Source organism: Fibrella aestuarina BUZ 2, assembly GCF_000331105.1.
Taxonomy (GTDB): domain Bacteria; phylum Bacteroidota; class Bacteroidia; order Cytophagales; family Spirosomataceae; genus Fibrella; species Fibrella aestuarina.
Genome location: NC_020054.1, coordinates 4,742,555 through 4,800,225 on the forward strand (window position 1 = coordinate 4,742,555; position 57,671 = coordinate 4,800,225).

A 57,671-nucleotide genomic window follows, 5' to 3' on the forward strand; every position below is an offset into this window, starting at 1 on the left:
CGGCAGGTTTTTTTATGCGCAATCACGAAGCGCAGACGAACACCTATGGGCTGATTAGCCTGAACCAGTAGGCCCGCTAAGTAACAAAGCCGCTCCATCAAATAACATAAGGATAATCTGTGGAGTTAATAGGATTTCAGGGGAAGATCTGTATTTTTACTAACCGTTAAGCTTTTCTTTTTCGGCGCCTTCCTCCTTTTACCATCTTGACTGGTGTAAGTCATGGCTCCTACTCAACTTCCGACCGAACGGTTCGCGCTGTATGAGCACGAACATCAGCAATGGCTCAACGCCCTTGCTTTTTACTCTGATCAGGAGACCTACTTTGAGTCGCTCCTGTCACGCGTCTGCGATACCACCGCCGACTACGAAGTGGTTAGCCGGTCGGGATCGTTCCGACAGTGGTTCGTCGGATTGCGCTCGCAGATGGCTCAATTGTGCGAACTGATTGAGCAGGAGAAGGTGTCATCGCGGCAGGGCATGCCCAACTGGCAACGCCGCCAGGAGATCGACGAGCGCCACCGCCGCATGCGTAGCGGCTACCAGATGCTCGAACAGCAGTTCATCACCGTCCGCCAGCAGTTCTACGCCTTCATCACGCCGTACGTGCAGTGATGGGTAGTCTGGATAGTCAGTTGTAAAAAACGACTTTCCAGACTCCGTACTTTTTTATAACTGACTATCCAGACTACCCATTAACAGCTCGCAGGCCAGCCGAATTTCGTCGTCGGTAATAGTGAGTGGGGGCGCTATGCGCATGGAATTGTCGCAGAATAGAAACCAGTCGGTAATTACGTGTGTCTGATCGGCCGATGGTCGGCCGGCTATAAGGCCCATCGCCCGATCGATGATGGGCTTCAGCACGGCAAACGACTCGAATTCGACGGCCATCATCAGCCCTTTACCACGTACCTGCCGGATGGTCGGGTGCACCAGCAACGACCGGATCAGGTCGCCTTTCCGCTGGGCGTCGGCGTAGAGGCGTTCGTTACGTATAGTCTGGAGCGTTGCCAGCGAAGCCGCGCATGAAACCGGGTGCCCACCAAACGTAGTGATGTGGCCCAGAATCGGATTATTCTTAAACACAGCCATTATTGGCTCCGGAGCCATAAACGCGCCGATGGGCATCCCACCGCCCATGCCTTTGGCGCTTAGCAGGATGTCGGGCACAATAGGCCCCGCCGGGTCGAGGCTATGGTGAAAGCCCTGAAACGCCCAGAACGTACCTGTACGACCAAACCCCGTCTGAATTTCGTCAAAAATCAACAGCGCCCCCACCTCGTGGCAACGTACCTGCACGGCTCGTAGGTAAGCCGGGTCCGGCACGCGTACGCCGGCCTCGCCCTGCACCACTTCCATAATCACCGCCGCCGTACGGGCTGTAATCTGCGCCAGTTCATCGTGGTTACCATGCCCTATGTGGCGCACGTCGGGTAGCAACGGGCGGTAGTTCCGCTTGAAGTTCTCATCGCCGCTGAGCGACAGGGCACCCTGCGTGGAGCCGTGGTAGGCGTTATGGCAGGCGATCAATTCGGTACGACCTGTGAACCGCTTAGCCACTTTCATCGCTCCTTCTACCGCCTCGGTGCCCGAATTGGTGAAGTACACGTTACTGATAGGGCCGTAGGGCGTGGTGGCACCCTCGAGGCTTTCGATGAGGGCATGGGCAAGCTGCGCCTGCGGCCCCTGCACATACTCGCCATAGACCATCAGGTGCATGTATTTGTCGAGTTGTGCCTGCACCGCCGCCAGCACCGCCGGGTGCCGGTGCCCCACGTTGCTGACGCCGATACCCGAGATCAGGTCGATGTAGCGTGCGCCCGCCGTGTCGTATAAAAAAACGCCTTCCGCCCGGTCGATTTCCAGCGCCAGCGGGAAGTCAGACGTTTGGGCGAGGTGTTGAAAAAACAGTTGTCGATGTGTCACTATTAATGCGCTATTGGTTGTCAACCGCCGTCATTCTTTGTTACTTGTCGGTGTCAAAACGAACAACCTTGACGACCTTTCTTCCTTAACCGCTCCGTTTATGAAATCAGTTCTATTCGTAGCCCTGCTTCTGCTGACGAGTTTGGCAGGTGCGCAGGCGCAGGTGACGCCCGTCGATACGGCGTCCGGCAAACCGTATTACATTCTGCTCAACGATGGCAGCCATATTTTCGGGCGTATCGTGCGGCGCGACAGCACCATGTACACCGTGAAGATGCGCAGCGGGCAACTTACCTACGTAGAGCGGGCGCTGTTCAAGGCCGTCAGCGGCATTGCGCCCGTCTCGGCCGACTCGACCGTTTACTACATCAACAACGCACAGCCAACCCGCCTAACGTCGTCGACCGTTTCACCAGGTCAGTACGTCATCACCCTGGCCGACGGCACTACGCTGCGCGGGCAGGTGCTGAGCCAGGACACCAGCCGGGTGGTTGTGCAGACGACCAATATTGGCACGGTCTACGTACCGGCCGCGCAAGTCGTTCGGATGGAGCGTGGAAACGTTCGGCAAGCCAGACCCGGCCTGCACCCGGCCGAAGGGTACCCGAACCTCTTCCCGCAATACATGATTTTTACGCCCACCGCCTACCAGGCCGAGCGCGGGCGGGTGTATTACCGCAACAGTCTCATTTACTTCAACCAGATCGACGCGGGCCTTACCGATAACTGGAGCGTGGGGGCGGGCTTTTTTACGCCCTTTGCCTTCATCTGGGCGGGCTGGCTGTCGACGAAAGTGTCGGTGCCGCTGGGCCCACGCGCCCGGATCGGCGTACAGGGACAGTACCTGTTCGGCGGCGTCACCCTGTTCCGTTCCGATGGCATCAGCACCAACTATGTGCAGGGCGTTCTGTCGCTGGGCAGCAGTCAGAACAACCTGACGTTTGGCTTTGGCCGAAGCTTTAGCCGTGAGTCCGACGGGTCCATCCTGACGCTGGGTGTTGTGCGCAAAGTGGGGCCGCTGGTGTCGTTCATCAGCGAAAACCAGCTTATCGTAGGCTCGCGGGGTATTAACAGCGGCAAAGCAGGGGCCGGTATACGACTCGACCGGCAGCGGCATTCGTTCGATATTTCGGCGAATCTGGTCATTGGGCTGTTCGACTCCAACTTCCGCACCAACGCTAACTTTCTCCCCTGGGCGACTTACCAGTTGCGAATCGGGCAGTAAGGCTACTGCTCGAACAGCGCCACGGTGCCGCCAACCCAGTCGAAATCTTTGTTGAAGCGCACACCAATCATCTCGCCCCGGCTCAGTCGCGCCAGGTTGATGATCAGTTGCGGTTCGGCGGCTTCTTTCGGCCAGATGAACAGCAGGCGGATTTCGCACTTCACCGGCCCGTCAGGCGACTGTACGATGGGTTCGTACTGCACCTTGCGCTGCAACAGGTAGTTGCCACGCTCGGCGGCCGGAATGGCGTCGATATCGGCGGCGGTTACGTGGATCTTTACACCGCTGCCCGCAAAAGAAAACAGCGGCTTCAGCACGTACTTGTCCAGCTCTTCGGCGGTCCCAGGTACGTCGCCATTAGGCAGGTCGTTCAGGTAATAGCTTTTGGGTACGTAGGGGCTGTCGAGCAGGGGCAGCGTGTATTTGCTGATTCGGAAAAACCAGTTGGGATGCCCCACCCATTCCACATCGACGTCGTCAGTGAGGTTGAACTCGGTCTTCAGGTCGGGGATGGCGGCCAGTTCGTCGAAAATCAGCCGGTTATAAATCCGCCGGATACGTACCTGACGACCGTCCCTTTCGTAATACAACGCCCGACCATCTTTTTTGATCTTGGTGAGGCAAACCGCGTCGATACCGACGTAGTGTTTTGTCAGGGCAAAATCGACGCGGGTTTTCTGCGTTTCGGGATAAATCTCGAGCAAAATGACCTCTTCGGGCTGGCAGTCGCCCAGCACCAGTTCGCGCAGTTGCTGCACGTACTCGGCGTTGGAATGCACCCCAAACAGGTGGCTGACGGTGTCGCTGATCGGGAAATGCGCCCGGAACGTCTCGGTTAGATACGGCTGGAAACCATACAACGATGGAAACCCTTGTAGCTCGATCAATTGCGGCTCCAGCTCACCCGTTTCTGGATTACGACAAACGGCAAAATCCACGGCCATGAATGTGGTGTGGGCGTCCTCGTTGGGTACCCGCTGACCAGCCGGAATAGCCGCTTCGGTTTGCTGTTTGAAATCAGGCGCCGTAATCGTCCGGATAATGTCGGCGCAGGCCTGCTGCATCTTCCGGGTCAGGTCGCGTCCCACAAACACGGGGGTTTCGGCGATCCGAAAGTCGAGCTGATTCGGCCAATCGGTCTGAATCTGATCGAGCATGGCCTGATACCGTTCGGTGGTAAAGGCCTGATTGTATTGATTACGGAGGGTTTCGATCATAACGGTTTGGGTAGTGAAAACCAATAAGGTCTAGGCGGCGCCGTTTTAAAACCTTGTAGGTCTGCTGGGGCCTGCAAACGATGTTACGCGGTTTCCAGCACGCTAGGCGTCTGGGCCACCAGCGCCGTCCGCAGGAATGTGGGCAGAATAACGGCTTCCGTCAACGCAATTTTGTCGGGGTCGCGCAGGTAAGCTACCATCTCGTCATACTTAGCCTGACTGTAGTTGTCGATGATCTGACGGCGTTTTTCGTCCTGCAAAAAATACCGGAGCATCCCCTCGTCGTCGGCTTCGGGGTGAAATTGCGTGCCAAAGACCTCATCGGAAAACCGGATCGCCATGATAGCCCGTTCGAGGTTGACGTGCGGCCGGATTTTTTCGAGGCAAAGCAGTTTTGCACCCATCGCCTCAAAGGCCTCGTCGTTGGGCTCGGTCAACTGGTAGTCGCGCGAGTCGACGGCGTAGAAGGGATTCGGTAATCCCTCGAATAGGGGTTCGGTGAGGTCGCCGCAGGTCGAGTGGACCGGAAAAATGCCAAACGACGTCGATTTGCGTTTGCTCAGCGTACCGAGGTTGAAGTGCCGCGACACCAGTTGAAACGAGTGGCAGATCAGAAACAGGTGTTTCTTCTGCTCCTGCGTTTGGTTGTGGGTAAACAGGGCGTCGATGAACGCAAAGTAGGGGGCCTCCCACGCCTCGTCGGACGGCAGCGGACTACCCGGCCCGCCCGTCGAGATGTAGGCATCGTACGACAGGTCAGGTACGTGGTTGTTGGCCCGCACGTTGAATACATCGGCAACAAATGTCAGGCCTTCGGTTTGTTCAACCAGCTGGATCGCCTGCCAAATACAACGCATACCTTCGTTGGCATGGTTGTCATACATATCAAGGATTGCAATTCTCATCTCTAGTTAATGTACAATGTATAATGTACGATGTACAATGCTTTTACGAAACGAAGTAAGTGGCTCATTAGCAGACCCATTATACATCGTACGTTATACATTGTACAGTATACTATCAACTACCTGATACCGTATGAAGTTTCCTTGACGATGTAATCGACCACCGCTTTCAGATCGTTGGTTTCGTTGAAAACGGCCAGTTGGCGGTCGGCGCCGGTGCCATTTTTAAGGATTTGCTGCACGTATTCGCACTCTTCGCGGCTACCCAGGTCATCGACCACGTCATCCACAAAATCGAGCAATTCGAGGATCAGGTTGGGCGTGGGAACCTCTTCCTGCTTCCCGAAGTCGATCAGTTTGCCTTCAATGCCGTAGCGGGCCGCCCGCCATTTATTTTCAGCGATGAGCACCCGGCGATAGGGCCGGAAATTGAGGTTCTGCTTTTGGAGCTTGTAGATCTTGGCCACCAACGCCTGCATGATCGCCGCCAGACAAACGGTCTCGTCGACGCGCATGGGTACGTCGCAGATGCGGAATTCGATGGTGTCGAAAAACGGGTGCAGGCGAATATCCCACCAGATTTTCTTGCCGTTGTCGATGCACCCCGTTTTCACCAGCAGGGCGATGTACTCGTCGTATTCAGCGGCGCTGCTGAAGAAGTCGGGGATGCCCGTGCGCGGAAATTTGTCGAACACCTTCGACCGGTACGATTTGAACCCGGTATTACGCCCGCACCAGAAAGGCGAGTTGGTCGAGAGCGCGTAGATGTGCGGCAGGAAATAACGCACCGCGTTCATGATCTGGATGCCTTCGTTGCGGCTGGCGATACCCACGTGCACGTGCATCCCGAAAATCAGGTTGGACCGGGCCACGTCGCGCATTTCTTCGATGAGCCGGTCGTAGCGTTCGTTGGGTGTGATCAGCTGCGCCTGCCAGTCGGAAAATGGGTGTGTGCCGGCCGAAGCAATGTGCAGATTCTGTCGGTCGGCCAGTTCCATAATCTCGCGCCGCAGAAACGTAACTTCCTGCCGGGCCTCCTGAATATTGTGGCAAATGTTAGTGCCGACTTCGACCACTGCCTGGTGCATTTCGGCCTTCACGCGCTCCTGAAGGATGATCTGCCCTCCATCGACTAATTTCGACATGTGGGAGCGCAGTTCACGAGTTACGGGGTCAATTGTCTGGAATTCTTCTTCAATACCGAGGGTGAATACAGGCATATGGGTGCGCGTTGAATACGAACAACTCGTTCGTTGTAAACGCTGAAACTAGGCGATTGGCACAAGAGTCGCAACGATCGTTACGGTTTTTTGCATAAAACTACTAAAGCGGTAGATTTCTAGTAACAGTCTGCGGGTCGACACAGTTACGGCTGTATTGGTTACCGAAAAAACGTTATGACAAACTATCCGAAAATGAATGGCTTCCGATTTTGCGTGCTGCTGGCGCTGGCGGCCACGGGAGCTGTGGCCAGTTGCCATAGTGACAATTCAAGCGTAACACCGACCCGATCGGCCGTACTCACGACTCCGAACCGCTAGCCGACGCGGAATTAAGCAAGTGCATTCATAGTTTAAGGTTTGGGTTGAAGGCTGGCCTGACGCACGATTGCCGACGCGTCAGGCCAGCCTTCAACCCAAACCTTAAACTGTGAATCCATTTTGCGCCTCCTCCTGCTTACGCCGCCGTTTACCCAACTCAATACCCCCTACCCGGCCACAGCCTATCTGAAAGGCTACCTGAACACGTTGGGCCGCCCCAGCGTGGCGACGGGCGATGGATCGGCGCTGCCCATCAGCACGGCGCAGGCGGATCTGGGTATCGAGACCATTCTGGCGCTCTTCTCCCCTACCGGCCTGGCGCAGGTGTTCGACGCCGTCGAGGCAGCGGTTGAGCAGGGCGTTTCGCTATCGGAAAACAGTGAGCGGATCGTGCGGCTGCGCGACGAGTATCTGGCCACCATCGGCCCCACGATCCGGTTTTTACAACACCGCAACCCCACGCTCGCCCACGCCATCGCCGGACGTAGCTACCTACCCGAAGCCGCCCGCTTTGCCGAAGTCGACGACCTCGAATGGGCTTTCGGCACGATGGGCTTGCAGGACAAAGCCCGCCACCTGGCTACGCTCTATCTGGAAGACCTCAGCGACCTGATCGTGGAAGCGCTCGACCCGCATTTTGGGTTTAGCCGCTATGCCGAACGGCTGGGTCGATCGGCGGCCCACTTCGATGAACTACACGAGGCCCTGCAAGCCCCAAAATCGCTGATTGGGCACCTGTTGCTGCAACAGCTCGACCGGCACATGGCCACTTTTGCGCCCGATCTGGTGTGTTTGTCGGTGCCGTTTCCGGGCAACCTGTTCGGGGCGCTGCTGTGCGGGCAACACATCCGGGCAACGTACCCAGCCGTGAAGGTGGTACTAGGAGGCGGCTACGCCAATACCGAACTCCGCACCCTGGCCGAACCCCGCCTGTTCGATTACGTGGATTTTGTCAGCCTCGACGATGGTGAAGCGCCGTTGCGGTCACTGATCGAGCACCTGCTGGGGCAACCCCGCCACGGCGGGGCAAGCTCCCCCCAAACCGATTTGAAGCGGACGTTCATCCGCAACGCCGAGGGGCGGGTGATCTTCTGCAATGGCGCCAGTGAAAAGGACGTACCGCAACGTGAAGTGGGCACGCCCGACTACACTGGCCTGCCGCTGACCGATTACCTTTCGGTGATCGAGGTCACCAACCCCATGCACCGCCTCTGGAGCGATGGCCGCTGGAACAAGCTCACGCTGGCGCACGGCTGCTACTGGGGCAAGTGCTCTTTCTGCGATATCTCGCTCGACTATATCGCCCGCTACGAACCCGTCACGGCGGCCCTTCTTTGCGACCGCATGGAGGAACTGATCGCCCAGACGGGCCAGAACGGCTTTCACTTTGTCGACGAAGCGGCCCCGCCTGCCCTGATGCGCGACGTGGCCCTCGAAATCCTGCGGCGCCGCCTCACCGTCGTCTGGTGGACCAACATCCGGTTTGAATCGGCGTTCACGGCCGACCTGTGCCAGCTCCTGAAACTGTCGGGCTGCATTGCCGTGTCGGGCGGGCTGGAAGTAGCCTCTGACCGGCTGCTGGCGAAGATGAAAAAAGGCGTCACCGTGGCGCAGGTAGCCCGCGTGACCGACCACTTCACGCAGGCGGGCATCATGGTCCATGCCTACCTGATGTATGGCTTCCCAACGCAAACCGCCCAGGAAACTGTCGATTCGCTCGAAATGGTGCGGCAGTTGTTTGCGGCGGGCGTGGTGCAGTCGGGCTTCTGGCACCGCTTTGCCATGACCGCCCACAGCCCCGTGGGCCTTCACCCCGCCCATTTCGACGTGACCCGCATTGATCCGCCGGGGGCGGTAGATGGGCTGGGGCCATTCGCCAACAATGACCTCGACCACCTCGACCCGCTGGGTGCCGACCACGATCGCTTTGCCGAGGGTCTGCGGAAGTCGCTGTTCAATTTCATGCATGGCGTAGGGCTCGATTTCCCGCTCAAAAGCTGGTTCGACTTCCCCATTCCAGGTACGTCGGTGCCGAAGCGGTTTATCGAAAACGCCATCGCCGAGCCGGATCAACCCGCCCGACCCCGCGCCAACGCGCTGGTTGTCTGGCCCGGCCGCAAACCCGATCTGGCGATCCTGACCCAGCGGCAGGGAAAACGGGTGGTCAGACAGGCCGAGTTACTGCTGGCCCGGCGGCAGGACGACGTGGTAGTGGATATGCCCGCCGAGTTAGGCGAGTGGCTGCTGGCGATGTGGCCCAAACTCAGCACCCAGGCCCCCGCACCGTTGACCTATGCCCACTTCAAGGCTGACTTTGACGCAGCCGGTCTGGGTACGTCCATACCGGGTACGTTCGATGCCTTTCTGCTGTCGGAAACCTGGGCTGATTGGCAGGAAGCAGGGTTGTTGATCGTCTAGGTAGCAAACGGTCCACCGGCGAATCAATTTACGCGGGGGCTTAACGCACAGATAACGTACCCGGCGCCGCTTGAATGGCCGTCAGACGTACCTTCGTAGCTTAGCAATCCGCTATAAAATCGACGCTCTGATGGCCAGTAAACAGACAATTAACCGCCGCGACTTTATCGAAAAATCGGCACTGGGTAGCCTCATTCTGTCTACCGTGCTGGTGGGTAGCTGTACCAAAGATCCAGACCCTGGCCCCACCGACCCCAACCAACAGGGTAGCTTTGCCCACGGTGTCGCCAGTTTCGACCCAACCGATAATCAGATCATCCTCTGGACGCGCGTTTCGCCCACAAACGCCTCGTCTACTAAAGTGTCCCTAACGTACCAGCTGGCTACCGACAGCGGCTTCCGGACGGTCGTTAAGACCGAAGCCGTCGACGCGCTGGCCGACGATGATTTCACCGTCAGCATCGACCTGAGCGGGCTGTCGTCCAACACGCCCTACTTCTACCGTTTTACTATTACCGGCACCGATACCACGTCGGTAGTAGGCGAAACCCGGACGCTGCCCAAAGGCGCTGAGCGCAACGAAGTAAAAATTGCCTTCTGCTCGTGCTCCAACTACCCGGCGGGCCTGTTCAACGTGTATGGGGCCATTGCCGCCTCCGACGCCGACGTAGTGCTGCACCTGGGCGATTACATCTATGAATACGGTGCCGGTCAGTACGGCTCCAACCCGACCACCATTGGCCTGAACCGGGCGCACCTGCCCGCCAACGAGATTCTGACGCTCGACGATTACCGGACGCGCTTCAAACAGTACCGCACCGACGCGCAGTTACAACTGGCGCATCAGAAAAAGCCGTTTATCTGCGTCTGGGACGACCATGAAGTGGCTAACGACGCCTGGAAAGATGGCGCCCAGAACCATCAGGCGAATGAAGGCGCGTTCAGCACCCGCAAGGCCAACGCGCTGAAAGCTTATCACGAGTACATCGGCATCCGCACGCTGGTCGACGCGCAAATCTACCGCAGCTTCACGTTTGGCAACATCCTGAACCTGCACATGCTCGATACGCGGTTGATTGGGCGGGATAAGCAACTCGATTACACCGCCTACGTGAACAGCGCGGGCCAGCTGGATACGGCCGCTTTCCAGCGCGACTGGCTCAATCCGCAGCGCACCATGCTCGGCAGTGCGCAGCTCAGCTGGCTGGGGCAGGCGCTGGGGTCAGGCACGGCAGCCTGGCAGGTGCTGGGGCAACAGGTATTGATGGCCAAGATGTATTTGCCCATCGAACTACTGCTAAGCATCACGCAGGCCGAAGCCGAAAGCACACAGGGCACCATCAGCCCGGCCACGATTCAGCGCGTGCAAAGTCAGGTGCTGGAACTGACCGGCCTCAAGAGCCGAGCGCTGGCGAAAGACCCCACGCTGACCCCGCAGGAGCTAGCCCGGGTGAACACCGTGCTACCCTACAACCTGGACGCCTGGGACGGCTACCCGGCCGAACGCGAAGCGGTCTATGCGCTGGCCAAAGGCAAAAAACTGATTGCGCTGGCCGGCGACACGCACAACGCCTGGTATTCCGATCTGCTGGCCAACGGCGGGGCACTCGTCGGGCGGGAAGTGGCTACGCCCTCAGTTACCTCGCCGGGATTTGAAGGCATTGTCGGTAACAATCCAACCATTCTGAGCATCTTTGAGCAGGCGCTGATGCTGCTGATCGACGATTTGCAATACGCCAATATTTCGAAGAAAGGCTATTCGATGATCACCTTCAGCCCGGGCCGGGCCGTATCGGAATGGCGGTACGTCGAGAACATCACGGCGCCAAACACCGCCACGACTGTGGGCCGTACCGAAACCATTACGGGGTAGACGGTAATCGAAAAGTTAGTACTTTTCAAAACCTATAAGGTCTCGGAGGCCTTATAGGTTTAACAATACCTCATCAACATGAACTACTACAACTCCATCATCGACACCATTGGCGATACGCCGCTGGTAAAGCTAAATAAGGTCACGAAGGGCATCCGGGGCACGGTGCTGGCGAAGGTCGAATACTTCAACCCCGGTAATTCGGTGAAAGACCGCATTGCCATCAAGATGATCGAAGACGCTGAAGCAGCGGGACTCATCCGGCCGGGCGGCACCATCATCGAAGGCACCAGCGGCAACACGGGCATGGGCCTGGCACTGGCGGCGATCGGCAAAGGCTACAAATGCATCTTCACGATGGCCGACAAGCAGTCGCAGGAGAAAATCGATATTCTGCGGGCGGTGGGCGCCGAGGTGGTCGTTTGCCCTACCAACGTCACACCCGACGACCCGCGCTCCTATTATTCAGTGGCGAAACGGCTGAATCAGGAGATACCCAATTCGCTGTATCCTAATCAGTACGACAACCTGTCGAACACGGCGGCGCACTATGAAACGACCGGACCCGAAATCTGGCGCGACACCGAGGGGCGCATCACCCACTTTGCGGCGGGCGTAGGCACGGGCGGTACCATCTGCGGCACCAGCAAATTCCTGAAGGAGCAGAACCCCGGCATCGTGTCGGTGGGTATCGACACCTACGGCTCGGTGTTCAAGAAATACAAAGAAACCGGCGTGTTTGACGAGGGCGAGATTTACCCCTACCTCACTGAAGGCATCGGCGAAGACATTCTGCCGCAAAACGTCGATTTCAGCGTGATCGATCACTTTGTGAAAGTCACCGACAAAGACGCGGCGATTATGGCCCGGCGGCTGGCGCGTGAAGAAGGCCTGTTTGTGGGCTGGTCGTGTGGATCGGCGGCGCACGGGGCGCTCGAATGGGCCCGCGAGCACCTGCAAGATGACGACGTGCTGGTGATTATCCTGCCCGACCACGGCACGCGCTACCTCGGCAAAATCTACAACGACACCTGGATGAAAGACCACGGCTTCCTGGAGTCGCGGCAGTTTGCGACGGCCCGCGACATCGTGCGGTCGAAAAACGGGCGTAGCAGCCTGACGACCGTGGAGCAGCAGATGCCGGTCAGCAAGGCCATTCAGTTGCTCAATCAGCAGGGTATTTCGCAGATGCCCGTCACCGATGGCAGCGGCCACATAGTGGGTAGCCTCACCGATTCATCGATCCTGACGCGCCTCATCGACGACCCAACGGTTAAAGATCAGCCGGTGGAAACGGTGATGGACAAGCCCTTCAAATTTGTGGGTTTAGACAACACGCTCGACGTGCTCTCGTCGCTCATCGACCGCGACAACAAAGCCCTGCTCGTCCGCGACGAACAGGACCACATCCACGTCATCACCCAGGCCGACCTGCTGGCCGCCGTGAGCCGGTAAGGGAATGAATAATGTATAATGGGCTCGCGCATCAGTAGTCTTGCGCCAGCCCATTATACATTATTCATTGTCCATTATTCATTCCTCAACGAGGCCTCGCTTTGGTCAGGCGTTGCTCGAAGAGGAGTTCAAGGGGATTGGCGCCGGTGGGGTACGTGATGTTCAGGTACATTGCCTCGCGCGCTTTGGGCAGGTAGACGTACCCACGCACCGACTGACCGGGCTCCACCCGCGACCGTTTCATGGCGAGTTCGCGCCAACGGTATTCTTCAAACTGAAAGCGCTGCATCTTGTCAGCGAAGGTGCCGTGGTCGATTACCCGCTTGGCCTGAAGCGCCGTGTAGGCGACAGCCAGGTTATTCTGCGTGTTGATGTACTGGCTGAACTCGCGGCCATTACGCTTCGGGGCCGTGGTTGAGGCCACGTCGGCCGCCACGATTGCCACCATCAGCACCGTATTCAGAATCTTGTTGCGCTTGAGGCGGGCTTGTTCCTGCCTGATCTTCTGGGGTACCCGCTCGATCTCGTAATCCGGGTCGGCGGCCTGCCGGAAGTCGACGGTGCCGGGTTGCGCGAGCGGTTGCCGGTTAGCATCGAGCAACGTCATCCGAAACGCCGACGGGTCAATGTCAAGCGTGCGGTTGGTGCGGTTTTTTACCTCCACGTCGAGCGCAATGTATTCCATGTCTTCGCGCTCAAACGAAGCCACCACCTCCACGCTGTCGGCGGTGGTTTTGGTCACGCTTCGCCCGTCGATCTGCGCGACATCGCCCGATACGGGCTGTAGTTGGTAATACTGCGTGGCACAACTGCTGAGCAGCCACACCATAGCAAGCCAACTACCAACGATACGTAAAGCTCTTGTCTTCATAATCCATCCGATTGGTTTCCCCTTTGAGTCACGAAGCGGCCACTGGTTTAATAACCAGATGACGACAAAAATGCAGCGTAGGTTGCAATGAATGGATTAAATGTGGTGAACGGCGTAAAGCACTGAGCGCTAAAGGATAAGTGGTTATATTACTCACCACTTATCCTTTAGCGCTCCTGACGCTTCACTAGTTTTTCTTCACCTCCTTCGCCCAGGCGTCTTTGAGCGTGACGATGCGGTTGAAGACGAGTTGCTCGTCGGTCGAATCGGCATCGACGCAGAAGTAGCCTTTGCGCATAAACTGCACCCGGTCGCCTACGGCGCGATGCGCCAGATTGGGCTCTACCAGCGCCCGTACCGTCACGAGCGAATTGGGGTTCAGCAGCGACAAAAACGCGTCGGTTTCGTCGGAATCCAGCTCTTTTTCGTCGGCAGCAGGGTTTTCCGAGGCAAACAGGCGGTCGTAGAGACGTACCTGAGCCGGCACCGCGTGGGCCACCGATACCCAATGGATGGTGCCTTTGACGTTGATGCCCGACGTATCCTGCCCACTTTTGCTTTCAGGAATGTAGGTACAATGCAGTTCAGTTACCTCGCCCGCGTCGTTCTTCACCACCTCGTCGCAACGCACGATGTAGGCGCCTTTGAGGCGGACCATCTGCCCCGGTGCCAGCCGAAAATATTTCTTCGGCGGGTTCTCCATGAAGTCGTCGCGCTCGATGTACACCTCCCGGCTGAAGGGCACCTCGCGGGTACCGCCGTCGGCATCTTCGGGGTTGTTCTCGATGTGCAGCGTCTCTTCCTGGCCTTCGGGGTAGTTGGTCAGCACCAGCTTGATGGGATTTTCGTCCACCACGGCCATTACCCGGTCGGTGGTGCGGTTCAGCTCCTCGCGGATGCAGAATTCCAGCAGGCCCACGTCGATGAGGTTATCGCGCTTGGCCACGCCGATGCGGTCGCAAAATTCGCGCAGGCTGTCGGGCGTGTAGCCGCGTCGGCGAATCCCCGCCAGCGTTGGCATCCGGGGGTCGTCCCAGCCGCTCACATGGCCGCCTTCCACCAGTTTCTTCAGCTTCCGCTTGCTCATGACCGTGTAGGTCAGGTTCAGGCGGGCAAATTCGTACTGTTTCGACGGGAAAATGTCGAGTTGCTCGATAAACCAGTCGTAAAGCGGGCGGTGCGGGATGAATTCCAGCGTGCAGATCGAGTGTGTGATTTTCTCGATCGAATCGGACTGCCCGTGCGCGAAATCATACATCGGGTAGATACACCAGGTATCGCCCGTACGGTGGTGATGCGCGTGTTTGATGCGGTAGATGATGGGGTCGCGGAAGTGCATGTTGGGCGAGGCCATGTCAATTTTGGCCCGCAACACTTTGGCGCCATCCGGGTACGTTCCCGCCCGCATCTGCCGGAACAGCTCGAGGTTTTCGGCCACCGACCGGTCGCGGTACGGGCTGTTCTGCCCTGGCACCGTGGGTGAACCCTTCAACGCGGCAATCTCGGCCGAGGTCGAATCGTCTACGTAGGCTAAGCCCTTTTGAATCAACGCTTCGGCAAACTGATACAGCTGCTCGAAATAGTCCGACGCGTAGAGTTCCTGCGCCCAGTCGAAGCCCAGCCACCGCACATCGGCTTTGATCGAATCCACATATTCGGTGTCTTCCGTGACGGGGTTCGTATCGTCGAAACGCAGGTTGGTCTGGCCACCGTACTTCTGCGCCAGCCCGAAGTTGAGGCAGATCGACTTGGCGTGCCCGAGGTGCAGGTAGCCGTTGGGTTCGGGCGGAAAACGGGTCAGCACGCGCCCCTCGTGGAGGCCGGCCGAGATATCTTCCTCGACGATTTGTTCGATAAAATTCAGACCGCCCGCGTGATTACTCTCGGCGGGCGATTCGTTGGCTGCTGGTGTCATGTGACGGTCAGGTTGTCGCGTCCGTAAACCTCAAAAATACGGCACCCGGCCGGGTTTGGCAAGAAAGAGTCGTGCTGAGGGCCCTCCCTTAGTAATCCCGTGCTGTCAGCGTATAGGTTTCACCGTACCGTTTCAGCCAGCGCTGTTGAGCCTGTTTGGCTTCGTCGGCGGTTTCATACGAGTTAAAGTCGCTGGTACACATCTCGTTGGCCGGATCGCAGTTGCTTTTCACGTGGGCAAAGTAACGCTGTGCCTGTTTGGAAAGCTCAGCCTCATCCAACGGGATCGTTTTGATCGAGGTGTAGAAAGCCGACGGTTTACGGGTGTCGCCGGGCTTTCGTACTTCGCGGGAAAAGCCCCAGTAATAGTACTGCGTCGCTTTTGACTTAAACTGAGCCAGTAGATTAGGCAACGCCTGCCCGGTGGTCAGGTACGTTTGTTCGAGCGCGTCTACGTCTTTTGCCGCGACCCCACTTTCCAGCAACGTGTTCCGGAAGAAAGCGTAGTCGGTCAGCGCGTTTTGGCTGTTCAGTATCGTTCGTAGCCATTTCCAGAGCTGGTCGCGGCCCAGCTGGCGCTCCATCGCCGTCAGCAGCAGCGGCACATACTGGTAGCGGTATGTTTCCGTAACCTCGTCGGGTCGGCGCACGTCTTTCAGCGCCACAAACGGGCTGAGCCCTTTGCTGGCTCCCACGTATTGCTTGAGTTGGCGTTCGTAGGCGGCTGTTCCGACCAGTTCGCGGATGGCCTGTAACGACAGGTATTCGGTCATACCCTCCAGAAACGCCCAGCGCAGGGTTGCGTTGGGCGCCAGCACAGAGCCAAAGTAATAGTGGCCCAATTCGTGGGCAATAAACGACAGGTTAGCCGAGTCGGTCAGCGCCCGTTTCTGTTCGTCGACCATCGTATTGAGAAAACCCGTTGGGCTAACCGACGCAATGGTTGGATACGTGACAAAAAGCCAGTCGTTGCGCCGCGACGTGGGCGTTGAAGCCAGCAGCGTAATATCAGTTCCGTAAGGCTTTTGCAACTGCTGGGCGTAGTAGGTCTTGATGCGCGTCAGCCAGCTGTCCAGCACGGCGGCCTGGGTGTTGCTCAGGCTGGTGTTAACCAGGTACGTGCTCTGCTCTTTTTTAAAGTCGAAATCACCCGCGAAGAGCAGCAAGGGTAAGGGAATATCGGACCGAAAGCGCGCCGTCTGTCCGTATTGAGGCGGGCAACCGTTCACGTAAATCGCTTTGGCTTCGGGGCAGTGAATCGTCAGATCGAAGGTTACATTCTGATAAAGCCGATCCTGTAGCGTATCGTACAGCACCGGGTACCAGGTGGCCTGTTCGGCGGCCCGCACGGTTTTGCCGTTGAAGGCGATGTTACCCTTCCAGTCGCCCCGCAGGTTACGCTTCAGCGAATCGCGGTGCACCGGAAACGCCCCTACGTAGCGCACCCGGAGCTGACGGGGCAGAAAGCGGCTTTTGCGATCCTGGGACGGAAACCAGTACTGAAAACTCTCGTAGGCGTTGTCACCATCGTACGTCTTCTCGGCGGTGTAGGCGGTCACGTCGGCACTATCGCGGAAGGCCTGCACGTTGAAGCCGCTGTTGAGGCGCAGGGTGTAGTGGGTAGTTGCGGGCAACCTCGACACCATGACATCGGCCCGGATCAGGCCATCTTTCAGGGAAATGTAGACGTCGCCGGTCAGGTGAGGCGTTTGGGCGTAGGCCAACAAGCCGGATAAACAGCCAAGCAAGAGCAGATGTAGACGAAGGCGCATAGCAGATCAGGTTCGGTTTCGATCAGTATCTGCTCAATATACCCGAATCTGTAGACTTACCCAACGCGCTTCATTCCCAACCTTTTCAGTTAGTCGAACGCGCCAGTCAGTAAGCCCGGTTCATGAGTCAACAGCGCCGTCTCCCGTCGGGCGGCCTCCCAACCGAGGATAGCTTGCTTGCGGCCACTGCCCCACCGATACCCGCCAAAGAGGCCCGTTTTTTTGATCACCCGATGGCAGGGAATCAGATAGCCAACCGGATTGGCCCCGATGGCTGTGCCCACCGCCCGCGTGGCCGTTGGCTGGCCAATGGTGGCTGCGATCTGGTCGTAGCTCGCCAGATGCCCTTCGGGAATGCTCAGCAGCGCTTCCCACACTTTCAGTTGAAACGCCGTCCCTCGCATCAATACGGCAAGTCGGCGGGGTCGGTCAGATGTACCGCCGGCCCCAACGGATGGGAAAATTTGCTCAGCTAGCGGGCGCACGAGCGTTGGCGCCCAAACGAGCGTTGCCTTGGGCCACGCCTGGGTTAGCAGTGCCTCAGGTACGTTATCGTCGGTCAGGAAATGTAGCAGCGCCACCTTGCCCCCAATGCTCCCCAGCACGAACGGGCCAAACGGACTGTCAAATACACCGTAGTGCAACAGCAGCCCCCGTCCACCCTGCTTGAATTGCCCCGGCGTGACGCCTTCGATACGAACAAACGGATCGTGCAGCCGCCCCGCCCCCGACAGGCCCGCCTCGTCGGCCACGGCGCTCAGCACGGCCCCGTTGCGGAGTTGCTGTTTGGCGTAGTCGAGCGTGAGGTACTGCCCAAACTTCTTGGGACTGACGCCGGCCCATTCGGTGAAGAGCCGCTGAAAATGAAACGGGCTCAGGTTGGCCCGCTCAGCCAGTTCGGCCAGGGTTGGCTGTGCCTGTTGCTGCGTGACCAGATGCTCGATGGCGGCGGCAATTTGCGGGTATGGATAAGGTGGCGTGTTCATGCCTGTTTGTTGATTGACCTGCCCAAAGGTCGCCAATCCACCCGCCGCCGTCAACCCGATTCTTGCGGAGTTATGGGCAGGAAGCCTACCAGACGATGGGCCATAAAAAAGCCCCCGGTTGTGGCCGGGGGCAGGGATGGGATCGGGTTGCAAACGTACTACTTGCAGAAAATCGACGTATTGACAGGTACTTCCAGTACGTCTTTACTCACTAAGGTGTTGTTCTGCGACAACGGCAGGAAGAAGACATTCATACGCACATCGTAGGCCTTGCCTTTCACCACGCGGTAGGTACTCGCTACCAGCAGGTTCTTCTTCACATCTTCACGCTTCAGCGTCAGCAACGGCAACCACTGGCTCGTGCCGACGGGCCGAAATTCGACGGCTACTGTCGCGGGTACTTTCTTTTGCTCCACCTCGGCGCAGGGGAATTTGACCTGGAACGTCACGGGCGTGGGCGTCGTCGATAGCTTGAACGACCGCAGATCGAATTCGGCCCCACCCTGTCCGCAGGAGGCGAACGTACCTGAGGAGACGAACTTCGTTTTATCCTGTTCGTTTTCGTAAAGCCGCAGCCGCACCGGCTTGTCGTAGGCCAATTTGCTGAAGGTGAGTTGATCGCCGTTGATCAGGTCCTGATACGCCGATCCGGCCACGGCCGAATCGTTGCCGTTGCGCCCTACATACATGGCCTCGAACAGATACAGTCGATCCATATCCTTCACGCTGCTCTTGATCTTCACCGTTAGCGGCGTTGAACAGGTGGTTGGTTTGGCCGCAACCCGGGCCGATTCAATCGGCGTTGCTGGTAAGGGGTCATCGGCGGCCCGCTGACAGGCCGCAAGGAGCCCAGCGCCCATGCATATGCCAAGTACAAGATGTCTCATAAAAAGAAAGTTGGATAAAGCAGTTTTAGGCTTACTAATGCACGCCGTATGCCAATCCAACCGAGGCGCTTGTCTAGTTAAAGTACAATTTTTTTGGTTGCTGATAAAACTTTGTCGCTCAATCAATTACTGACCTGTAACTGGGCGGCTCAATCAATTTTCGGTCTATTTCCGGTTAGATCGGCATGACTTATGCTACTATTACCATATATGTATAATGAGTTTGCTATTCCTTAACTTTTTACAATACAATTAACTGTAAATCAGTATCTTACCTATACAATCTAACGAACCAATCGGGCACTGAGGTTGTTCTAGTTGTAGACCACTCAACACCCATGCATGCCCGATTTCAAGCCCTCTGTGGTGCTCTATACAGCCGACGCCATGAACGAGCAGGGCGAGGCCATTTTAGCCCAATACCCCGACGCTGAAGCGTTGCAGATCACGCAGCATAACCGCCTGCCCGAGTTGGGCATGAACCACTATAAAGTGAAGTCGGATGTGCTGGTGCTGGGGAAACTGAAAACGCAGGACTGCAAATGGAGCGGGCGTAGCTCCGACTACATCGCGCCCAGTCTGGCCAATGGTTGTTTTGCGGGCTGCGCTTACTGCTACGTCGACCGGCACAAGGCGGTCAATCCCATTACGCTTTTCACCAACACCGACGAGATTACGGCGACGGTCGACCGGCACGTGCATACGCTCGACTGGCCCAAATCCGCCAACCAAACCGACCCCGTTTACTGGACGTATGATATCGGCTGCAACTCCGACATTGCCGTTGATTACAGCCTGAACGCGGGGCTGCGGGACGTGTTCGCCTTTTACCGCGACCATCCGCGCGCCAAGGCGACGTTTGCCACCAAATTTGTCAATCCCGATCTGCTTGATTTCGACCCGAAGCGTAAGATCCGGATTCGGTTCAGCCTGATGCCCGCGCACGTGAGCAAGTTGGTGGATGTGCGCACCGACAGCATCGAGAAGCGGCTGGCGGCCATCAATGCCTTTTATGATGCGGGGTACGAAGTGCACGTGAATTTCTCGCCCGTGATTGTGTATGGGGGCAAGCAGTGGCGCGACGATTACCGCGCCCTGTTTCGGCAGCTCGATGAGGCGTTGCGGCCCCAGGTAAAAGCGCAGCTACACTGCGAGGTGATCTTCCTGACGCATAATCAGTTTCAGCATCAGGCCAATTTGCAGATCAACCCGAAGGCCGAAGAACTGTTGTGGGTGCCCGAGTTGCAGGAAAATAAGCGCAGCCAGTTTGGCGGCTGGAACATCCGCTACGACCATCAGCTCAAAAGCAAGATGATCGCGATTTTCGAGCAGCTGGTGCGCGACGAAATCCCCTGGTGCGGTATTCGGTATATTTTTTAAAGGTCATTGGTAGTCATTAATTGTCATTAGGCTTCGCCGTCATTGGTTGTTTTTCTACGATGAATGACTACCAATGACGGCGAAGCCTAATGACGCACAGTTAGTTACTATGCCCGCCTTTGGTGCCGCCGGTTGCCTTGCCGGCGCTGCTGCCGCTCTTCGAGTGACGCGCGCTCTTGTGCGAGTTACTGTTGCGGCCGCCGCCACTGCTGCCGTGGCCAACGCCGTTGTCGGCTTTGCCACCGGCTTTCTGTTCATCGTATTCGTGCTCGACCTGATCGAGGGCTTTGTCGTTCTTCGTTGCCATAACGTTGATTGGTTTAACTACCCACTAAACCCATTAACTCAGTAGGGTGTTTTCACCAATTCGGCTGTTTTTAGGGACGGAACTGTAGATCGACCCGTACGGCCTGATGATCAGAGCCGCGTTGCGTGAGTACGGTGAATTGGCGGGTGGTGAGCCGATCGTTGATAAACGCATGATCGATAGGCAGATAGGCTACGGGCAGAAAGCGGGGCCAGGTCGGTTGCAGCCCAAATCCGTAGCGGCAGGCGTGCACACCCGGTTGCTGAAACCAGTGCCGGTATAAAGGCGCAAACGGGCTGATATTAAAATCGCCGATGAGCAATGCCGACTGCCGGGTACGTTGGAAGCGCGCCGACACAAAGGCAAGTTGCCGGTTACGATCGGCAAACCAGCTGGGAAAAATGGGCGGGCGGGGATGCACCGTCATCAGTTCGACGGTACGCCCCCGGATGCGCGTGGTCAGGTGAATGACCTGATGGCTTTCCTTGGCCGCCGCGTCGACCCGGAAGGGTGTCCGGCTCAGCACCATAATGTGACTCGGTCCCTTTGCCCGGACGGTATCGGTATAGGGGTACGTTGCCCGGAAGAAGGCGAGCGCGCGCGGAATCTGCTGGACCGTCATTTCCTGCAAGACAATCAGATCGGCCTGCTGCTGGGCGACCAGATCAAAGGTGTTCTGGATGTCTTGCCGCGTGAACAGCACATTGGCGTGCATCACCCGAAAACCGGGCTGACCGGCCGTCAGCGGGGGTGGTGAAGTCACTAGCCACGGGAGCACCAGCGCCGCCTGCCACCCGACGCTGAGGCCGTTGACCAGCACCCAGCGCCACTGCCGCCCCAGCGCGCTCCAGCCCAGTAGCAACGTACCCACCCCTACATACTGCACCGCAAACTGACTCGCCAGATCGAACAGAAAGAAATACGATCCGGCCCATTGCCCAAGCCCGATGGCAGCCAGCAACCCGAGCGAAGCCAGCGGCAGCAGCCAGGAAATAAACGCGTTAAATCGATGACGGATTGAGGGCATTACGTTGAGAATGAGGCGGCCGGGACCGCTTCTGAATTAATGGGCTGACAAGTACCTGTAAGCCGCTGATTAAAAATTGATTCGCTCATTCGTGGCATGGCAACGACAGGAGTAATCCTGGGGGATCCTGACTTGTGGGTTAGGGACAGTCAAGATTTCTCCTGTCGTCGGAATGACAAAAAATGGCGGTTGTCCGGGTGCCTTGCCACAGCTGCCGTCGAGTTCGTTACCTCGCCTTACAGTCCCGCCCGTAGGGTGAGCAGGAAATTCCGGCCGGGAGCGCTAAAGCCGCTGGCGAAGGTGCGGTAATTGAGGTCGAACAGGTTTTCGCAGGCGGCCTGAACGGTCAGGAAACGGCTCACGCGCACGCTGCCGCGCAGGTTGGCCGTCATCCAGGCGGGCATCCCGGCGGGCGTAGCATACTGGGCATTATCTTCCCCTTCGGGGTTGTAGTCGGCGATGCGTTTCCAGCCATTGAACAGGCTGTAGGCTTCGGCCGTAAAACGCGGCGACTGATACAGCAGCGACAACCGACCGAAGGTAGGCGGTACGTGGTCGAGGGGAAGTTCTTTGGTATCGAAGCCCCCCACCGCCAGAATTCGTCCGGCCACGTCGTTGATGGTTCCGCTGAACGACAGCCGGTTGGTCAGGCGCAGCAACGCCCCGAGGCTATAGCCCCGCAGCATCGCCCGGCGTTTGTTCTGCGCTGCCGTCACCTGACTCAACTGCCCGCCGTAATTGACCGTCGACTGCCCGTTGAGCGTAAACGCATCGACCACGATGGCGTTGGTAAACCAGGTATTGAAGACGGTCGCGTCGAGCCGGAGCCGGTTGCCTACCCACTGGTTCACCGACAGTTCGAGGTTGTAGGTCTGCTCGGGGCGGATGTTGGGGTTGGGCACAATCAGCGACCCGGCCCTCGATTCAAATACCTTGGTGAGGTCGTCGATGTTGGGGGCGCGGAAGCCCGTCGAGCCGAGCAGGCTGATTTTGCTGCGCTCGGTGGGTGTCAGCACCAGCCCCAGGTTACCCGACAGTCCCGAGGGCGACTGCTTGATTTCGTCGAACGGAAAGGGGAAGAACGTTTTGTCGCGGAAGATGGCGTTCAGGTTGGTCAGCGTGTAGCGCAGTCCGCCGTTGATGGTTACGAGTGGCGACAGGGTTAGCTGATCGGTCAGGTAAAAGGCCGTGGTGCTGAGCGTATTGCCGCCGTCGGGATAGCGGGTGTCGGCGGGCGTAACGGCGCTCGTCCGTACGTCCAGGAAGGTAGCCGTGCTCGTCACGTCGTTATGGGTCAGCTCGAGGCCGTATTGCAGCGTGTGGTCGCCCAGCCGTTTTTGCAAGTCCGCGTTGAGCGACCACACCCCTACCCGCTCCACCTGCCGTTTGAGGCTGGCGGCATCGAGGCGGCGGCTGTTGCGGCTTTCTTCGATGTTCTGGTAAGCCGCCGTCAGGTTTAGCCGGTCAAACAGGGCCGTGGCGCGGGTCATTTCCAGCCGGTACGACGTCAGCAGGCGACGTTCGGGGCCGTAATACCATTCGGCAAAGCGCGGCTTACCACTGGCGACTTCGCTCAGCCGGTCGTAGCGGGGTACGTTGCTGCTGGTCGAATACTGCACGTTGAGGATGTGCCGCACGCCTTCCGACGGCTGAAACAGCACTTTCTGCAACAGATCGAGTTGCTGATAGGCCGAGCCAACCTGCTTGTTGGGGTCGGGGTTGGTTACCACCTGCCCGATAGGGTTCGACGGCGACACCTCGACGTATTGCGTCAGTTTACCAAAGTCGGGGTAGTCGGCGCGGCGGTTGTTGCCCTGCACCACGTCGCCGAAACTAGCCCCGGTAATGCTGGTGAGAAAACCGAGCCGGCGCGTGCCGATGCTCACGTCGGCGTGGGCGGTGCGTTCGCCGGTTGCCGAGCCGATCCGCACGTAGGCCGACGGGCGCACGCTCACTTTGGCCGAGTTGGACAGATCGGGGTTGCGGCTCTGAAAGTACATAACCCCGCCGAGGGCGTCGGAGCCGTAGAGTGTAGAACCCGGACCGAATAGCACTTCGGCGCGGTCGAGTATGGCCGGGTCAATGCGCAGTACGTTCTGAAGGTGGCCTGCCCGGTAAATGGCGTTGTTCATCCGCACCCCGTCGACTACGATCAGCACCCGGCTGGCTTCGAAACCGCGCAGCACGGGGCTACCGCCGCCCCCCTGACTTTTCTGCACGAATACGTTGCCGGTCTGTTGCAGGAGGTCGGCGGTGTTCTGGTTGTTTCGGAAAGCGATCTGCTCGCGGGTAATGGGCTGAATCTGAAACGGCGAGCGGCGGGCAGGCTGCTCGAATCGGGTGGCGGCCACCGTCAGTTGATTGAGCTGGATGGTGTCGGACTGGGCGTTGGCGCCGAAGGGCAGCAACAGTAACAGGGAGAGGTATTTCATCAGGCAGATCGATCTTCCCGGAAAATGGGCCTTATTTTGGCAATCAGGAAGAAACCGGCCCGAAAATAGGCGACAAATGACCCCGAATTTAGTTGAAGGTATCGATTTCTCGAGCCAGCCCCTGCCCAACGACGAATACGAGCTGTGCACGTTTACCCGCTGCACCTTCACGGGCGCCGATCTCTCGAAGCGGGCGTTCTACGACTGTACGTTTACCGACTGCACCTTCGCGGGCGCCAAACTGAACCGAACGGCCCTGCGCGAGGTGACCTTTGTGGGCTGCGACCTCACCGGCCTGCGCTTCGACCACTGCGATCCGTTTCTGCTGGCCGTTCGGTTTAAACGTTGCACCCTGACGAAGGCCAGCTTTGAAAAACTAAGCCTCAAAGAGACCTATTTCGGCCAGTCGGTAATGCAGCGCGTCGATTTTACCCAAACCGACCTGACCGAAGCCGTTTTCGATGAATGCGACCTCGACGGAGCCCGGTTTGAGTATACCGTGCTGGAACGTGCCGACTTCCGCACGGCCCGCCATTACGCCCTCGACCCCGAACGAAACCGCCTGAAAAAAGCCCGGTTTGCTTGGCCGGGCTTGGTGGGGCTGCTGGTCAAATACAGCATCGAGGTCGGGTGAGTGCAGCCGCTCAGGTACGTTGTCAGTTTTGCGCCTGCAAACGGGGCCGTGACGCCTTGTAGGTTGTTGGTCGAGCGGCCATATCTACCGCTAACGTTGCCTTGCCTGCTGCGCCGATGTATTTTTCAGTCTACGTAGCTACCCGCGCCCTACCAATGTGCAGCCGACCATGAGCAACTTCAGCCAATTCAAAGCCTGGTTAAAAAACGTTTCGTTTCTGACCGAATCGGACTGTACGTTATTCGAGCCTTTCTTACAGACGAAATTAATCGTCAATAAGGCTATTCTCTTGCAGGAAGGCCAAGTTTGCACCGAATTAGGCTTCATTAATAAAGGGGCTTTCCGGATGTATTACCTGACCGACGGAAAGGAAATAAACACGCAGTTTAGTTTTGAAAATGAGTTTGTCGTCAATTACGACAGTTTTCTGCAACAGACGCCGAGCCGGTATTTTATTCAGGCGCTGGAAACGTCAGAAATTGTAACATTTACGTTACCAACGTTGCAGCAGGCCTACAACCGTTCGCAAAACTGGGAGCGATTTGGCCGGCTTATGGCAGAGCACGCCTATACGCTTACCACCAAACGGGTAGAGGGTTTTATGTTTATGGACGCCGAACACCGGTATCTACAAATGATTAAGGAAACGCCTCACCTTATCGAGCGGGTCCCGCTTTATCTCCTGGCGTCGTACCTGGGCATCGAGCGGGAGAGTCTGAGCCGACTCCGAAAAAAGCTAGCTAGGGACCGACGATTGTAACATAGATCAATTTTAGTCAGGATGCCCTTATAGACTTTTGCCTTGTAATCAATCCATTACAATCAAAACGTCAAGCATCATGAACACGATCAAGTCAACAGTCATCGTATTCGTAGCCGCCGTCGCTACGCTCCTTCTGACAAGCTACGCATCAGCCCAAAAGAGCACGATCCCGGTCGAGCGCAAGGCAGCGTTTGAGGATACGTACACCATCATCTGGAACGGCTACAGCAAAGCCTACACCTACACCGATGGAACTTGGCTGCGCGCCGAACCCTTCGACTACTATTTCGACGTCGTTCAGAAGCGGTACGACAACGAATGGAAGTCGGTCAAATCGCTGCATCGGCTTCATCCCGACTACAACGGGAAAGCGGGCGACCGGGACCAGACTATGTATTTTGGTGTCACTTACGAAAGCTTGGTTGCCAATAAAGTAATCGGAAACATGTATTCATCGCTGGGTAATGGCAGGCTGACAACTGACCATGAATTCAGAAACTCAATCATTGAGATCGACGTAAAAAATGCGGGCCTGTTTACGCCCTACAATAAGATACGCATTACCCAGAAGTATGATTACGAACATGGCAAACTAACCGAGACCGTTTTGCTAGTAAAAGCAAAGGGCAGCGAAGAAACGCCGTTCATGAAAAACGAAGAAGAAGCCTATTTCTACACCAAAGGAAAGCTGGACAAAGCCCCCACAACATTTAACCAGCCAGCCCGCTAAAAAAGGCTTCAGACAACAAAGGCAACGGGTCGGCGCTGTTGGGCAGAATCTGATGCAGCACAGCCTGGGTACGTTGCCTGTCCAGTCCAAGCAAACAGGGCGGAATACCGTATCAATAGCGTTGAATGGAGGGCGACGCCCGACATGAATCCCAATTACCCCCCCTAAGCCCGGCCACGCAAGCCGGGCTTAGGGGGGGATGCTGGCAAATATGGCATCGAGGTGGGCTAGCGCCACCCGCTCATTGACCCCTACTCCGTGGGTACGTTGAACGGGTTGCTGCGTTCTTCACGCTTGCGAATGCCGAAGTTATAGCGGAGGTTGAGGCCCACGCGGCGGGTATCGGCGCGGCGGTCACCTACGGCCGCAATGTTGCCCTGATTGAGGGTAAAGGTGTTGCGGTTGGTGTAAAAGAGGTCCGTGACATTCAGCGCAACGGTGAGTTTGCGGTTCAGAAACAGCCGGTTGATGCTCAGGTTCACGTTGCCAAAATCGCCGAGGGCGTAGAACTGCTGCTGCCCACCCCGCAGGTAGAAGGCGTTGAGCGTGAGCGTCGAGCGGGTACCGAGGCGCAGTTGCTGGTAGGTAAAAAACCGCCACGAGGCCCGGCTGAACGTCAAGGGCTGGTTTTCGTAGCGCCCGTCGTAGTCGGTGAGGTTATACTGCGCCACCAGCACAAAGAAGTACTTGCCCACGGGCGGCATCCCGGCCACCATACGGAAGTACGTTTCGCGATTCTGGCCGAGGTTATCAAACGTCCGGTACGAGACCGCCGGGTTGCGCGGGTCCTGGTAGAGCACGTTGGTGAAGATGTTCTGGATGTGGTTGCGCCCGATGGCAAAGAGCGGGAAGTCGTCGACGCTGATATTGGCTTCGTAGGTTTCGGTAAACTGCGGTTGCAGGCCGGGATTACCCGTTTCGTACAGGTACGGGTCGATATAGCGGGCAAACGGATTGAGGTTATCGTAGGTGGGCCGGGCGATCGAGCGGCGGTAAATGAGCGATCCTTTCAGCTCAAAACCCGAAATTTTGGTCAACGGCCGCGTCAGGTACACGTAGGGAAACAGGTCGGTGCGACGTACCCGGAACGTGGTATCGCTGGGCACGCGCTGATGGCCGTCCATGTTGGTGTTTTCGGCCCGCAGGCCCGCTTTGAGCAGAAAACCGCCCGGCAACCCCTTCGATGCCTGCGCGTAGGCGGCATGAATCGCCTCGTTGTAATCGAAGGTGTTGGTGCGGAACGGGTCGGGGCGGGTTTGGCCGTTGGTAGTGGTACTGAAAGCGGTCTGGCTCGTAAACTGCTGGAGGGCCGATTTCAGACCCGCCTCGAACGTGATGCGATAAGGCCACTTCAGCCGCAGGTCGGTCTGGAACTGGGCCATGTGACGGCGCGTGTCGATGTCGCCTGCGCCCGCCAACGGGCTGGCCACCGGTAGCTGGTACTGCGTCAGGTACGTTTGCGAGCCGTTTCCCCGCAGGTACGTATACGAGGCGTCGATGGTCCATTCGCTACCCAGCGAGTCGATTTTGCGTTTGGCCGACACGTCCTGCGACAGGTTGAAGGCCGTGTTCTGGTTCTGGAGGTCGTTGCTGTTGGCCGACACCGTGGCGGCCGTTTCAAGCTGCCGGATCGCCGTCTGGTTACTGGCCGTCGAGTTGTTCAGCCCGTACGACAGCCGCCCGTCGAAATTCAGGTTCCACTTGGGCGACAGCTCATACCCCAGCCCGTAGCCCGCAAAAAAGCCTTCGCCGGGAAAACGGGTGTAGGCTTCCTGCCCGATCGTGCGCCCGCCCGTCAGCTGGCGCTTGGTGGTCAGGAGCTCATACGTCTGGCGGCGGTTATAATTGAGGTTCAGGTATTTGGTGCGCCCGCCGTCACTTTCGTTGAGGTTGATGCCCACACCCTGGTTACCAAATCGCCCCTGATTGGCCGAGGCCGTGATAGCCCCTGTGCGGCCGAGTTTCACCCCTTTTTTCAACACGATATTGACCGCCCCGCCACTGCCCGACGCATCGTAGCGGGCCGAAGGCGTGCGCATCACTTCCAGCCGCTCGATGCTGCCCGGCGGCAGGCTTTTGAGCAGCGACGCGATGTCGGCGGTGCTCATTTTCTGCTCGCGCCCGTTGATGTAGATCGTGGCCGGGGTGGCGCTGCTGAGGTACACATTGCCGTCCTGATCAAGAAACAGGCCGGGCGTTCGTTCGAGCAGTTCGAAGGCGTTGGTGCTGATGTCGGCAATGGGCGTGGGGTCCACGATCAGTTTGTCGTCTTCCTGCCGCAGCAGCGGTTTCTTGGCCGTGATGGTCACGGCGTCGAGGCTCTTGGTATTGGTGTCGAGCGTCAGGCGCAGGTTGGGTTGTTCGGGCGTAAAGCGCACGACCCGTTGCAGCGATTTCATACCCACGGCCGTCACGAGCAGGTCGTAGGGGGTGCTCATCCGCAACGAAACGGAGGCGATACCGGCCGTATCGGCGATGGCGTTAACCCGTTGGGTCGAATCGGCCCGGTTGGTGAGCCGGACGGCCGCACCGGGGATGGCCTGGCGACTGGCGTCGACCAGCGCGATACGCACGGGCCGGAGTTGTTGGGCGCTAGCAGGCCGCAGGCAGGTGAGCAGCAGCAGTGAGGTGAGTAGTCGTAGACGCATAAGGTGCCGCAAACCTCGGGTACGTTGCCTGCCCAATCCAACTAAATTGGGCTGAACGCTGATTCTGTGGCGTTGAACGGAGGCACGGCATTGCTACGGCGCTGCTATCACCAGGATAGCCCTCGCCTCGACAGCAACCCGTTACACCGGCAGGTAGAGACTGAACGTGGTTCCGACACCTGCCTGGCTCTGGGCTGTTATGCCGCCACCGTGGTTGATGGCCACTTTTTCACAAATGGCCAGGCCGATCCCTGTTCCCGGAAAAGCACTCCGGCCGTGCAGCCGCTGAAACACCTGAAAGATGCGGTCAACGTATTTTTCATCGAAACCAATACCGTTGTCGCTCAGGTCGATGCGGTAATAGGAGTCGGCTAGTCGGGAGGGTTTGACCCGCTCCGGCAACTCATCGGCAGTCAGCTGAATAGCCTGAACCGTCAGCTGCGGCACAACGCCCTCCCGCCGAAACTTGAGCGCGTTGTTCACCAGGTTATTAAACAGTTGGGTGAGCTGAGCCGGGCGGCCCATCACGGCGGGCAGCGGGTGCAGGTCGATTACCGCGCCGGTTTCTTCGATCAGCAGTTCCTGGTCTTGCAGTACAGCCTCAAACAGATCGGTGAGCTGAAGCGGTTGCGTACCTTCGGAGCGGGTCGACAGGCGGGAGTACGCCAACAGGTCGTGCAGCAGCGTGGCCATCCGGCTGGCTGCCGTATGGATGCGTTGCAGGTAGTCGTTGTCGTTCACGGCAACGTCGTGACGTTCCAGCAGGAGGTTGCTGAACGATTGGATTTTGCGCAACGGTTCCTGCAAGTCGTGGCTGGCGATGTAGGCAAACTCGGCCAGGTGCTCGTTGGATTTTTTCAGTTGCTGATTCGCTTCGTACAGATCCTGGGTACGTTCGGCGACCCGATGCTCAAGCTCATTTGTATTTTGCCGGAGCGCCTCCTGCATCTGTTTCAACTCAGTAATGTCGAAGACGATGCCGCTGAACCGACTAAGCTGCCCCTGCTGATTGCGTAAGGTGCGGCCTTTTGCCTGTACCCACCGGTAGTCGTCAGCGGCGATATGCGTGCGAAAGATGAGGTTATGCTCGCCGTCACTTTCGGGGCTCAGGCTGCGCGCGTTGGCTAGCCTGACGCGCTCCCGGTCATCGGGGTGCACCTGCTCCAGCAACGCGGCCGCCGACACATCCGATTCGGCGGGCAACCCAAACAATTGCTTACAAATGACCGACCATTCGGCCTGTTTGGTTTCGAGATTGTAATCCCACGTGCCCACCTGAGCCGCTTGCAGGGCCAGTTGTAAGCGTTCCACTTCCAGTGCCAAAGAACTTGTCGCGGAAGTATTCATACTGATAACGTTGAGGTGTTTTACCAAAAGTAAGCCGTAGGCCAATTATACGGGCATGGCAGGAAAGATATTCCCACCAATTACCCGTATGTATACAAACCGATGGTAAAAGCCCGCCCCTAACGTATCCGAACAAAACCGATCCCTCCATGGCCCGCCACTACGGGCCGGTTTGGGCGGCTGTCAAACGCGGTATCGACGTAGGAGTACTGTCACTTATTGGGGTCGACCGACACGTAGAACGCCATAAACGCCTCGGCCCGGTCACGGCAGTGAACAACTGACGCGGGAAACTTTGCGAACGTAATCGGGTTGGCAATCTGAACGTATTTTACTGGGTTCTGAACACCCCCACCGTTCGGTGCGTAATCCAGTTGCAGCGTAAACGCCACCTGATTGGAGCGGATGGTGGGTGGCGGTACGGCGGGGTTGACATTCACCCGGTTGACAAGGGTAAGCTCTTTCGTATCGAGTGGATAGTCGACCTTGGCTGTACTGATGGTATAAAAACTCAACGTAGGAAAATTGACGGGTACAGGTTTCGGCGAAAAGCTGGGTACGTTGATGCGCCGAAACACGAGCGAGGCCTGATAGACGAAGCTTTTAAGACCAGAATTCTGTGCAACGATAACGGCCTGGCTACCGGGCAAACTAACCGTCGCGTTGCCCGGCTTGAGCGTCGCGACAACCTCTTTTTTTTTGCCCAGTATGTTGATGGCAAAAATCTGAAATTCGCAGGGATACGGGCGGTCTTTGCCGTCGACGGTTTTGCAGGGGCGAGTATCATGGGGGTCGGAGGCAGAACTGGGCGCGGGGCGTGACGCCAGCAGGCTCCCGACCAGCAGCAGGCCAAGTAGGTAGTTCATAGGACTGAATGGAGTTGACTGTAGTTGACTAGTGATGCATGTGCCGACTGGGTCTAACGCAGCCGGGTCAGTTGCAGGTCGAGGGTATCACCCCACCAAACCCCCTTGATGCGCAGGGTTTTCTGGGTACGTTCGCTGAGGGTAGCGCGCAGCGTGTCGGGCTTGGGGTCGTTCTTTTTTCGAGCAATCAGCAGCCGTAGGCCGTTCGTTGTACTGTCGTATTCGTAGCGCCCGCGTAGCCCTTCGGCAGGTTTGTACCGGTACGGATTGGGGCTAAGGGCCACTTCCTGCCAGCCTGTAAAATAAAGGCGATTCCAGGCCGTCGTATCCGTCAACCAGGCCGTTGACGACACGCGCTGTCCGTTGCGCGTGAGCTGCTTTACCGCCCAGGCCCCAACCAGTCCGTTCTCTTTTTTTCGGTCGTGAGCCAGTACCTGAATCATTCCGAAGGCAGCCAGCAGAGGCAGCAGGCGCAGGAAGGGCTTGATCCAGTGCCGCCCGATCACAACGGGTGGCAATCGGTCGACAATATCCCAGAAAGCCCGTTTCAGTTTGGGCCAGTCGAGGGCGAGCAGGAATAACAGCCCCAGCGTGAAGACCAACGAGTTATAAAGCGCTCCCAGCGCAATTGTGTAGAACAGGTTGATCAGCACGATATTGACCATCACTGGCAGCAGGATCATCACCCCCAGCAGCGTTGTCCGGCGATAGAGCAACAGCAAGCAGCCCCCAATCTGAAGCAGCGCAATGATAACCGCCAGTGTGTAGGAATAGCCATAATAGAACCACGTTAGCTGAAAACCGCTTAAATCCCCAACGGGCATATCGAACCGATCAGGGGGGGTATCGAACTGGGTTTTGAAAAGTTTCGCGAACCCATACGTTGAAATCTCGAAAGCCAGCCAGTAGCGAATGATCCCCTGTAACCAGGCATGCCGCGCCCCACTCGATACGCGCCCGTCACGTTCCTGCCGGTGCCAGATCCAGGCATACGTTATTCCGCCCAGCAGACTCACCACAACGATGCCCAGCAAAACGTTCTGGGCATACTGACCATAGCGAATCCAGAAGGCATCGGGCACAAACTCGAGTCCGGTCATCAGCACGTTGAGCACCCCGATAATAGCCAGTGTGCATTCGCAGCCTTTAACAAACCAGGTTGTGGCAGGGTAAACAGGAGGCAGGCTTGTAGTCATAAAAGAGAACGCGTTTAACCGATGGAGCAGGGGTTCCTGGTTCATTCGATGGCCTGTCGGCTAGGCAACGGGATGCAATCCCTTGCTGAATAACCTACCAGAGCGGGCCACCTACTGCCATCGGGTCAGGGAGAGGTCCGGATGGCGGCAATCTGTTGCAAGACAAACGTCAGCGCGGGCTTGATCACCGGGTGGTCGGCAGCCCAGACGGCCCCCAGGTGCCCGATTTTCTCCTGCTCAAACAGGGCCGTTTTCACGCCCACCGCTTGTAGCCGCCGGTGCAGCTGCACGCCATCTTCCCGGATCTCATCCTGTTCGCTGACCACGATACTGGTGGGCGGCAGGGCCTTTAATTGCTGGTCGGTAGCCGCCAGTGGCGATACAAACGGATCCGAGGCTTTAGCCAGGTCGGGCAGGCCCCACCGGATCACCAGCTCGTAGGCTTTGAACGTCGGCGAACCGGGCCGCACGTCGAGCGCCGGATTGATGAGTAGCTGGGCCGCAATGGGCACCGGCCGGGCGGCCGTCGCGTTTCGCAGGCAGGTAGCAGCCGCTAAATCGCCCCCGGCGCTGTCGCCCAGCAAAATCAGGGGGCCTTTCTGACTGAGTGTGCTGCGTTTGGCCTGAATCCAGTTCAGTACGGCCAGAATGTCGTCATTACCGGCGGGGTACGGGTATTCGGGCGGCCGACGGTACTGCACAGCCACCACGACGGCCTGCGCATCATGGCAGAGGCGTCGGCAGATTTTGTCGTGCGTCTCCAGATCACCCGCCACCCATGCGCCACCGTGTATGTGGTAGATGATTGGCGTCGGCCGGTTCGCGGGCGCGTCGGCCGGTCGGTAAATGCGAATGGGAATCGAATCGGTCCTGGTTCGGACAACGGCATCCCGCACGGAGCCAACCGGACTAGAAGGCGTTTTTAACTGGTCGATATCCTGGGCAATTGATTGCCGCACCTGCTGGGCGGTTGGCGGCTGGGCCAGTACTCCCCCGATCAGCAGCAGTTGGCTGGCTAGCAGCGAAAGTCGTCGTTTCATAAACCTGTTTGTAAGCGTTGCTTTGGTCGTCACGGATCAACACGGTGTAGCCGCTGATCCGGAACCCGTGTGTGCCGCTATTTCTTCGCTACGCCAACCGGCTGAAAATCGGGATGACCCGCCTGCCAGAGGCCAAAGGCAAACATGTTGGCGAAGTTGCGGAACGTCACCTGCTTGTCTTCGGTGAAGTGGCCGTTGTCGTAGTTGACCTGCATCAGCACCGGCCGGCCGCTTGTGCTGGCGGCCTGGAGGGCGGCGGCCAGTTTGCCCGGTTGCCAGGCAATCACGCGGGGGTCGTTCATGCCACCCACGCAGAGCACGGCGGGGTAGTTGGTGCCTTCTTTCACGTGCTGAAACGCGTCCATTTCGTAGAGCGCCATGCACTCGGTAGAGTCCTTCACGGTGCCAAACTCAGCGGCGTTGATGGGGCCGTTGGGTGAATTTTCCATGCGCAACGCGTTGGAACAGCTTACGTTACTAATGGCCGCCGCAAACAGGTCGGGGCGCTCGGTGATGGCCCGGCCAATGAGCACGCCGCCCGCCGACGTACCCATGCCGATGAGCTTGCCGGCGCTGGTGTAGCCGTTTTTGATCAGGTATTCGCCGCTGGCGATGAAGTCTTTCCAGGTGTTGGGCTTGGTGGTTTTATAGCCCGCTTTGTACCACGCCTGCCCTTTCTCGGAGCCGCCACGCGGGTGCGTTTCGGCCAGCACCACCCCCATGTTGAGCAGGGCCAGGTTGCGGCGGCTGAAGTAGGGCGTCCCCGAGATCCCGTAGGCACCGTAGCCGCTCATCAGGCAGGCAGCGCTGCCGTCGCGTTTGAGGCCTTTTTTATAGACAATCGACAGCGGGACCATCGTACCGTCGTGGCTGGGCAGTTCCACTTCCTCAACCACCAGATCGGCCACACCGGGGTAGTTGATGGGTACGTGGAAGGTGCTCGTGGTCAGCTTACGAGTCTCCGGGTTGTAGTCATACAACGTACCGGGGTCGTTCCAGGAAGTCGAGTAAACCAGCACCTCGTTGGAGCGGGGCGCCTCGTAAAACTCAATGCCCATGGTGCCGGTGCCGGGCATGGGTACGTCGGCCCACTGGTTGGTTCGGCTGTCAAACTGCCGGATTTTCTCGTTGATGCCATCGCTGAGGATCACAAACAGAAAGTCTTTCGACGACGCCATGCGGGTGATGTTCAGCTTGCTTTCGGGCAGCAGCACGGTGGCCGTCGCAACGTTAGGGTTGTTGGCGTCCGTCACCAGAATCTGCCCGTTGGGTGCCCCTTTTACGCTCTGCACAAACAGCCGGTTGCCGAGCTTCAGAAAGGAGTTCACGCTGTCGGTGACGGTGCAGAGCCGCTTCCAGGCGATGGTTGGCTTGCCCACTTCCGAGGCCGGTGCCACCCAGGCCGTGGCCCGCCGATCGACTGTGCCCAGATACCCGTAGACCTGCGTCTGATCGTCGGAATAGAACATAACCGGGTATTGATCGGGCTGGATACCGAAGTCTGGGTTTTTGGCGATGGAAAACAGCTCGGGGTCGGTGGCGGGGGCGGTGCCCAGTTTGTGGAGCCGGCCTTTCGTGTTCAGGTTGCCTTGGGGGTCTTTGGTGTCCATCGAGTTGTTGGGCGTATAAAGAAACCCGCTGTTGTCGGGCAGCCAGCTCACTTCCCCACCAAATACCGCGGTGATGCTCTCCGGCCTGAAGGCGGGCGGCGTTCCGCTTTTCGTGGGTACGTCCATGGTGCGGATGGTGGAGAGTTCGGCGCCACCTTCCTGCAACCCGACGATCAGCTTCTTCCCGTCTGACGACGGGTTAAAGGCTGTCATCATGTAGGTTTTGCCTTTTTCGTAGGTCGACGGGTCAAACAGCAGCGTTTCGGGGCCGGTCTTACCCTGCCGCATGTAGAGTTTACCCGCCTGTTCACTGGGCAGCGTCTTGCGGTAGAAATAGGTATCGCCCCGCCGTTTGATTTCCCCGTAGCGCACAGCCAGCCGTTTGTCGTAATCGACAAAGGTTTGTATGAGCTTATCGCGGCCCGGAATCCGGTCGAGCGTGGCGGTGGTGTAGTCGCCCTGCGCCTTGAACCAGGCTTTGGTTTCGTCGCTGTTCATGTCTTCGAGCCAGCGGTAGTTGTCGACGACGGTTTTGCCAAAATAGGTATCGGTAACGGGGCGTTGGGGAGTAGCCGGGAGCGGCGCCGGTTGGGCCAGCCCTTGCAGCGACGCGAGCAGGCAGCCAAGCAGGAGATTCGTTTTCATGGTAAAGGAGAGTTTGTTAACGAGGTTTGACAAAATTGCTGGCTCACCAGCCACGCGCTATCTCATAGGGATGGGATCCGGGCCGTCGTCGGGCGCGACGCCACCAGGCCAATTCAGTATCGTGACCGATTCACGATCAGCGGGTTAGCCAGCCAAGTTAATCAACCGGAACCAGCTGATACTCATTGACTGTGTTACCGGTTTTGCGGCTCTCGGCGGTTCGCTGCAAGGGTAGATTCTGCGCCGTGGGCGGCTCCACAATGTAGTATTCGATGGTGCCGATGGTATTGGTCGGCTGGGGCTTCAGGTTCTCCAGAATCAGCCGTTTGTTATCGGGCGACACCGACCAGGTACCTGTCAGGGTGCGGTTGTCGATGTCGATAAGCTTCACCACCGTGGGGTCGGTGAGGTCGAGCCGGAAATTAACGTACCCAGGCTTCACATTGGCCGTACCGCCCTGCGTGTAGACCACCGCCGTTCCTTCTTTCACCGTCTGCGCCTGCCACACCCGGTTGATGTTGAGCGGCGCCACTTCTTTGGGCTGGCAGGAAAGGATTAATGAACAATGCACAATGAAGAATGCACAATGGATTGCCTGGCGAATCTGGCACCGTGCGCGGCGGAGCCATTGTACATTGTCCCTTGTACATTGTTCATTCTGCTTCAAGGTATCCATATCTTTTTCGTGTAACGGTGTTGGTCGGTGTCGATGCTGAGGATGTAGAGGCCGGCGGGCAGCTGGGCCACGTCGTAGGGAAAGCGCGTACCGCCGTTGATACGGCAGTGGTCGGTGAGCATCGTGCGGCCGCTCAGGCTCACGAGCATCAGGTTGGCCTCCTGAAACTGCGTCCAGTTGAGCGTCACGACGAGCGTCTGGGTACGTTCGTCTACGTGGGCGTACATGCCCTCGGGCAGGGGCAGCGGGCGCACGGCAATGATGGCTTCGCCGGTTGTGACTGGCACCACGTTGCTGTTACCCGACGAGCCGTTGGCGTTACTGCTGCGGATACGGTAATAGTAGGTGGTGTTTTCGGCCAGATTCTGGTCCAGGTACGTGGTGATGGCGTCCGTTACCTGCCCTACCTGTTGAAAACCGGTCGTAGGGTTGGTCGAGCGCTCGATCGTGGTGCTCGTGGGGCCGTTGGTGATGCCCCCCCACGATAGCTTCACCCGGTCGTAGTCAACCAGTTCGGCTTTCAGGTCGGTGGTTGTCGAGGGCACGGGCAGGGCGGGCACAAGCCCATTGGTCGTTACCCAAACCGATGACCCGGCGCTGTTGAACGCCCGGAGCTGGTAGTAGTAGGGGGTGTTGGCGATGAGGCCCGTATGCGCAAAGCCGGTCGCGTTCAGGCCCTGGTTAGGCAGCGACAACGACTGCCAGGGGCCCGCGCTGCTAAGGCTCCATTGCAACTCGTAGCCCGTTTCGTTAGTCGCCACGTCGGTCCAGACCAGGTCGATGCGGCCGGTGGTGCCGTTGGCCACGAAGCCGGTTGGCGGGGGCGGCGCGGTCAGGGGCGGCGGGTTAGTGGTGGCGCACTCCGGCCCGGCAAAGGCGGATGCGCCCGCACCGTTGGCGGCCAACACCTTGTAACAGTACTGGCTGCTGGGGTTCAGCCCCGTGTGGGTGTATTCGCGCGTATTGACTTCTACGTCGGTAAGCTTGACAAATACGGCCGTCTGGCTCGTGGCCCACCAGATTTCAAAGCGCGATTCGTTGTCGCTGTTGTCGGTCCACGTCAGCCGGATCGCCGTGTGTGATTGCGGCGTAGCGGTCAGGCCCGATGGCGGACGCGGGGCCATCAGGGGCGGCGCCTGTGTGGTTGCATCCTTCACATCTGACCAGTCGCTGTTCAATACCGCTCCCGCCGCTGTGACCAGCACCGCCCTGATTCGGTAGAAATAGCGCGTCGAGGGGGCTCGACCGCCATCGGTTTTCTCGCGACTTTCCGCCGGCATGTTCGTATCGACGTTCTCCCAGGGGCCATTGTTGGTGGATGACCGTTGCAACTCAAACCGGGTAACGTTGCTGCCATTCTGTTTCCACGTCAGCCTGATATCGGTGCTCGATTGGGCCGCGGCTACCAACTCGAACGGCTTCTCCGGGCCCGTTACGGGCGGGGCATTGGTACTGGCATTGGCGGTGCTGTACGGCCCGGTGGCGCCCGTAGGCCCCACGGCCCGAAGGCGGTAGTAGTAGCGCGTGTTGGCCACACGCCCACCGTCGATGAGTTCGGTGGCGTTGGCGGCGGGGTTCGCGACGCGCTCCCAGGGGTCGGCGTTATTGGCGCTGCGATCGAGTTCGTAGCCTGCCGCCCCGGCCACGCCTGTCCAGGTGAGTTTGATCTGCGTATCCGACTGCCCCGCTGCCGCAAAGGTGCCGGGAGCCCCCAATGGCGCGGCCTGTGTGGTTTCGCAGACCAGACCGGGCGTCCAGTCACTACTGCCGATCGTGTTGATGGCCCGAACGCGGTAGCAATAGCGGGTGCCCGGTTTCAGGTTGGTGCTGCCATACGTGACCGTGCCAGTGTTGTTGGGCGGTGCATTCTGGAGGTTGGTCCAGGTGGCGCCCCCATCTTCGCTGCGCTGTACCTCGAAGCCGGTTTCGTTGTCGCTCAGGTCGGCCCATTGCAGGTCGATCTGCGTATCGGACCGCACCGTCAGCGACAGGCGGGCGGGGGCATTGGGCCGGGCAGACTGCGTGTTGGCGCATTTACTCTCCGATACCTGATGGCCGCTTTCCTGGATGCGGTAGCAGTATTGTTTGTCGGGTTGCAGGCCCGTGTCGGTATACTCACCCCCATCGGCCAGCCAGTCTTTAAGCTTATTCCAGGTACGTTGTCCGTCGTCGCTGCGTTCGATGGTAATGCCCGATTCCTTGCCGTAGCCCGTCCAGCTTAATCTGATCGTGGTAGTACCCGTGGCGGTGGCGCTGAAATTACGGACGTTGGACGCCGCCAGCGGTGTGGTCTGGCAGGCGTTGGGCGAATAACCCGACGTGCCCTGTTCGGCATCTTTAGCCCGTACCCGGAAGCAGTAATTGACGCCGCCCGACAAGGTGGTGATCTTGTAAGTCAGGCTGCTGCTTCGGCCCGACGCCCGCGTGTCGATCACCTGCCAGGCGCCACCCGCTGGTTGCATTTCCAGTTCGTAAGTGGTCGACAGTTGCGTCGTCCAGGTTACCCGGATCGCGTTCGTCTCTACTTCCGATAGCGTGGGGGTGGGCGGTGTGGGCGGCGCGGCCTTGGTTGTGCCCGGCGTCGTATTGGAGTAGTTGGTGTAGGTATTGCGGCCAAGTGACCCACGTACCCGGTAGTAGTAGGTACGTGACGACGCCAGATTCTGGTCGCAGTAATTGCCGGTAGCCAGCGCACCGGCGGCCACCGGCTGCGATTCGCCCACCTTGCTCCAGCCAGTACGCCCGTCGTCCGACCGTTCGACGTCGTAGGGAATTGAGCTGGCTACGTTGGGGGTCCATTGGAGGCAGATCGACCCGCCGTAGCTGACATTGACGTTCAGGTTGGTCGGTGCGTTGGACTGAGCCTGTAGGCGTCCGAAAACCAGTAGACCGGCGAGGAGTAGACAAAAGCGAACGAGTGTCATGGGTGTGGCGTTTAGCGGGCTGATCATTCCACGTACAGGCCAACGGTGTCCGGGTTACGGCTGGCGTGCCCCCGGCTGTCTTCGGCCAGAATCTGGTAATAATTGGTCTTTTTCAGCAGCGGGGTCTTGTCGACAAACTGAGCGGTGTTCCGGGGGAGCGTCGTTAGTTTTTGCAGCGGCCGACCAGCCTCGGCGCGGTAGACCACGTACCGTTCGACGGTTGGGTCAAGGGGGGCATCCCACTGCACCACCACGCCCGGCCCGCTTTGGAGCAGGCGCACGTTGCGCACGCCCGCCGGGAAGGTTTCGGTTACGGTGCAGCGGGCCTCCACGCTGGGAGTGCTGAGTTGATCGCCCGCCCCGACCGTTCTGACCATATAGGCGTAGGTATTCCCCTCGCGGATGGTCGTATCGGCCCAGAAATTCGTTTCGGCCCGCAATGTAGTGAGGGTAAGCAGCTGCCAGTCCGCGGGCTTATTGTCGGTAGTAACCAGGCGGCGATACACCCGAAAGCCCCCCGCGCGCTGCCGGGCTTCGACCAGGTTGGTCCAGTAGAGGTTCACGGCCCGGCGCTGGGGTGTGTTGTCGCGCAGGCGGGCGGTGAGTTGAGCCGGGGGCCGCACGGTCGTTTTGCCCACGATCGTAACGGGGGCCGACAGCGGACTGATGTTGTACGACGTATTGACCGAAGCCACCGAATACACCCACACTTCCGAGTCGCGGTCAGGCAGGGTGTCGGTTACCGTGACGGTCGCGGCAGCGCTGGCGATGAGCCGACCCACCTGCTCGGGTTTCTGGTCGTAGTCGCGGGCGCGGTAGAGGTAGTAGCCCGTTACCGGCCCGGCGGGGCGGTCCCACGTCAGCGTTACCGTACGTCCGTTTTGTTGACTCCGTACGTTTTCGGGGCGGGCGTAATTGGTTTCGGCCCCTTCCAGCAGCGCCGGAACGCGGGCCGAGGGGTAGGTCTTGCCGTAGGCCGTATTGACGACGAGTGTGTAGAAGTACGTTTGCACGGGCCGGACGTTGGCGTCGTAAAAAACCGTGTCCGTAGGTCCTACGCTGCCGATACGCACAAACGTTTTATCGAAGTCGTTGCCCCGGAAAATGTCGATCGACGTGATGTCCCGCGACGGGGTTACGCGCCAGCTCAGGCGGAGCCTTTTTTCAGCCCGGATGCTGTTCACCCGAAACCGGTACGGTATGAACGTGATCTCGTTGGGGCGGGCATTGTAGACGTTGTACACCGCCGATGCCGTGCCCCGGTTGCCCATGTAATCGCCCGGCACCACGTAGTAGGCGTAGCTCAGTTTATCCACTACTGTTGCGTCGTTGAGCTGGTAGCGGATGCGCCCGTTTGTCGACCGGACGGGGTAATACGAGGCGACCACCGGCTCAAATTCACCACGCAGGTAGTAGGCGCGGTAGAGGTACAGCACCTCTGGGGCACGGCCACTAACGACCTCACACTCGATGGTCGCCGTGGGGCCTTTGGCGTAAGCCGTGTCAATGCGGAGTACCGTAGCCGGGTACGTGCCCGGCGTGGATACGCCCCGAATTTCGCCCACCGGGGTCGTGCTGCCATCGGCATTGAGGCGGCTCAAGCGGTAGTCATAGACCAGGTTCGGTTGGGCCGTGGCATCCCAGTGGCCCAGGCCCGCAGCAATGCGATACTGCGGCGCCACCATCAGGTTGGCGAGCGAGTCGGCGGTGGCGTGGCGGCGCAGTACCTGGTAGCGGGCATCAACGATGGGCCGGTCAGGCAGTGTCAGGTACACGGGCGGCATCTGGGCGATGGCTTCGTTGAGTCGGCCGGCGAACCCTTCGGGTAGGGCTGGAAACACCGACTCGGCGATGGGTTCGTAGGCCGCGCCACCCGCCGGGCTGCGCTCCAGGCGGTACCGGAACGTTTTAGGCAACTCACGGCCGAAGGAGAGGAAAATGCCGCCCACACCAGGCTGTGCCGTAAACTGCCCCGTCAGGGCCGCTCCGACTGGTACCGTGGCAGGGCGGGGTGGTGTTGACGGCACTGGGCGAGCCGTCGGCCGGGTAATTCGGCGCCCATTCGGGCTCGACTGTGCCAGTACGGATTGGGTCAGCAGGCTGCTGAGTAGCGCCATACCGCCGAGCAGGTACGTGTGTAGTCGGGTCATGGCTATTGAGCGGGGGGAAGCGGCGTGCCGCAGTTGCATTGGATGGGAATGCTGCAATCTTTACCGGGGAAGCCACTGGCTTCGATGAAATCAAAGGAGAAGACGGGCGAACCGGGCCAGTGCACCTCCGCCTTGACGCCCAACGTTTTGGACACGCTCACGTCATCAAACACGCCGCAGGCACTCACTTTGGCCTCGAAACCCGCCGCCACGGTGGCTCCCATGCAGATTTTCGGGTCGGTCGTCGATAAGGTGCCGACCATGTCGCCCAGCACCAGCACGTCGGCCGAAGCACTGGCGCAGAGAATGCGGACGCCGATATCGCCCGACGCAACGGCACCCGAGCCGAACGTGACGCTGAGGCCTTTTTTGATGTTCAGTTCGCTCGACGCAAACAGCGACACGTCGGCCTTCGCCCAGGCCTCGGCTACCAAGACATCGATCTTGAGCTCTTTGTGGAGTACCGTGATGCCCCCGCCCATAAAGAAGCCGTGAATCCCAGTCGCTTCGGTGATTTTACAGGGCAGCAAGGGGTCTTTCGACGAGCCCCGCAGGATGGTCACCGCGTCCGATTCATACGTATTCCGGTAGCCAATGGCGATGCCCATTTGCAGGCCCTGAATGGGCGGCGGCAGCTCGCCTTTGGCCTGCACCGACGCGACCAGGTAAAAGCCATGCTTGTCGATGAGCATACTACCCTGCCCCCGGCACTTAAACGGCCCAATCCCGATGGGTTTGCGGAACCCTCCATTTGTACCGGGGAAAATATCAGGGTCGCTCAGGTCATCGTAGCCCGCTTCTACCGGCGCGCTGATGTCGATCGAGCCGATGATCGCCGGCTTTGCGAAGTCCACCAGCAGCTTCACTTCGCCCAGGGGCGTCGTCAGGTTATCGATCTGGATGCCCTTATTGGTAATGGACACCGTGCCGTTGGCCTCTTTCCCCGAGCCAAGCAGCGACAGCTTGTCCAGCTTAAAATTGCCTTTGGGGTCAATTTTCAGGTTACCGCCTTTGCTGCTCAGGCTGTCGATGGCCAGCCCTTTCGTGTCCAGTTCTTTCACGTGCATATCGCCGTAGACGGTATACTGCGTGAACCATGCGTTGGCCGGATCAGGTGATTTTTTCAGGCCCTCGTTGTCGTAAAGCTCCCCGTAAAAGGTCAGCGGCGCGGCCCAATCGGCGGCCCCTTTTTTAACCTGCGCGCCCACGATCCCCAACACGTCGAGCTTGTGCTTGCCGGTCATCGACACGGTTTGTGGCACCACCTGCAACCAGATGGGCGACGCACTACCCGACCGGGCGCAGAGGAGCGTTTTCAGCACCGGCATGGCACCCTCTTCCACCGATGTGCCGTCGATGACTACGTCGGTAGGCGTGATGCTGAGGTTGGGCTTACCCAGCGTGGTCGTGAACCTGGTTTTGCCGAGCAGATCAACGCCCCAGGGCGCCGTAATGTCGGAATACGTACCGGTTACGCCCTGCGCTTCTTTCAGGTAGTTGACGCTCATCTCCAGCGGGGCCGCGCGGGGAACACCAAGCAGGTTGAAACCGCCCTTGAGGCTCAGAAAGCCTTTGCCGCTCGTGAAGCCCCCCGGCGTAAACTCCGTCAGGCTGTTGCCCCGCACCCGGAACGTCTGATCCTGGCTGACCGTCAGAATGTTAACGTTGTTACTGAGCAACTGTACGTAGTCGAACCGGATGGTCGTTTTGTCTTTTTTGCCCGCCTGCGTCGACACCAGCAGGTCCCCCGCCGAGCCGGGATTGGTGAGGGTCAGCACCCCCGCCGGGCCACCCTCTTTACCAAAGGCACCGAGTTTCCAATGCCCCTTGCCATCGAAGCCTGTGTCGAAGCTGAAAAACGCGCCTTCGGGGTTCAGGATAGCCAGTTCAGCAATGCCGTCGCCGATGGGCAGCTTACCCAGTCGGGGGCCTTCGAGCAGAAACAAATCATGGCGCAGCACGAATTTCCCGAAGGCAATGTCCGCCGCCCCGGTCTTCATCAGGATCGGGTCATTGGCTGTTGAAGCCGCCACCTCCCCCGGTTTGACGATTACAATTGGCCCCTGCTTCACGATGCCCCCTTCCTGCGGGTCGATGCTCCAGTCGCGCACGGTCAGCGTCCAATCCTCAAACTTCAGTTCGAGGGGATTGCTGCCTTTCTTGGGATAAATCAGCTTGTCGTCGAGCACCAGATCATCGATGTGCACCTTGAAATCGGCCGGTTGCATGTTGTCGATATGGCAGTTCAGATCGACCGAGAGGTGAATCCTGGCATCCGTGGGGTCGATGTACGACGCGGCGGGGTCAGCATCGGCCGGGAACTGTAGGAAGCTGAACCGGATGCGACCGCCCTTCTCGTCGGAGAGCGCATACTTCGTCAGCGTCGGAGCGGGGGTGACGATTTTCTTCGTGAAGGCCCCATCCGCCGACAGGGCGTTGAGCACCTCAATGCGGCTGTCGGTGGTCGTGACCGCTACGTTGGTCGTCGTTTTCTTGCCGTTGATCACCACCTCCTGCTGCTGCATCTGCGTTTTGCCGGTGGTGGTAGCGAGGTAGAAATTCTCATCGCCTTTGTTGGCAAAGCTCAGGTACGTGCTGGGGTAATCAAACGAGTTATCAACGATTTGCACCTTACCTGCCAGCACCCCCCGACCATCGGTATTCCGACTGATGGTCAACGCTTTGGGGGCGTCGCCGGGTTTATAGTCGGAGTGGCGAACCAGCACGTTGTACCGCTTGGCGTACTGGAACTTGAGGTCAGCCACGCCATCGAGGGCCACCTGATCGGCGGCGGGCGTACCTACTTTCTGCCCCCCGCCGCCGTCGGTTGCTTTAAACACGACCTCGCGCAGCCGGGCCACGTCGCCGGTCGCCAGCCAGGTGAAGGCGGTCTGGCTCTTACGGAGGTCCACCTGCCCGGTGACCTTCACGGTACCGTCGGCCTGTGGCTCTAGCTTCTCCACCGTCAGCGGGAAACCGTAGGCACTCTGCACGAGCATCCCTTTGTAGGTCGTCAGCTTCAGGATTACGCCCGTAGCCAACCCGTTTTTGAGCGTTACGGTCGCTACGGCCCCCACGATGGTATTGGTTTGCCCATCGAGGGTAGCCCTGATTTTTACGGGGCCGTCGGTGAGGGGTAACCCACGCAGGCTGAACGTACCCAGCGTGGTGCCGAGCTGCCCGTTGGCCGAATTGGTACGGATGAGCGCTTCGCCGCTGTTGTCGCCGCTCACATTCCCCGCCGACACGGATGCCGGTTCGGTCTCGTTCAGGCTTTGCGCGTAATCAAGGTACACCTTCGCCCCTTTTACCGGCTCCCCGTCGAGCGTCACCAGGCCGTCGATGCGGCCCCCGGCTTTCATCAGCACGGTGTAGACCGTCCAGTTTTTCGACTCTTTATTTTTAACCTCAACCAGTTGCGGGATAAAATCGCTGTTGGTTCCGCCGTTAATCTTCACCGTGTAGTTATCAACCGACACGTTTTCGAATTCGATGCTGGCGATCCCCTCCTTGCCGGTTTTCTCTTTCTTGTCGAGATCACCGTTTACCGTCACCCAGATGTCGGGAATAGGCTGGTTGGTAGCGGCATTCTTTACCAGAAACCGCATCCGGTGCTGCACACGCTCAACCGTAATGGTGTTCAGGTTGCGTTTCTCGTCCAGCTTCAGGCCTTTCAGTTGTAACGTGTCGGCCCAATAACCAGGATCGATCGGTTCCACAATCAGTTGCTGGTTACCACTGGACGCGACGGCGATGGTAAATGACCCATCGGGTTTGGTTTCCACCACCGAACTGTCGGCCATGCGCCGCACATAGGCCGGGATGCCCACCGTCTTACCGGTTTTCTGGTAACCGAATTTGGGGTCAGCCACCACTTCAGGTCCTTTCACGACACCCGTTACGATGGCACCGGGGACAAACTGAAGCGCGATATTGTACGACGTACCCGTTGGGTTCACGGGCTGTGTCTGGAATTCGGCGTAGCCGTCATCTTGCTGTCCGTCGAGGCGATAGCCGGGTACGTAGGCCATCAGGTAGAAGCGTTTGGCGCCTTCGCCCTTGGCAAAGTAATTCCCTACCGGTAACTCGAAATAGCCCGAACCGGGCGTAGATAGGTTCGTCAGCCCCGCATTGACGGTCGTTTTATTGCCCTTGGCGTCAACCGTATAAATCGGTTTGGGTACGCCCTTCGCATCCAGTTCAAACAGCGATAGCGTTCCTTTCAACTTCTTATCCGACGACTTATCGACGAACTTGACGAGCAGCCGCGACGGCCCCGACTTTACCGTGATTTCGTCGTAGAGAAGGTTGGTTTTACTATCGAATTTGCCCAACGCGGAGAAGTACACGTCGTTCGGATCGGTGCCGAAGTTAGTTGAGCGCGTAACCACCCTGGCTTCGAAATAGTCGATGGCATCTTCCTTGGGCAACACATAGAAATAATACTGGCCGAAGAAAAGCAGGTTGGGTTCTTTGCCGGGTGTCCATTTCGTCAGGTAGCCTTCATTGTCAGTTTCACCTTCGGCGTAGTATTCGACGGCGTCAGTGCCAGGAAAGGGTTTACCATACGGTGTCCAGAGCTTATTGTATGACGAGGTGGGCAGGGTTTCGAACTTGTTTTTACCATTCCCTTCTTTCTCGGGTAGCTGAATCATCCCTTTGCTACTCTCCCGGTAGATGATGACCCGTGCTCCCGACACACCCAACAGTTCGCCTTTTTTCACCGGATCGGCCTTCGTCACCCGCACCTTGTAGGGATATTTGTTGACGGCATGCACAATCTCACCCATGTCGAGGCTACCAAACGCCTGAACCAGTACGGTATTGGAGACCGGGGCCGTCGTGTAATAGCCCGCTCCCTGTTGCAACTCGAAATAATAGAATCGGGTGATCGTGCTGATGGTGGTGACGTCGTCGGGGTAGGTGAGTTGAACAGGCGAAGCCACGGGCACGTCTTCGCTAAACAGCACCTGACGCAGGGTTTCGTCGGTCTCCGCCGGGCCGCCGCCTGCCTTTGCGCCAACCTGCTTGACTGCCTTGCTCCCAGCCTGATTGCCGGCGCTCTGCACCCCATAGGCAGCAGCGGCATCGAGCGAGGCCTGCTGGTAGGCACCCTGCATGGCACCCGGGCTAGTGTTGAGTTGCCCGCTGATGCCGTTGTCCATCTGCATCTGCTCCAGTACGCCGAAGTTGAGCAGACCCGTCCCGTCGAAATCGGGGTCGGTCAGCATGTCTTTCTTCGCCTGCTTTCCAGTGGGGTCTACCCCTTTGTTTTTGGCTAACCCGTTGGCGCCGGGATCGTCGTATTCTACCGAAGACGCGCTCACCTTGCCCGTGGCGTTGATGATTCCCTTGTAGTTGAGGTTCACCACCTCGACGCTGAAGTTGCCGTTCTTATCAGTCTTGCCCGTTCCCATCACCACGCCCTGATCGGCGGTGGAATAGGTATGCTGTTGCCCGTCTGCACCGGTATATGTCACGTTATCAAACTTGTAGAACGTCTGCTTGATCTTCTGCCCCGTACCGCCCCCCGTGACCGACGGCTGGTAGTTGTTGTTGATCGAGTAGCCGACCTTCACCACAAAGGGCATATTTCCCATTACAAACTTTTCGGGTTGGTTGGGCCAGCTATACAGCATCCGGCCCGATAGCTTCGAGGTGGGCGGCAGCAACGACCGCAGTTTGTAGCTAGCCTGGTGGCTGAAATAGCTTTTCGAGCCGTTTTGCACCCCATACCCGTTGGCCAGGGTGGGCTTGGGCACCTCGAAGAAGAGCGTGTCTTCGGGCGCAGCAAACGTCGCGTTGGCCTCGGCGGTGGTCAGATCGCCGGTCGGTTTGTTGTTGTATTTGCCGATGACCTGTTTGGCGGTAGCAATTCCTTTGGCCGGATCGGGGCGGGCCGAGAGGTAGTAGTCGTCGCCGGTGTTGGCGTTGCAGAGCAGGCGGTCGAACACCACCACGCCCTGAGGTTTGCCGTTGACCGTCTCGATAACCGTTTTGCCCGTTGCAATCAGCACCAGTCCGCTGCTGGCTTTGTTGAGTTCTTTCTGCTGCGCCTGCACCGCCCCACCATCAATGTCGCCCTCAATGGCCGGGATGCCACTGTCTTTGCCTTTACGGTACACGTCGATGACGATGCCGTCGAGCGCCTGATTAATCGACTGTTCCATCTGCACCTTCGTTTTGCCGTTTTCGTAGCCGACCTGCGCCGTCGTCGGTTTCCCATCGGCTGTGGTCAGGGTGTACGACAGGTTGAAATCCTTGGTCACCTGTACTTTTGCCGAATAGGCGTAGACGTTCACCTTCGCCAGGCCTACGGCTACGCTGGTGCTGCCGGGCGTATAGGTCAGCGAACGTACCTCGCTGGTATTCTGGTAATAACCACTGGGCAGGTTGAGCGTATAATTGAGCGCCGTTTGGGGCACCAGCGTATTGTCGGCCGGACCACCGTTTTCGCCGATTGTCGCTTTCTGGATGGTCGTTTGCCCTACCACCGTGCCGATTTGCAGCAAGGCGGGCAGATCGCTCCAGGCGATGGGAATCTCATAAATCCCATTGGCGTCGGTTTTCCCGTAGTAGGTGTAGGGCAGATCACCCGAGGCGGGTGGCGCGGTCGTTTTCGCTCCCTTGGGTACGTTACCGCCCGAACCAGCACCTGCCGTAGTCGTCTTTGCTTTCGAGTTGCCCACCGCCGCTAATTTCTCCTGGGGCGAGAGCGCCTTACCCGTAGTAGCGGACGACTTGAGGCTGCCATTCTTGCTGTTATCGGCCAGCAAATCGGCCACACCCTGCTTGGCATACTGGGTCGAGAAACTGATCTTAACGTCGGTGTTATTGGCCGGATAATCGCCCGTCATCCCGTCGCCGGTAAACTTGTAGCGAATTTGTCCGCGTACGATAAAGCCCGCACTAACCTGTTTTTTGAGGCGGAACGAACACGTTTTCGAGGTCAGCGGCCACTTTTTCAGGTCATCGTCGCCCAGCGCTTTCCGAACGGCGTCGGGTAATACCAGCTCAACCTGGTAATCGTACTGCTGATCATAAGCCAGCGCAAAACCAGGCTGATCGGGATTGCCCGCGATAAACTCCTTGCTGGTGGGCGTGGGTGCCCAGGCAATTTTTCCCCCTTCGTGATCGAAGACGGTCAGTTTATACAGGCCGCCTGCTTTCTGAATTGCCCCGCGCACGCTGGCGCTGTCGGTGCTGTAGCCCATCTTCTGCGCCAGCAGCTTACGAAACGTAGGATCGGGTTTCCACGACAGAGCGATGCTACTGCCGTTGCCGGCCGTCAGGGTGGCCGGAGCGGTTGATTTCAGGTCGTCGCAGGCCACCAGCACGGCCCGGTTGATTGTTCCACTTCTGACCACCATGGGTGTGCTTTTCAGTGAATCCAGGCCCGCCGACAGCAGCAGACCGTACTGAAACGCACAAACCGGGCTTTTGCCGTCGTTGAGAAACTGGGTTCTGCCACTCAGGTCCCGCGCCTGCACCCGCCAGGCGTATTTCTTACCCGGAATCAGCAGTGGATGCACCACCGAGTACAGGAACGTACTGGTTTTCAACCCCTTCACTTCGATGCCCGATTTGGGCAGCACCACGGCATCGATAAACACGTTAGGGTCGGCGGTTTCGAGCGGCAATTCCACAATCCGCAGCGTATAGTCGACCATCGCGGGCGACACGCCCACGGGCGGGGTCCAGGTAAAAACGAGCGTTTGCGGCGTCAGGGGCTGCACCTCGGCATCGCAGAGGGGCGCAATCAGGATAGGTGGCTCCACGGCTTTGACCGGAAACGGCGGCGAACACCCCAGCGGGTTCTCAGGTGAGAGGGGACGGCTGGTGGCGTTATCGTAGGCCCGAATACAGAGTTGATAGGTCCCCTCCGGTAGCGGCAGCCCCCGATACAGGCTATTCCGGTCGACACCCTGCACATCGATCTGATTCAGATCAAACAGACCCGAGAGGTCGGCGTAGGTCAGCAGCCGGTTCTGAAACGGCTCCAGCGCGAGCGGAACGGGCGGGCGGTAGTTGGGCAGCGTCTGAATCACCACGCCGTTGTCGCCCGTCACGTTCCCCTGCAACCGTACCTGCAGGCGGTTGGCCGTGGTGTTGCGCACAAAGACCTGCACCTGTTTACCCGCCCCCGCATAATCCTGCAAATAAGCGCTATAGGGCGGCAACACGCTGATGGTGATCTGCACGTCGTTCTGCGCAAACGCCGGGAAAAGGGTTAACGCGAAGACGCAAAGGAGTGCGAGCTTACCCCACCCCCGGCCCCTCCCCTTATTGCAAGGGGAGGGGAACAAGCCCGGCTTAGACGCGGAGCTACTGTAGAGCGGTTCCCCTCCCCTTATGTCAAGGGGAGGGGCTAGGGGTGGGGTGTAATCAGAACGAGATGCCATAGCCAAGGTTGCCTCTGAGTTCGTTGAATGTTTGCTCGGCGATGCCGGTATCGGTGTTCAGGTAATAGAGCGACACGTTGAGTGTCTGGCGTTTGGCGAACTGGTAGTTGCCCGTCAGCGAGGCCGTAATGACCTTGCCCGTTACGCCCATCTGCTTGTTTACCAGGTAGCTGGCATTGAAAGCCGTTGTCAGTTTTTTATCGAAAAACGCCTGATTCATCCCCACGGTGGGGCCGTAAAACCGGACAATGCCGTCGTTGGTGGGCGCCAACGTACCGGTGCTATCGCGCAGGCCGAGCGTAGCCGCCACGGGCAGGTTGGTTTGGGTATAGGTCAGCACGGCGGTAGCGCCCCACCCCGTCACGGTTTGCTGGTACAGGTACGTCAGGTTGGCGTTGAGGTTCTTGTTTTCCGTTTGGGCGGCCGTGCGGGCGTTCAGATCGCTCAACTGCTGGTAGGTGGTTGTGAGCAGAAAGCTTTGGACGATCTCTTCGCGTTGCCGTGTGTAACGCAGGTTGAGGGTGGCCGACAGGTTGTTCTGCGCCAGCCGCAGCGTATCGATCACCGGCCGCAAACCCGCCTGCTGACTGATGCCGTAATTGCTCAGTTGCAAGTCGGCACCGAACCGGGTTTCCGGGTTGTAGCTGACGAGCAGCGAACCAATCGTCCGTCCCGTGCGGACGTTGCGCGAGTTGGCCAGGTTGTCGAACTGAATACCGTAGCTTCCCGATAGCCGGAGTCTGTTCTCCAGCAGGTTCAGCGACGGGGCGATGGCGTAGCTCTCGATGTCGGACTGGAAGTAGTAGGCTCCCATCGTCTGGAAGTTCGGGTCGATGCGCTTGTATTGCAGCTTCAGCCCGCCCCAACTATCGCGGTAACCCACCGACGCCTGCACCGCCTGCGTGAGCTGGGTGCTGAGGCGCGGCGTGTAAAACCGCCCGAACAGCCGCACGACCGGATTACTGCCTTCGGCGGCCACTTCACCCGCCCGCAGATCCCGCGTGTAGGCACTCAGGGCGGCGTCAAGTTCGACCGTAAAAACCTTCCTAATCAACAGGCGGGAGGTAATGCCAACCACCAGGTTTTCGGCGGGCGTAACAGTCTGCGTAGCCGATTGGGGCACCGACAGAATCGACGACGAGTCGTCTTTGGCGCGCAGCATGGTCAGGTCGACGTAGTTATTGGGTTTGCCGTAACCCACCTTCACGGCGTACCCCGTTCGGCCGTAGCTGGGCAGCACATTGGCGTCAGCCAACGTACCTGAGATGGCATTATTGAACCGGCCGTAGATGGCCCCAAGCCGCAGCTTGCCGGGGTTGAGCTCGACGCCGCCCCCCAGAAACGTATGCCCCGCCAGCGTAAACGGCGAGAATGTAACGTTGCGGTAGCCGCCGTGCACGGTGAGCCATTTGTAGGTGGGCGACAGACCAAACTGGTTGAACGGCTGCCGGACGCTGAAACTCGCCCCCTGATTGCCCAGCACCGCCGTAATCGGGATGCTGAGGCCCTGCGGCAGGGCGATGGTCACCTGCCCGCTCAGCCCCAGTGGGGCCGTCTGGTTGCGGGCGGCAATGCCGTTGGCCGTGTAGAAGCCAGCGTAGGCATTGAGCCCGCCCGACACCTTCACGTACCTGGCCAGCAGGGAAGGTGCTTTTGCCAGCGAGTCCGTTTGCCCATGAGCGGGCGTCACGGTCTGCCAGACCAGACAGCAAAACAGGATGGATAGAAGACGGCGCATCGGATTAGGAGCAGCGTGAACCACGTCGAAGAATGGTCAAAACTACAGCCCTAACGCCATGTGCATCAATCGGATAAATGTATGATCTTCACCAACGGCTGTCCATCTGCCACACACCGTACTGGTCCGATTACCGCCGCGCAAAGGAACGCCACAAGGGGCTCCGGGCGGCCGTTGGGGCACTACACCTTACCTTTGGAAAGCGCTGCCGTTCAGCAGCTTGGGCGGGCGGCTCAGTAGTGGCCCGTTTTCAGCGCCTTGGCTACCGCCTCCGATTTGGAGTTGACGTGCAGCTTCTGATAAATGTTGACGATGTGGGTGCGCACCGTGCCCATGCTGATGTGGCAATGGGCTGCAATCAGTTTGTAGCTGTCGCCCTCGACCAGGCGGCGCAGCACCTCCTGTTCTTTTTCGGTCAGGTCGAAGCTGCTGGCGGGCGCCGGGCGCTTGGGTGGCTGGAACGTACCCAGCAGTTTAGCCGCGATTGTCGGCGTCATCACGGCGCCGCCCGCTGCCACGTCGCGCAGCGCCTCGGTGAGCCGGCTGCCGGGCGTTTTCTTCAGCAGATAACCCATCGCCCCGGCTGACACGGCCTCGAAGACGGCTTCGGGTTCTTCATGGACGGTGAGCATCAATATGGGTGGGGGCGCGGGCAGCGTCTGAATCAGCCGCACCGCTTCGATGCCCGACCGGCCGGGCATATCAATATCCATCAACACAACGTCGGGCTGATCAACAACGATCGTTTGCGTGACCTCCAGCGCGTTGGGGTAGGCACCGATCGGCAGTAGATCATCCGTAGTGTCGAGCAGCATCACCAGCGTCTGTCGCAGCGAGTCGTTGTCGTCGTAGATAGATACCCGAATCATGGTGTGTACGTAGTCTGTCTGCAAATGTAATGGCCCGGCCTATTCGGTTCTATCGGATAAAGGTATGATGCTATTAAATAGTACAAAAGGTTGTATCTTTGCGCCCCCGTTGCCCAGTCAATCTATGCATTATAGCTGATGCTCAACGGATTTTACGCAAAACAGGCAGTAGATGCTTACTGCATTTTTCCATGAAACGTAATCAGGATAACAACGACCGCTTTGAGCGCCGGGATGGTGAAGGTCGTTCGGATGGCCGTCGTGACGATGCCCGTCCGTTTGCTCGTAATAATCAATCAGGCGAACGCCGGGACGCCGGCCGCCGGGAGGGTGGTTCAGACCGCCCCCGTTTTAACCGCGACGACCGTTCGTCGGGTGGCGATCGGCCCCGTTCGTTCGATCGCGACCGCAATGCCGGCTCAGACCGCCCCCGTTCGTTCGACCGGGACCGCAATCGGGACGAGCGCCCATCCGGTGATCGCCCTCGTTCGTTCGATCGTAACCGTTCAGACCGTCCGTCAGGTGATCGCCCCTATAAACCTTTTAACCGCGACGATCGCGCTGAGCGCCCCCGCTCGTTTGACCGGGACCGCGACGACCGCTCGTCAGGTGGTGACCGTCCTCGTTCCTTTGATCGCGACCGTACGGCTGGTGATGACCGTCCTGAGCGGCCGCGCTCATTCGATCGCGACCGCACTGCCGGTTCAGACCGCCCCCGTTTCAACCGGGATGACCGCCCCGAGCGGCCGCGCTCGTTTGATCGCGACGACAACCGCTCAGAAGGCCGTCGTTCGTTCGATCGGGATGGTGGTTCAGACCGTCCTCGTAAACCCTTCAACCGCGACGAGCGCCCGTCGGGTGGTGATCGCCCCCGTTCGTTCGATCGCGACCGTAATGCCGGCGGTGATCGCCCCCGCTCATTCGACCGGGATCGTAACCGCGACGAGCGCCCATCCGGTGATCGTCCCCGTTCGTTCGATCGTAACCGCGATGAGCGCCCCGCTGACGATCGGCCACGCTCGTTTGACCGGGACCGTTCAGACCGTCAGTCGGGTGATCGGCCCCGTTCCTTTGATCGCGACCGTAGTGCCGGTGGTGACCGTTCTGAACGGCCGCGCTCGTTTGACCGCGACCGCAATACCGGTTCAGATCGCCCCCGTTCGTTCGACCGGGACCGTAACCGCGACGACCGTTCTGAGCGGCCGCGTTCCTTTGACCGGGACCGGAACAGCGAGGAATCGGGCGAACCCCATTTTGATCGCCGGACGGGCCGGTACAACAAAGCGCCGAATTACAACCTCGACGTGATGAAGAAGAATCTGCCGCGTACGAAGAAAGTCGCGCAGAATCTGAAGCGGGAGAGCGACCCCGATTCGATCCGGTTGAACCGCTACATCGCGAACGCCGGTGTTTGCTCACGCCGCGAAGCCGACGAACTGATTGGCAAAGGCGATGTGCAGGTAAACGGTAAAGTCATCACCGAAATGGGCTACCGGGTGAAGCCCGGCGACGTGGTGAAGTACGGCAACAAAGTGCTGAACCCGGAGAAAATGGTCTACGTGCTGCTGAATAAGCCGAAAGACGTGATCACCACGACCGACGATCCCGAAGAGCGCAACACCGTGATGGATCTGGTTGCCGACGCGGGTCCGTTCCGCCTCTACCCCGTTGGCCGCCTCGACCGCAATACGACGGGTCTGCTGCTGATGACCAACGACGGCGAACTGGCGGGTAAGCTCACGCACCCGTCGAACAACGTGAAAAAGGTGTATCAGGTGGAGCTTGACAAGCCTATTTCGGAAGAGCATTTTGAAGCCATCCGTAACGGCCTTGAGCTGGAAGACGGCTTCATCAAACCCGACGATCTGGCCATTGTTACGCCCGATGCGCAAGTCGTTGGCGTCGAGATTCACTCGGGCCGCAACCGCATCGTTCGGCGGATGTTCGAGTCGCAGGGCTACGAAGTCACGAAACTCGACCGCACCGTCTTTGCGGGTCTCACCAAGAAAGAGTTGCCCCGTGGCAAGTGGCGCTTCCTCGAACCGAAGGAAGTGGTGAAGCTCAAATATCTGATGTAGAAAACGAGTCTAACGGCCAGGGGCCACGGGTCAAGGTTGATCGACGCACAGTTTCTGAGGCGTCAGCCAACCTTGACCCGTGGCCCCTGGCCGTTCAGATTAACTCCCCTCACACTGAATCGACCCCCTGCTCGATAGCCGCCGCGACGTTGAGCGTTTTGGCATGCCGGTAGCCGACCTGGAAGATTTCGCGCGCCCGTTTTGCGTCGGTAACCGAAAAATTGGTGAGTTCGGGAGGTTCGATGAAAAAGTTACACAGCGCCGCTCGTTCGCGGGTTTTGCTCTGCACCGAGAGCACCAGGCTTCGTTCGAGCACGCCGCGCGCCGTGCGGATGGGCTTATGCGCCGGAAACGGGTTGCAGTGCGAGCCAATGAGGTAATCGACCTGCCCCACCACCGGCTCGACCGGCAGGTTGTTGAGCGCCCCCCCGTCGATATACTGTTTTTTGTTGATGAGCAACGGCTCGAAGATACCGGGCAGGCAGCACGACGCCAGCACGGGCCGGATCAGCTCGCCCTTATCAAAGATGACCAGTTCGCCGTCGGTAAGGTTCACCGCCGCTACGTGCAGCGGAATCGACAAGGCCTCGAAGCGATCTTCGGGAATGTATTTTTTGTAGAGGTCGATGATGGTGTCGATGCGCAGCAGGCCCATCCGCGTCCAGGCAGGCCGCAGGTGCCGCATAAACGCCGACGATTCGATCAGCCGCAGCGCCTCGTCGGGTGAGTAGCCGGTAGCGATGAGCGCGCCCACAATGGCCCCGGCGCTGGTCCCGGCCATCCGGTCGATCTGAATGCCCTGTTCCAGCAAGGCTTTGATGACGCCCAAATGTGCAAAGCCGCGTGCCCCACCGCCCGAAAGTACGAGTCCGATTTTCATAGCTGGATGTTACTACAGTAACGAGTGAATGAGTACGATTACTATCCAACAACAAACAAATTACCCAGACTGTCACCGAATTACACCAGATATTGGCGCATTCGGCCTACTCATTGAGCCGACGTACATCGCCCAGCCGGATCCCGCGCTCGGTTTGCACCACCGTTGCCGCCTCGACCGTGGGATCGTGTTCAAAAAGGAGCAGCCAGTTTTCGGCGGCGGCCTGCGTGAGCAGCCGTTCTTTTTCCTGCATCGTCAGCAACGGGCGCACATCGTAACTCATCACGTAGGGCAACGGCACGTGGCCCGACGACGGAATCAGGTCGGCGCAGTAGAGTAGCGTCTGGTCGCCGACGGTCAGTTTGGGTAACGCCATTTTCTCGGTATGCCCATCCACGTAGATCAGTTCGAGGCCAGGTACCCCGACCGGGCTGGGCAGGCCGTTCAGGTACGTTGCCTCGTCGAAATACCGCAGTTGGCCACTCTCCTGTAGGGGCAGTATGTTTTCGGCCAGAAACGACGCCTTTTCGCGCGGATTGGGCTGTATGGCCCACGCCCAGTGGTCGGGGTGCGTCCAGTAAATGGCGTTGGGAAAGGTGGGCAACAGCCGCTCCCCTACCCGCTCGACGGCCCCGCCCACGTGGTCGAAGTGCAGGTGCGTCAGCAGCACGTCGGTCACCTCGGTCACGTCGTAGCCCGCCTGCCGGACAGCCTCCCGAATGGGGTTACCGGGCTGTCGGCTGGGTACGTAGTGCGCAAAGAACTTATCGTCCTGCTTGTCGCCCATGCCCGTATCGACCACGATCAGCCGATTGCCGGTTTCAATGAGCAGGCACCGCATGGCCCACGTGCAACGGTTGAGCGCATCGGGCGGGTTGAGTTTCTGCCAGAGGGTTTTCGGGACTACGCCGAACATAGCGCCACCATCAAGCAGCAGCGGGCCAGTAGCAAGGGTTCTGATTGTCATTGGGTTTAGTTGTTGATTGGTTCAGCCGCCAGCCAGCTAAGGCTAGCGAATAGCGGCTTTTTGCCACGAACTTACGCACAACCCACAAAAAACGCCCCGCAACGCAACTCGCTACAGGGTGTTTCGGAAGGTATCCTGGCCGGTTGGCTTGGCTTAAACCAGCGAAACGGACGCTTCACCAATTAGTCTCTACCGATCATTCATACTCATCGGCCAGCACGGTATACGCAGGATCTTCCACAATATTGACCTCCACAAGGCTGGCGGCATTGGCCAGTAGCCGCCGACAGTCCGGGCTGAGATGGCGCAGATGGACCGTTTTTCCCGCCTGCTGGTAGTTGGCCATCAGTTTATGTAAGGCTTCGATTCCCGACATATCCGCCACCCGACTCTGCGCAAAGTCCACGATTACGTCGGCGGGGTCGCCCGTCACGTCGAACTTCTCCCGAAACGCCATCACCGATCCAAAAAACAAAGGGCCGTATACGTCGTAATGCTTTACGCCGGCCTCATCGACGTACTTACGGGCCCGGATCCGCTGGGCGTTTTCCCAGGCATACACCAGTGCCGAGAAAATTACCCCGGTCAGCACAGCCAGCGCCAGATTATGGAACAAGACCGTAATGGCCGCCACGACGACCATCACCAGCACGTCGTGCCAAGGCATTCGGCCAATCGTTTTCAGGCTCGCCCACTCGAAGGTACCAATGGCCACCATAATCATCACCCCCGTCAGGGCGGCCATCGGCAATTGCTCGATGATCGGTGCGCCGACCATAATAAACACCAGGAGCATCACCGAAGCTACGATACCCGACAGGCGGGCCCGTGCACCGGACGAAATATTGATAAGGCTCTGGCCGATCATGGCGCAGCCACCCATACCGGAGAAAAACCCGGTCGTGAGGTTTGCCAGGCCCTGCGCCATGCATTCCTTATTGCTCCGCCCCCGCGTGTTGGTCAGTTCATCGACGAGGTTCAGCGTCAGCAGGCTTTCGATCAGCCCTACCCCGGCTACAATGACGGCGTACGGGAATATGACCGACAGCGTCTGGAACGTAAGGGGCAGATTGGGTACGTGAAAGGGCGGAAACCCGCCTTTGATGGAGGCGATATCGCCGACCGTACGCGTGTTGATGCCCAGGCCAATCACCAGCAGGGAAACGGTTAGGATAGCGACCAGTGAAGCTGGCACGGCTTTGGTCAGTTTTGGCAGCCCCCATATGATGAGCATGGTCAGCGCAACCAGCCCCAGCATAATCAGCAGCGGCAGCCCAGTCATCCAATGCAGCGCCCCGGTGGCATTGGCCACTTTAAACTGTGCCAGTTGCGACAGAAAGATGACGATAGCCAGCCCGTTGACGAAGCCAAA

General features: G+C 58.6%; 38 protein-coding genes (1 of these 38 cut by a window edge). 11 read left to right on the forward strand and 27 right to left on the reverse strand.

What is annotated here, in order from left to right; all coding sequences use genetic code 11:
• Positions 1 to 222: 222 nt before the first annotated feature.
• The gene (locus tag FAES_RS19490) at positions 223 to 615 is read left to right on the forward strand and encodes a hypothetical protein (RefSeq protein WP_015332937.1); all 393 of its coding nucleotides are present in this window, start codon (positions 223 to 225) and stop codon (positions 613 to 615) included.
• 54 nt (positions 616 to 669) lie between these two features.
• Here FAES_RS19490 and FAES_RS19495 read toward each other — a convergent pair whose 3' ends face one another.
• Positions 670 to 1,926, reverse strand: a complete 1,257-nt coding sequence (locus FAES_RS19495) for an aspartate aminotransferase family protein (protein WP_148289411.1) — start codon at positions 1,924 to 1,926, stop codon at positions 670 to 672.
• Between the two features lie 100 nt (positions 1,927 to 2,026).
• Here FAES_RS19495 and FAES_RS19500 point away from each other — a divergent pair, with 100 nt between their 5' ends.
• A complete protein-coding gene (locus FAES_RS19500; RefSeq protein WP_015332939.1) occupies positions 2,027 to 3,151 on the forward strand; it encodes a hypothetical protein in 1,125 nt (374 codons plus the stop codon).
• A gap of 2 nt (positions 3,152 to 3,153) precedes the next feature.
• Here FAES_RS19500 and FAES_RS19505 read toward each other — a convergent pair whose 3' ends face one another.
• The 3 genes from FAES_RS19505 to FAES_RS19515 form a co-directional block, all read right to left on the reverse strand.
• Positions 3,154 to 4,368: a hypothetical protein gene (locus FAES_RS19505; protein WP_015332940.1), complete on the reverse strand. Its 1,215-nt coding sequence runs from the start codon at positions 4,366 to 4,368 to the stop codon at positions 3,154 to 3,156.
• A gap of 83 nt (positions 4,369 to 4,451) precedes the next feature.
• The gene (locus FAES_RS19510; protein ID WP_015332941.1) at positions 4,452 to 5,273 is read right to left on the reverse strand and encodes a type 1 glutamine amidotransferase; all 822 of its coding nucleotides are present in this window, start codon (positions 5,271 to 5,273) and stop codon (positions 4,452 to 4,454) included.
• 119 nt (positions 5,274 to 5,392) lie between these two features.
• Positions 5,393 to 6,493, reverse strand: a complete 1,101-nt coding sequence (locus FAES_RS19515; RefSeq protein WP_015332942.1) for a carboxylate-amine ligase — start codon at positions 6,491 to 6,493, stop codon at positions 5,393 to 5,395.
• 177 nt (positions 6,494 to 6,670) lie between these two features.
• Here FAES_RS19515 and FAES_RS30430 point away from each other — a divergent pair, with 177 nt between their 5' ends.
• The 4 genes from FAES_RS30430 (at position 6,671) to FAES_RS19530 (ending at position 12,560) form a co-directional block, all read left to right on the forward strand.
• The gene (locus tag FAES_RS30430; protein ID WP_158408794.1) at positions 6,671 to 6,814 is read left to right on the forward strand and encodes a hypothetical protein; all 144 of its coding nucleotides are present in this window, start codon (positions 6,671 to 6,673) and stop codon (positions 6,812 to 6,814) included.
• A 120-nt stretch (positions 6,815 to 6,934) separates the two neighbouring features.
• The gene (locus FAES_RS19520) at positions 6,935 to 9,232 is read left to right on the forward strand and encodes a B12-binding domain-containing radical SAM protein (RefSeq protein ID WP_015332943.1); all 2,298 of its coding nucleotides are present in this window, start codon (positions 6,935 to 6,937) and stop codon (positions 9,230 to 9,232) included.
• Positions 9,233 to 9,362: 130 nt separating this feature from the next.
• On the forward strand, positions 9,363 to 11,105 hold the full coding sequence (locus tag FAES_RS19525) for an alkaline phosphatase D family protein (RefSeq protein ID WP_015332944.1): 1,743 nt from the start codon (positions 9,363 to 9,365) through the stop codon (positions 11,103 to 11,105).
• Between the two features lie 78 nt (positions 11,106 to 11,183).
• Positions 11,184 to 12,560 carry a cystathionine beta-synthase gene (locus tag FAES_RS19530; RefSeq protein WP_015332945.1) on the forward strand — a complete coding sequence of 459 codons (1,377 nt, stop codon included), beginning with the start codon at positions 11,184 to 11,186 and terminating at the stop codon, positions 12,558 to 12,560.
• 85 nt (positions 12,561 to 12,645) lie between these two features.
• Here the strand turns inward: FAES_RS19530 and FAES_RS19535 are convergent, their stop codons facing one another.
• The 5 genes from FAES_RS19535 to FAES_RS19555 all read right to left on the reverse strand — a co-directional run bounded on the left by FAES_RS19535 (position 12,646) and on the right by FAES_RS19555 (position 18,990).
• Positions 12,646 to 13,431 (reverse strand): hypothetical protein, encoded by a 786-nt coding sequence (locus FAES_RS19535; RefSeq protein ID WP_015332946.1) that lies wholly within the window; start codon positions 13,429 to 13,431, stop codon positions 12,646 to 12,648.
• Between the two features lie 187 nt (positions 13,432 to 13,618).
• A complete protein-coding gene (locus tag FAES_RS19540) occupies positions 13,619 to 15,346 on the reverse strand; it encodes a glutamine--tRNA ligase/YqeY domain fusion protein (RefSeq protein WP_015332947.1) in 1,728 nt (575 codons plus the stop codon).
• Positions 15,347 to 15,434: 88 nt separating this feature from the next.
• On the reverse strand, positions 15,435 to 17,117 hold the full coding sequence (locus tag FAES_RS19545; RefSeq protein ID WP_015332948.1) for a M1 aminopeptidase family protein: 1,683 nt from the start codon (positions 17,115 to 17,117) through the stop codon (positions 15,435 to 15,437).
• An 89-nt stretch (positions 17,118 to 17,206) separates the two neighbouring features.
• Entirely contained in the window at positions 17,207 to 18,103 is an 897-nt protein-coding gene (locus FAES_RS19550; protein ID WP_015332949.1) for a methylated-DNA--[protein]-cysteine S-methyltransferase, read from the reverse strand.
• A 158-nt stretch (positions 18,104 to 18,261) separates the two neighbouring features.
• Positions 18,262 to 18,990: a hypothetical protein gene (locus FAES_RS19555; RefSeq protein WP_015332950.1), complete on the reverse strand. Its 729-nt coding sequence runs from the start codon at positions 18,988 to 18,990 to the stop codon at positions 18,262 to 18,264.
• Between the two features lie 342 nt (positions 18,991 to 19,332).
• On the opposite strand from FAES_RS19555, the gene FAES_RS19560 reads away from it, so the two are divergent.
• Positions 19,333 to 20,370, forward strand: a complete 1,038-nt coding sequence (locus FAES_RS19560) for a spore photoproduct lyase family protein (RefSeq protein WP_015332951.1) — start codon at positions 19,333 to 19,335, stop codon at positions 20,368 to 20,370.
• 100 nt (positions 20,371 to 20,470) lie between these two features.
• Here FAES_RS19560 and FAES_RS19565 read toward each other — a convergent pair whose 3' ends face one another.
• The 3 genes from FAES_RS19565 to FAES_RS19575 all read right to left on the reverse strand — a co-directional run bounded on the left by FAES_RS19565 (position 20,471) and on the right by FAES_RS19575 (position 24,136).
• A complete protein-coding gene (locus tag FAES_RS19565; protein ID WP_041258161.1) occupies positions 20,471 to 20,677 on the reverse strand; it encodes a hypothetical protein in 207 nt (68 codons plus the stop codon).
• Positions 20,678 to 20,747: 70 nt separating this feature from the next.
• On the reverse strand, positions 20,748 to 21,704 hold the full coding sequence (locus tag FAES_RS19570) for an endonuclease/exonuclease/phosphatase family protein (RefSeq protein ID WP_015332953.1): 957 nt from the start codon (positions 21,702 to 21,704) through the stop codon (positions 20,748 to 20,750).
• Positions 21,705 to 21,940: 236 nt separating this feature from the next.
• Entirely contained in the window at positions 21,941 to 24,136 is a 2,196-nt protein-coding gene (locus FAES_RS19575) for a TonB-dependent receptor plug domain-containing protein (protein WP_015332954.1), read from the reverse strand.
• A gap of 76 nt (positions 24,137 to 24,212) precedes the next feature.
• Between FAES_RS19575 and FAES_RS30150 the strand changes: the two genes are divergently transcribed.
• The 3 genes from FAES_RS30150 to FAES_RS19590 all read left to right on the forward strand — a co-directional run bounded on the left by FAES_RS30150 (position 24,213) and on the right by FAES_RS19590 (position 26,263).
• Positions 24,213 to 24,770 (forward strand): pentapeptide repeat-containing protein, encoded by a 558-nt coding sequence (locus FAES_RS30150; protein WP_041258163.1) that lies wholly within the window; start codon positions 24,213 to 24,215, stop codon positions 24,768 to 24,770.
• 169 nt (positions 24,771 to 24,939) lie between these two features.
• Positions 24,940 to 25,530, forward strand: coding sequence for a Crp/Fnr family transcriptional regulator (locus tag FAES_RS19585; RefSeq protein ID WP_015332956.1), 591 nt, complete (start codon positions 24,940 to 24,942; stop codon positions 25,528 to 25,530).
• A 79-nt stretch (positions 25,531 to 25,609) separates the two neighbouring features.
• A complete protein-coding gene (locus FAES_RS19590) occupies positions 25,610 to 26,263 on the forward strand; it encodes a hypothetical protein (protein WP_015332957.1) in 654 nt (217 codons plus the stop codon).
• 251 nt (positions 26,264 to 26,514) lie between these two features.
• Here the strand turns inward: FAES_RS19590 and FAES_RS19595 are convergent, their stop codons facing one another.
• The 12 genes from FAES_RS19595 to FAES_RS19650 form a co-directional block, all read right to left on the reverse strand.
• Entirely contained in the window at positions 26,515 to 28,911 is a 2,397-nt protein-coding gene (locus tag FAES_RS19595; RefSeq protein WP_015332958.1) for a TonB-dependent receptor, read from the reverse strand.
• 141 nt (positions 28,912 to 29,052) lie between these two features.
• Positions 29,053 to 30,258: a sensor histidine kinase gene (locus FAES_RS19600; protein WP_015332959.1), complete on the reverse strand. Its 1,206-nt coding sequence runs from the start codon at positions 30,256 to 30,258 to the stop codon at positions 29,053 to 29,055.
• Positions 30,259 to 30,470: 212 nt separating this feature from the next.
• Positions 30,471 to 31,124 carry a hypothetical protein gene (locus FAES_RS19605; RefSeq protein ID WP_015332960.1) on the reverse strand — a complete coding sequence of 218 codons (654 nt, stop codon included), beginning with the start codon at positions 31,122 to 31,124 and terminating at the stop codon, positions 30,471 to 30,473.
• Between the two features lie 53 nt (positions 31,125 to 31,177).
• A complete protein-coding gene (locus tag FAES_RS19610) occupies positions 31,178 to 32,320 on the reverse strand; it encodes a hypothetical protein (protein WP_041258165.1) in 1,143 nt (380 codons plus the stop codon).
• A 125-nt stretch (positions 32,321 to 32,445) separates the two neighbouring features.
• The gene (locus tag FAES_RS19615; protein ID WP_015332962.1) at positions 32,446 to 33,360 is read right to left on the reverse strand and encodes an alpha/beta hydrolase; all 915 of its coding nucleotides are present in this window, start codon (positions 33,358 to 33,360) and stop codon (positions 32,446 to 32,448) included.
• A 77-nt stretch (positions 33,361 to 33,437) separates the two neighbouring features.
• Entirely contained in the window at positions 33,438 to 35,615 is a 2,178-nt protein-coding gene (locus FAES_RS19620) for a prolyl oligopeptidase family serine peptidase (protein ID WP_065814279.1), read from the reverse strand.
• A gap of 157 nt (positions 35,616 to 35,772) precedes the next feature.
• The gene (locus FAES_RS19625) at positions 35,773 to 36,186 is read right to left on the reverse strand and encodes a hypothetical protein (protein WP_229364507.1); all 414 of its coding nucleotides are present in this window, start codon (positions 36,184 to 36,186) and stop codon (positions 35,773 to 35,775) included.
• A 92-nt stretch (positions 36,187 to 36,278) separates the two neighbouring features.
• The gene (locus FAES_RS19630) at positions 36,279 to 39,215 is read right to left on the reverse strand and encodes a fibronectin type III domain-containing protein (protein WP_158408795.1); all 2,937 of its coding nucleotides are present in this window, start codon (positions 39,213 to 39,215) and stop codon (positions 36,279 to 36,281) included.
• Positions 39,216 to 39,238: 23 nt separating this feature from the next.
• Positions 39,239 to 41,365, reverse strand: a complete 2,127-nt coding sequence (locus FAES_RS19635) for a fibronectin type III domain-containing protein (RefSeq protein ID WP_041258166.1) — start codon at positions 41,363 to 41,365, stop codon at positions 39,239 to 39,241.
• A 2-nt stretch (positions 41,366 to 41,367) separates the two neighbouring features.
• On the reverse strand, positions 41,368 to 49,566 hold the full coding sequence (locus tag FAES_RS19640) for a hypothetical protein (protein WP_041258167.1): 8,199 nt from the start codon (positions 49,564 to 49,566) through the stop codon (positions 41,368 to 41,370).
• Between the two features lie 184 nt (positions 49,567 to 49,750).
• Positions 49,751 to 51,505: a hypothetical protein gene (locus tag FAES_RS19645; protein WP_015332968.1), complete on the reverse strand. Its 1,755-nt coding sequence runs from the start codon at positions 51,503 to 51,505 to the stop codon at positions 49,751 to 49,753.
• A 233-nt stretch (positions 51,506 to 51,738) separates the two neighbouring features.
• Positions 51,739 to 52,374 carry a response regulator gene (locus FAES_RS19650; RefSeq protein WP_015332969.1) on the reverse strand — a complete coding sequence of 212 codons (636 nt, stop codon included), beginning with the start codon at positions 52,372 to 52,374 and terminating at the stop codon, positions 51,739 to 51,741.
• Between the two features lie 191 nt (positions 52,375 to 52,565).
• On the opposite strand from FAES_RS19650, the gene FAES_RS19655 reads away from it, so the two are divergent.
• Positions 52,566 to 54,452: a pseudouridine synthase gene (locus tag FAES_RS19655; protein ID WP_015332970.1), complete on the forward strand. Its 1,887-nt coding sequence runs from the start codon at positions 52,566 to 52,568 to the stop codon at positions 54,450 to 54,452.
• A 109-nt stretch (positions 54,453 to 54,561) separates the two neighbouring features.
• Here FAES_RS19655 and FAES_RS19660 read toward each other — a convergent pair whose 3' ends face one another.
• The 3 genes from FAES_RS19660 to FAES_RS19670 all read right to left on the reverse strand — a co-directional run.
• A complete protein-coding gene (locus tag FAES_RS19660) occupies positions 54,562 to 55,332 on the reverse strand; it encodes a patatin-like phospholipase family protein (protein WP_015332971.1) in 771 nt (256 codons plus the stop codon).
• A 106-nt stretch (positions 55,333 to 55,438) separates the two neighbouring features.
• The gene (locus FAES_RS19665) at positions 55,439 to 56,299 is read right to left on the reverse strand and encodes an MBL fold metallo-hydrolase (RefSeq protein WP_041258169.1); all 861 of its coding nucleotides are present in this window, start codon (positions 56,297 to 56,299) and stop codon (positions 55,439 to 55,441) included.
• A gap of 196 nt (positions 56,300 to 56,495) precedes the next feature.
• Positions 56,496 to 57,671, reverse strand: partial view of a SulP family inorganic anion transporter gene (locus FAES_RS19670; protein WP_015332974.1) — the 3' portion only. It continues 369 nt past the right edge of the window; the window shows 1,176 of its 1,545 coding nt (coding positions 370-1,545); its start codon lies beyond the right edge, outside the window; it ends in the stop codon at positions 56,496 to 56,498.

Excerpts from the sequence above, each read along its gene's own strand:
- FAES_RS19490 (WP_015332937.1), top strand. The coding sequence starts at position 223 with ATGGCTCCTACTCAACTTCCGACCGAACGGTTCGCGCTGTATGAGCAC.
- FAES_RS19500 (WP_015332939.1), top strand. The coding sequence starts at position 2,027 with ATGAAATCAGTTCTATTCGTAGCCCTGCTTCTGCTGACGAGTTTGGCA.
- FAES_RS19505 (WP_015332940.1), bottom strand. The coding sequence starts at position 4,368 with ATGATCGAAACCCTCCGTAATCAATACAATCAGGCCTTTACCACCGAA.
- FAES_RS19510 (WP_015332941.1), bottom strand. The coding sequence starts at position 5,273 with ATGAGAATTGCAATCCTTGATATGTATGACAACCATGCCAACGAAGGT.
- FAES_RS19515 (WP_015332942.1), bottom strand. The coding sequence starts at position 6,493 with ATGCCTGTATTCACCCTCGGTATTGAAGAAGAATTCCAGACAATTGAC.
- FAES_RS30430 (WP_158408794.1), top strand. The coding sequence starts at position 6,671 with ATGACAAACTATCCGAAAATGAATGGCTTCCGATTTTGCGTGCTGCTG.
- FAES_RS19525 (WP_015332944.1), top strand. The coding sequence starts at position 9,363 with ATGGCCAGTAAACAGACAATTAACCGCCGCGACTTTATCGAAAAATCG.
- FAES_RS19530 (WP_015332945.1), top strand. The coding sequence starts at position 11,184 with ATGAACTACTACAACTCCATCATCGACACCATTGGCGATACGCCGCTG.
- FAES_RS19535 (WP_015332946.1), bottom strand. The coding sequence starts at position 13,431 with ATGAAGACAAGAGCTTTACGTATCGTTGGTAGTTGGCTTGCTATGGTG.
- FAES_RS19540 (WP_015332947.1), bottom strand. The coding sequence starts at position 15,346 with ATGACACCAGCAGCCAACGAATCGCCCGCCGAGAGTAATCACGCGGGC.
- FAES_RS19545 (WP_015332948.1), bottom strand. The coding sequence starts at position 17,117 with ATGCGCCTTCGTCTACATCTGCTCTTGCTTGGCTGTTTATCCGGCTTG.
- FAES_RS19550 (WP_015332949.1), bottom strand. The coding sequence starts at position 18,103 with ATGAACACGCCACCTTATCCATACCCGCAAATTGCCGCCGCCATCGAG.
- FAES_RS19555 (WP_015332950.1), bottom strand. The coding sequence starts at position 18,990 with ATGAGACATCTTGTACTTGGCATATGCATGGGCGCTGGGCTCCTTGCG.
- FAES_RS19560 (WP_015332951.1), top strand. The coding sequence starts at position 19,333 with ATGCCCGATTTCAAGCCCTCTGTGGTGCTCTATACAGCCGACGCCATG.
- FAES_RS19565 (WP_041258161.1), bottom strand. The coding sequence starts at position 20,677 with ATGGCAACGAAGAACGACAAAGCCCTCGATCAGGTCGAGCACGAATAC.
- FAES_RS19570 (WP_015332953.1), bottom strand. The coding sequence starts at position 21,704 with ATGCCCTCAATCCGTCATCGATTTAACGCGTTTATTTCCTGGCTGCTG.
- FAES_RS19575 (WP_015332954.1), bottom strand. The coding sequence starts at position 24,136 with ATGAAATACCTCTCCCTGTTACTGTTGCTGCCCTTCGGCGCCAACGCC.
- FAES_RS30150 (WP_041258163.1), top strand. The coding sequence starts at position 24,213 with ATGACCCCGAATTTAGTTGAAGGTATCGATTTCTCGAGCCAGCCCCTG.
- FAES_RS19585 (WP_015332956.1), top strand. The coding sequence starts at position 24,940 with ATGAGCAACTTCAGCCAATTCAAAGCCTGGTTAAAAAACGTTTCGTTT.
- FAES_RS19590 (WP_015332957.1), top strand. The coding sequence starts at position 25,610 with ATGAACACGATCAAGTCAACAGTCATCGTATTCGTAGCCGCCGTCGCT.
- FAES_RS19595 (WP_015332958.1), bottom strand. The coding sequence starts at position 28,911 with ATGCGTCTACGACTACTCACCTCACTGCTGCTGCTCACCTGCCTGCGG.
- FAES_RS19600 (WP_015332959.1), bottom strand. The coding sequence starts at position 30,258 with ATGAATACTTCCGCGACAAGTTCTTTGGCACTGGAAGTGGAACGCTTA.
- FAES_RS19605 (WP_015332960.1), bottom strand. The coding sequence starts at position 31,124 with ATGAACTACCTACTTGGCCTGCTGCTGGTCGGGAGCCTGCTGGCGTCA.
- FAES_RS19610 (WP_041258165.1), bottom strand. The coding sequence starts at position 32,320 with ATGACTACAAGCCTGCCTCCTGTTTACCCTGCCACAACCTGGTTTGTT.
- FAES_RS19615 (WP_015332962.1), bottom strand. The coding sequence starts at position 33,360 with ATGAAACGACGACTTTCGCTGCTAGCCAGCCAACTGCTGCTGATCGGG.
- FAES_RS19620 (WP_065814279.1), bottom strand. The coding sequence starts at position 35,615 with ATGAAAACGAATCTCCTGCTTGGCTGCCTGCTCGCGTCGCTGCAAGGG.
- FAES_RS19630 (WP_158408795.1), bottom strand. The coding sequence starts at position 39,215 with ATGACACTCGTTCGCTTTTGTCTACTCCTCGCCGGTCTACTGGTTTTC.
- FAES_RS19635 (WP_041258166.1), bottom strand. The coding sequence starts at position 41,365 with ATGACCCGACTACACACGTACCTGCTCGGCGGTATGGCGCTACTCAGC.
- FAES_RS19645 (WP_015332968.1), bottom strand. The coding sequence starts at position 51,505 with ATGCGCCGTCTTCTATCCATCCTGTTTTGCTGTCTGGTCTGGCAGACC.
- FAES_RS19650 (WP_015332969.1), bottom strand. The coding sequence starts at position 52,374 with ATGATTCGGGTATCTATCTACGACGACAACGACTCGCTGCGACAGACG.
- FAES_RS19655 (WP_015332970.1), top strand. The coding sequence starts at position 52,566 with ATGAAACGTAATCAGGATAACAACGACCGCTTTGAGCGCCGGGATGGT.
- FAES_RS19660 (WP_015332971.1), bottom strand. The coding sequence starts at position 55,332 with ATGAAAATCGGACTCGTACTTTCGGGCGGTGGGGCACGCGGCTTTGCA.
- FAES_RS19665 (WP_041258169.1), bottom strand. The coding sequence starts at position 56,299 with ATGACAATCAGAACCCTTGCTACTGGCCCGCTGCTGCTTGATGGTGGC.